We start from the raw sequence: 53,855 nt of genomic DNA, 5'->3' as shown, positions 1-53,855 counted from the left end.
ATCGCATCGCATCGCATCGCATCGCATCGCATCGCATCGCATCGCATCGCATCGCATCGCATCGCATCGCATCGCATATAAACTAAATTCTGCTTCTATTAATACATTATCATATTTAAATAAAATATCGGCAATATTCTCATTGCATTTGTTTTTATCAATTTTTGGCGGCAATAAACATTGTCAGTTAATCATTCATAATAGCATCATAAAAACATTATTAATATCATCATTAAGGAGATTTCTATGTTAAATAATTTGAATAAAAAAATTATTAAAATTGTTGTCAGCATTTTTTTGTTAGCTTTAATTTCAATAAGCTGTGAATCGAAACAAGATCCTACAAAACAAGATCCTATTACTTTCAGACCTATGGATTTAGTTGGCACATGGTATAGTACAGATGGAAAAGCTGATAGTTTTACTATAACATACGAAGGCTATATGACTTTAAATGATGGGTCTCAATCTAAAACCATTCCAATAGAAAACTGGAGATATACTATGAGTAATGAAGTTACTTCCTATGAGCTGTTTTCGGGTATAGTACGTTTTTATTTCAAAAGTTCTAGTGAATGTGAGGTTATTATTAGTACTGCAAGCGGAGAATCACGAGGGTATTTCAGAAAAGCAGTATAATATATATTTTTACTGTATCTTATATGCGGTTATTTTATTATTAACTGCATATAAAAAATTTAAAATTCTTCGTTAAAAAGAAAAATAATAACATTAATTAAGATTAAATCTATACTGCAAAGCTTCTGTTATATGCGATATTTCTATTACTTCTTTATTTTCTATATCAGCTATAGTTCTTGCTACTTTCAATATTTTATTGTAGCTTCTTGCACTCATTGAAAATTTTTGCATAGCCATATTCAGCATATTTTTAGCTTTGCTGTCTAATATGCAAAACTTTTCAATATCTTTTATTCCCATAGATGAGTTTGAAAATATTTTAACTCCATTTTCTCTAAAGCGTTTTTCTTGTATCTTTCTTGCATCAGTAACTATTTTACGCATAGAAGAAGAACTCTCTCCATCTGCTTTTGAAATCATTTTATCATAATCTACTCCTCGTACCTCTATTGATATATCTATTCTGTCAAGTATAGGTCCTGAAAGTTTAGCAATATATTTTTTTCTTGCATTTTCAGAGCATCTGCAAATATGTTTTTCATCTCCATAATAACCGCATGGGCAAGGGTTCATAGCAGCAATTAAAGTAAAATTAGCAGGAAAAGAAATGCTTCCATTAGCCCTGCTTATAGTGATAGTTTTCTCTTCCATTGGCTCTCTTAAAGTTTGAAGTGCTGAGCTTTGAAACTCTACAAACTCATCAAGAAACAATACTCCATTATGAGCCAAAGTAATTTCTCCTGCTTTTATATTTCTTCCTCCTCCTACTAAACTAACATAAGAAGAAGTATGATGAGGTATTCTAAAAGGGCGTTTTTTTACTATCGGCATATTTTTTGACAGCAGTCCGTATGATGAATATATTTTTGTTACTTCAATAGCCTCTTCAAAAGTGAGCGGAGGAAGTATTGTAGGTATTCTTTTTGCTATTAAAGTTTTACCGCAGCCAGGGGACCCTATCATTATAAAGTTATGCCCGCCAGCAGCAGCTATCATCGCAGCACGTTTTGCATATTCCTGACCCTTTACTTCAGAAAAATCTACTGTCTCATTATTATCTGCAGTAAAATTAAAATTGCCTTTGGATATTATAGCTTCTTTTTTGCCTTCAGAAACATCCATTGCTTCTTTTAATGTTTTTACAGGGTATAAATTAAGTCCTTCAATAATATTAGCTTCTTCCATATTATTAAAAGGTATAATAGCATTTTTTATTCCTAACTCTTTAGCATTCAAAAGCATTGAAAATATTCCCTTTACTTCTCTCACACTTCCGTCTAATGCTAATTCACCAAGTATTATGGTGTTATTCATAAAATCAGAAAAAAATAATTGTGCACTCGATGAAAGTATACCCAAAGCAAATGGCAAATCATACATGCTTCCTGTTTTTTTTATGTCTGCCGGAGCTAAATTTATAGTTATTCTCTTTGGAGGGAAAAATCTGTCGCTATTGTTTATTGCAGCTATTACCCTCTCTTTTGCCTCATTAACTGCTTGGTCTGGCAGCCCTACCACATCAAACTTAGGCAAGCCTTCGGATATATTTACTTCTATAGTTATTGGTATCCCTTCTATACCATAAAGAGCTTCTGAATAGATTTTTGTATGCATAAAACATTACTCCGATTAATTTTTTATGCAATATAGTTAAACAAAATTTTTATAATTTTAAGCCTAATTTTTTATAAAAAACTAATTAACTTTTTTTAAATAATCTTATAACTAATTTAATATTTTCAATCAGCATTGCTTACAATAAAAAACTCACTTGATAAAAGTTTGATTTATTGTTAATATCTTGAATATAATTGATATGATTTTATAAATGTTTATGTGTATTATAAATATTTGTGAATAAACAAAGTTTAAATAAATTTAAAAAAAGGAGAATAATACTTATGTCAATAGCTTTTTTATTTCCGGGACAAGGTTCTCAAACTGTTGGAATGGGTAAATCTTTATACGATAATGTAGCAGAGTCTAAGGCTATATTTGATAAAGCTGCTAATATTTTAGATGATGTAGATATTAAGGCATTATGTTTTGAAGGAACTGAAGAGGATTTAAAGAAAACAGAAAACACTCAGCCTGCTTTGGTTACTGTTGGTATGGCTGTTTATGAGGCTTTAAAAGCTAAAGGAATAAAGGGAGACTATTTTGCAGGACATAGTTTAGGAGAGATTACTGCACTTTCTGCTGCCGGATACATCTCTTTTGAAGATGCTGTAAAGATTGCAAGAACAAGAGGACTTCTTATGGCAAAAGCCGGTGCCGATGCTCCTTATGGTATGGCTGCTGTGCTTGGTTTGGATTATGACACCGTTTCTAAATGCATGCCTGAAAGCAAAGAAGTAGTTGCTGCTAACTATAACTTAAAAGACCAAATTGTTATATCTGGTTTACTTAGTGCTATAGAAACTGTTACTCCTAAACTTCAAGAGGCTGGTGCTAAAAGGGTTATGCCTTTAAAAGTTTCTGGTGCTTTCCACTCACCTTTTATGAAGCCTGCCGCTGATGAACTTAAAAAATTCTTGGATAATGTTCAATTTAATAATAGCGGTAATAAAGTTTTATCTAATGTTACGGCAGATGTGCACAACTTCGATAATATAAAAGACAACCTTTACAAACAAATGTTCTCTACTGTAAGATGGTATGATAGTATGATTAATCTTCAAAGCAAAGGAGTTAATAAAATATATGAATGCGGACCCGGTAAGGTTTTAGTTGGTATGTCTAAAAAGATAGCTCCTGAAATAGAGGCTGTTTGCGTATTTGATAATGACTCTCTAAACTCAGTACAATAAAAAATAATTTTTTTAATATTTATAAAAATAAAAAGGAGGCTTTTTGAGCCTCCTTTTTAACTATATTTTAAATGTTTAACTAATTAGATTTTTCCAACTAAATCAATTCCTGGTTTTAAAGTTTTAGCACCTGGCTTCCATTTAGCAGGACAAACTTCGCCGCCATGCTCAGCTACATATTGAGCAGCTTGTACTTTACGAACTAATTCATTAGCATCTCTACCAATGCCCATATCATGTACTTCATAAGCTTTAATTAAACCTTCAGGGTTTACAATAAAGCTTCCGCGTAAATCTTGTCCAGCTTCTTCTACAAATACTTCAAAGAATCTTCCTAATAATCCTGTTGGGTCTCCAAGCATAGTGTATTTTAAATTTTTAATAGTTGCTGAAGCATCTGCCCAAGCTTTGTGTACAAAATGTGTATCTGCAGATACTGAATAAACTTCACAATTAATTTTTTTAAGTTCATCATAAACAGTACCTAAATCTTCTAATTCTGTAGGACATACAAAAGTAAAGTCTGCAGGATAGAAGAAAAATACACTCCATTTACCTAATACATCTTTTGTAGTAACTTCTTTAAACTCTCCATTTTGATAAGCATCAACCTTGAAATCTATAAGTTTTTTATTGATTAAACTCATTATAAACTCCTTTTTATTTATGTTTGTATACTCTAACAATACAATAAATAATAAATTTTGTCAAGTAAAAAACTGTACAAATTAGTAAAAATTCCTAAAAAATATGTATTTTTTAATGCTTAAAATGTCTTATGCCAGTAAACACCATAGCAATGCCATGTTCATTACAAGCATCAATGGACTCTTGGTCTCTCATAGAGCCTCCTGGCTGAATTATAGCTTTTATATTATACTTAGCACAAGCGTCCACTACATCTCTAAATGGGAAGAAAGCATCAGATGCCATCACAACTCCGTCACCAGCACGCTCCAAAGCATCTTCACAAGCCCATATTCTATTAGTTTGTCCGCTTCCTATACCCTTAGCCATAAAGTTTTTTATAACCACTATAGCATTTGATTTAGCATATTTTACAACCTTCATTCCGAATATTAAATTCTTCATCTCTTCTTCTGTAGGCTTTTTTTCTGTTACAACCTTATAATCTTCCATTAAAATAGTGTCTTCATCTTGAACAAGCAATCCCCCATCAACTTTAACAAGATTGATTTTATCATTAGTGTTAGTTTTGTATTTTATAACCCTTAAATTCTTTTTAGTTTTTAATACTTCCAAAGCTTCTGGAGTAAAGTCTTTAGCAATAACAATTTCTAAGAATATTTTTATAAGTTCTTTTGCTGTATTCTCATCTACAGTGCTGTTAAATGCCACAATTCCACCAAATATAGAAGTAGGGTCGCATTCATAAGTTCTATTATAAGCCTCTAATACACTGCCTCCCAAAGCAGCACCGCAAGGAGTAGAGTGTTTTATAGCAGAGCATGCATATTCTTTTTTAGATTCATCAAACTCCAACACTATTTTTAAAGCTATATCCATATCTCTAATGTTGTTAAATGAAAGCTCTTTTCCGTTTAACTGTTCATAATCTTTCATAGAGCCTTTATCTGTAGTTGCTACATAATAGCTTGCACCTTGATGAGGATTTTCCCCGTATCTTAATTTTTCTTTTAATGCATAAGACATATTCAAATAATTAAGTTTTTTGTCTTCTTTGTTTTCTAATGAATTAAACATAAACTCAGACACTGCAGCATCATAAGCAGAAGTTAAATTAAATACTTTAGAAGCTAAATATTTTTTTGTTTCAAAACTAACTTCTCCTTTTTCCATTTCACTTTTTACCAAATCATAATCTTTTACATCGCTTATAACAACAACATCTTTAAAAGACTTGGCAGCAGAACGAAGCATAGTAGGTCCGCCTATATCAATAAACTCTATCTTCTCTTCAAATTTTAAACTCTCATCTTGAACCTTTTCAAAGAAAGGATAAAGATTAACTATAACCATATCAATAGGAGTTATTCCTCTCTCTTTAATAGTTTCCATATGAACAGGATTATCTCTTATAGCGAGTATTGCACCATGTATTTTTGGGTCTAAAGTTTTTACTCTTCCATCAAGCATCTCTTTAGCCCCTGTAACTTCAGCAACCTCTATTACAGGCACATTATTCTCTTTTAAATATTTATAAGTTCCGCCTGTAGAAACAATTTCCACATTCTTTGAAGTTAGAAACTTAGCAAAATCTAATATCCCGTCTTTATAAAATACAGATATTAACGCCCTTTTAATCATAAACAATCTCCATAAAATATAGTTTTTTGATGAAGACATTATAATATAAATAGTGCTATTGTAAAGAGTAATTAATATTCAAGGTTGATTTTTATTAAATTTATGATAAAATGTAATAAAAATTAAAAAAATAAAGGCTAACATATAATGTTTACTTATGTAAAACTTAAAAATTATAAATCATTAATTGATTTTGAAGTAGATTTAACATCATCAAAAAATAATCCTAAAAAAATGATTATAATTTACGGCGAAAATGGAGCTGGTAAGACAAATTTTATAAATGCATTTTTTACTTTATTTGACACATTAAATACTAAAATATATAAAACAGCTATAGATAAATTTATGTTAGAAAATTCTGATGATAAAAAAAATAAAAAAGAATTAGATTTCTTTTTTAATAAAGTATTAAAGGATAATTTCAAAAATTTAGATACTATAATAGAAAAAAATAAAACTATTGGTTCCAAAGATAATATGATTTTAGAATTTGGTTTTAAACTAAATGGTAAAAACGGAGTATATTATATTGAAACTGATAATGAAAATATTGTTAAAGAAAAATTAGAATATGTTTTAGACAAAAATAAAACTAAATATTTTGAATTATCTAATAAAGATAATTATATAAATCCATCATTATTTAAATCTGATAAATATTTAAATGAAATAAAAGATTTAAAAGATAAATTTTGGGGTAAGCATTCTTTTTTATCTATTCTATTATTTGAACAAGAAGATAAATCAAAAAAATATATGTCAAAAAATATAAATAATAATATATTTGAGGTTATTAAATATTTTTTATCAATGTCTATTTATATAAAAAATGAAAGTAATATAGAAAAAGGAAAAATAAGTGTAGATAAAAAATTTATTTCTATTATGGATAATGGTTCCATCAAAATAAATGAAGAAGAAAAACTTAATCATACAGAAAAAATATTAAATAACTTTTTTACTTCTATATATAGTGATATAAAAAAAGTATATTATAAAAAAGAAAGAAAAGATAATGAATTTTATTATAATTTATTTATAAAAAAACAAATATACGGAAAAATTATAGATATAGACTTTAAATTAGAATCAACAGGAACACAAAAATTACTCAGATTATTTCCATTAATATTATCATCTATGAAAAAAAATAATATAGTAGCAATAGATGAATTAGATAGTGGTATACATGATATTTTAACTGCATCAATACTAAAATCACTATTTAGTGATATTAAAGGACAATTTATATTAACAACTCATAATACAACTATTTTAGAGTCAGATATAAAAAAAGAATGTATATATATATTTAATATAGACAGTGAAGGAAAAAAAATACTAGTTCCTATAACAGAATATGATAAAGAACATCCAAATATAAACTTTAGAAAAAGATATTTAAAAGGAATATACTATGGAATTCCAATTGTTTCTGATATAGATTTTAAAGATATATTGGAGGAATAACTATATGTCCTATAAAGGAAATTATCTTAAAGCTATAGTTATTGTTCATGGTAAATCTGAATTACAAATGTGTGATTTTATAAAAAGAAAGTTAAAACTAAAAATTGATATAGTATCAAAAAACAAAGGTGGCAATTCTATACAAATATCAAGTATAATGAAAAGATTAAAAGGTAAAGATATTGATACATTAGATAATTTTAAAAATACATATAAAGATGATTTGGAAATTAAAGATAATGAAATAATAATAGATAAAGATTTTAAAATATTTATAATAATGGATACAGATGACTGCAAAAATAATGAAGAAAAAAATAATTTCATAAATAAAAATATGTTCAAAAATTATTGGGGTTATAAATATATACTACCAATATATAATATTACAAACTTAGAAGATGTATTAATTAAAGCTAAAATTATTGATAAAAATACTATAAAAAATAAAAAAGATAAGAAAAATTATATAAAGATATTTCCAATTACCAAACAAGATATAGAAAGTGATGTTAAGCAGATAGAAGAATTTTATCAAAAACTTTTAAAAGTAAAAAACATTTCAAATATGCATGAATTTATTAAATTTTGTTTAGATAACAGATATATTCATAAATAATTTAAATAGCATCGTAAAAGTCAATATTTCAACATTCACACAAACATGATATTACATTCGTTAATACTTTACAATTTTTTTTATTTCTATATAATAATTTTTTAATTACAAATAAAATTATGGAGAATAATTTGATGGCAAACTTTCAAAAGAAATATATAATACTCTCTTCTATAGTGGTAGTTCTAACAGTAATTTTAATACTCACAATTACATTAAAAAATAAAGGCTATTCTTTGCCTCAATTTAAAGCTATAAATACTCAATTAAGCGAAATCACTATTACAAGAAACGGCAACGAAACTATTACAATAAAATTTAATGATAATAAATGGATAATAAATGATAAATATAATGCTAATATTAATGCAGTAGAATCAATAACAAATGCATTTAATAATATACAGCCTGTAGAATTATTATCCAGAGGAAATACTGAAATATTAGATAAATACAGCCTCACAGATAATGAAGCTTTAATTGTAAAAGCAAAAGACTCTTCATCTAAAGAAGTTAGAAATATAAGATTCGGCATGAAAGCTAATTTTGGAAACTTAGTATATGCACAAATTAATAATGACAAAAATGTTTATTTGATTGGAAACACACCTATTAACCCTAAAGATATATTTGATAAAACAGAAGATGATTTAATAAATAAAACCATATCATCTGTAAAAATTGATGATATAAATAAAATAACTATATCATACAATAACAATTCATACACTATAGAAAAAACTGATTCTACAAATTGGACTAAAACTTGGAATAGCAAAAATGTTAATCAAGAAGATATATATACTTCTCTATATTCTACTGCTAATCTTGAAGCAGACGGGCTTATAAAAGACAATGCTCAAAAATCTAATTTATTATATAAAATAGAAATATATTTATCAGATAATAAAACTGTAAATTATAATATATATTCTAAAACAGATAATTATGAAATAGAATTGGTAAATGATAATAACAGATATTATTTATTAGAATCTAATTTTCAAAATTTAGAAGAAAAAATAAATGATATAATAAAAAATTAAATATCATCATCTAATGCAGCATTAGTAACAAAATCTCTATTTAGGAAATATAGTGATATTAATATTTTAAAATAAGTATCAAAGAAATATAGTATTATCATAGATAAAAAATAGTATAACACTCCTTCCCTTGTATCCATTGGAGCAGAAGGGAAAGTAATTACTAAAGCATTTTGAAACAATACTATAAAAGCAAGCATAGATAAAGATTTAAAAAACTTAGGCTTTACCAAAGAAAAAGAATATCTAATAGCATCTATTCCCCAAGTATGCCTTAAAGCACATATGTTTGTTGTAAACATAAATAAAATCATAAGCACTAAACCGGGAAATACAAAGAAAGAAAGCCCAAAAAAGTATATAATTATTGTGATAATGGAAGTTATTAATATTGGAATTATCATTTGAAAAGTTTTAACTATTGCAAAAGAAGCCGTTCTAATTTTATCATAAATTAATCCCTCTACTAATAATGAAATTGATACTGTAGCAATGATATCCAAAAACCAAGATAAGAACAAATTAATATAAAAACCCTCATTAACCTCATTTTGAAACCAATCAAGAATATCTTTAGGCGTTTGCATCTTTGCAGGGTCAAACATAGAAGGAGGAAAATATATAGTTGTAATAATAATCGGCATCGCACATAAAAAGCCTACCAACAAAAAATTAACAAAATTATGTCTAAAAAGTGAAAATGATAAAGTAAATAAATCCACTACTTCAAAATCTTTTTTTTCTAATGCCTTTCTTAATGATAGCATAATAATCCTTAAATAAAATAATACTACATTATATATTATAACAAATTAAATACAATTTTTATTCTAAGCCGTATATTTTAAAAAACTCACTCAATATGGTATGCATTATTATTCTTTTTTTGTCATAATCCAAATTACGTGTAAGCTCTATGCCGTATGCTTCTATTCCCTTTTCTGCCGCATAATATGTGATAGTTGTAGGCATTGGATAATACATTTGTTTGAACTTAAATTTCATAGGCTCTATTCTTGAATTAATATTATCAAGAACCTTTTTAACATTATCATCTAATTTTCTGCTGTCATATATAATAGAATCTCCAAAAAACTCTTTAAAACCATTACCTTCATGAAGCGTAAGTACAACATCTATATCATATTCATCAAGCATATCCATATACTTTTGTGCTAATTTATCCGTATCTGTTCTATTAATCTTCTTATCAAAAAATCTGTTATTAATATCTTGTCCTTCTATTGCACGAGTATTGAGTCTATAAGCCTCAGGCACAGCTATAGGTATTATTGTTAAGCTTCCTCTTTTTATAGGCATATTGAGCCTCTCTATTGCTACATCAGTACCAACTCTCTCGCTTCCATGCGGAACTATTAAAAATACATTAGGTCCTTTTTTAGGATGAACTATTCTATATATTGTAGTTTCATTTTTGCTGCCTTCTAATATATTAAAGTTATATCTCTCTATACCCTCATTTAAATGGTCATTCATCTCTATTTCTAATTGCCTTGAAACATTTTCTAATAAACTTTTCTCATTTGCATTAATATTATAAGGACCGTTCATAGATGAGTTTATTAATGCTTTGTTAAAAGGCTCTAAATAATATGATATGCCTAATGACTCAGTAAGCTCTATTCTCACAGCATTATCATGGCTTAATATTGTAAGATTATTATCATAAGAAATGACAGCAAATGATTTCCCTTTAAAGCTATATGATTTATTATCCTTGTTTATAGTAATTTTTACTTCATCATTATGTTTGCTTTTTATGTATATATAGCCAAAATCGAGAGTGAATTTATTATCTTTAAATGTTAGTTTAGACTCAGGCATTAATATTATGGATTTCTCTCCGTTATCTATAACCATATATGAAGATTCTTTTGTAGATATTGAAAAATAATCATCAGGAAAACTTTTTTTTATATCTATATCAGAATGCTCTTTATTTACAATAACAGAAGCTTCTCCCTGTCTTGATATCACCTTAAAATTATTAGCAAAAACTGAATTGATAGTGATAAAAAGTATTATAATTACATATTTTATTTTTTTCATTTATCATACGCCAACTTTTAATTTAGTCTATCTTTTTTATTGTCGTTTAAAAACAAAAATGCTTTAAATAAAAACTTCTTTGCTTGATAGATAAAATAATTACTTTTTTATAGATTTGTTTATTTTTATAATAAAAGTTATTTTTTATAAAAAAAATATAATGCAATATAATATAAATAAAATTTTATATACTAAAAATAATACCTTGCCCCTATACTCATTCTTCCAAAGCCAGCTTTATTTATTTTTTCAGGATACCCAAGCTCTTTACCATTTACCACCATATGAAGACCTCCCCCGAACTCTAAGAGTATACCAACATGCTTACTTACATTTATATTAAAACCAGCTCCGCCACCAACCTCACAATAATAAGGCTCGCTAAATAAAAACTTTCCGCTCTTATCAGAATCAAAAAAAAATCCAAAACTTCCAAAAGCAAACCCATATCTTGATATGCTTATGCTCCCTTTATATTCGTCATCTTCTCCAAATGTAAACTTTTGCATAATGCCTAATTGATACATTTGCGGATTATCATCATATATTTTTGAACCTACAACAGAAGTATAGCTTTTTATCTGAAAATGACTGTACTTCATTAACTTAAAACCAAATTCTATATTAACAGATGTTTTTATTGAATCTGCACTGCTGAATAAACCTATAGAAAAAAATCTATTATCAAGCACAGACTGAAAACCTTTTTTTTCATTATTTTCTTCTGAGTATAATTCATTACAAAATAAGGATAAAAATATAATATTTATTACAAGTATATATTTTACCATCAATTATTTCTCCCAAACAAAATTAAAGTATTTTTGTGTATGTATTTTTATTATTCTTTTATTGTTTTTATTTGTGTGAAAAAATATAAATATTTGCCTATAAACAATACAACTAACAAAATTCTTGCATGCAAATTATTAACAAATATAAATGTAATTATAAGCATACAGCTAACAGGAAGAAGTATTGTTAATTTAGATTTTAAAGTCATAGCCCTTGAATTAACAAAACTCTCTAAATGTTTTTTATATAGTTTTGTAGACATAAACCAATCATGAAATTTTTTAGAACCCTTAGCAAAAAAGAATGATGCTAATAACAAAAAAGGTGTTGTAGGAAGTATAGGCACAACTATACCGATAGCTCCTATAGCCACACATATAAATCCTAAAACTATTAATAATGTTTTCATATAATCCCCTTAAAATCTACTCTTTTATTTTTTATAAAATTATGCCTTATCATAACAAATACATGTTTTAATGCTATTATGGGGTGATATATCAGCATTATTTTTCCAGAAAAAGACATAATTTGTTTTACTTTATTTTTTATATTTGTTTTATAACATTGCTTTGGGCAGGCACTGCAAAAAGTTTTAGTTTCTATAAATCTGCATTTGTCTGTTCTTTCTGTTGAGTAATTGTATATTTCTTCGCACTCTTTGCATATTGGCTTACTTCCAAATGTTTTACAGCAAATTTTTTGATAATCTTTATGATGATGTTTACAATAAAGATTAATCATATAAAACATTACTCTTTTTTCATTTTCTCTTTTTTTATATAATTTGTCTTTTTTATAGCACATTTTTATAAATCTTTTTTATATATTGGGCATCTTTTTTAGACACCCAATATATTATCCAAAAATCAATATATTATAATAATAAGTTCAAAACTCATTAAAATTTCCAAGTTATACCAGTACTTCCATTGAATGCAAGTCCATTGTCAGCACTGTTTCCTATACCGTCAACAGTAGTAGCTCCTCCAATTTGTGCCTCAAAATACCATTCCAAATTAGGCATAGGGTTAATGTATAATTCTCCATACACTAAATAACCCACAGAATAGAATATAGGAGGTATTCTCACCGGTTTAGCACTGCTTGCATAAGCATTAATTCCTCCAGTAATCATAGAGAATGATACAGCAGGCTCTAAATAAAGTGTTATCAAATCACTTTCAGCAGTAAAACCAACAGGAACAGACACACCTACAAATTGAGGCTTAGTTATATAATATTCTGTGCCTCCTATCTCTATAGAAGCTCCTTCCCCTGTAAAAGCTATGTTGTGAGCAGTAAAATCATAATAAGGAGCCATAGCAAAACCTGTATTACCCAATTCAAAAGCACCTATAGGATTTGAAGCATCTATATTGTAAAGTCCAAATTCTGCAGCCCCCTCTTTAGCATCCATTCCCGGAGGTGTAACTGTATATGAAGTTCCTTTAAAATCTGCTATAGAACCTTGATATATTACTCTTATTTGAGGCTCTATCAATATAGGGTCGGTTGCCGCTATAAAATATCCTCTAATGTCAACACCTATTGATTGTCCTACAGTATCTTTAGTAAATCCATATTGACCATTTTCTCCTATTGTACCCATACCCATAGGCAATGTTCCTCCTCCTGTTAAAGTACCGCTTCTGCTTGCATTTGCTTTTAATTTATACATTCCATATTTAAGATTAACTCTTATTCTGCTGAAAATATTATTGCCTGTATAGTATTCTATTCTTGTATCTGTTGAAACAGCCATATCCCCATCATTAACGCTTCCGCTTCCTATACCTATAGTAACAGGCACATTAATTCTTAAATTCTGATTGAGAAAAGTAGCCGTTAGTATAGGAGTGTGTGCCTGCCAACTCCCGCTAACATATTTAAATTGATAACCAGCACCAATAGCAAAACTCTCTGTTTTATAGCCAAATCCAGCTAAAGCCGCAGGTCTAAAAGTGCTTATTCCGCCCTTGCTTCCATTGTCCAAATTATCTAACAAAACTCCAGCAGTCTCGCCATTCACCCCCACAACAAAACGTAAATTATCAGTACCCGCTAATACTCCAAACCTGTCAAGCCTTACCCTTAATTGATTCTCATCAACCAAAAAATCATTAAAATCCTCTACAACTGTGTAGCTAAATACACTATAAGCATTTATTATTAAAGCCGTTAAAATAATATATAAACGTCTCATATTTTTATCCTTTATTATGTTTGTTTATTATTCTTTTTGTATTTATTAATAGATACATATATTTAATATTTTCATTTAAACCGCTTGAACTGATATTTTTTATAAAGGTTTCTTTTTGGTTTTATTTCTCTCTATAGCCTCCTTTAATAATATCCCGTCTTGGTATACACTTCTGCTCATATCAATATATTTTTGATAATTTTTATCATCTTTTATTTTGAAATAATATTGTGATAACCATACATAGGATAAATATGTTTGGTATTTTTCTTTAGAGTTGTTTAAAGCTCTATTAAAATATTCAAATGCTTTTTTATCACTTCCTCCGGCTATGGCTGGAGCATGCATATAGCCTATAGCTGTTCCAAGAAGTGCAAAAAAGTTGCTATTGTCAATTTTTAAAATGTTTTGATATATTTCCTTAGATTTTTTACCATAAGAAATTTTATCAGGAAGTGATGAATAATATACAATATAATTCATTAACTCTGATATGCTTATTAAATAATCAATATCTTTTGATGTGCTGTAATCTTTGCTTTCATCTATTGCCTTTTTTAAATAATCATATTTCTCTTTATCGCTTGATATACTTTTTGAAGTTATTAAATAATATATATTTTTATAAGTTTGTGAGCCATTTGCTTTTAATAAACTAATATCATAGTTTTTTGAAGAGTAGTAATTATTATAAAAATTATTTATTTCTTTTGAATTATAGCCATATATTATATTTGTGATAATAGCGATTAATACTATATATTTCATAGCTTTTTCCTTTTTTATGTTAGCTAATACTTAAATATTGTTAGTGTATTCTAACATTTAAAAAAAATATGTCAATATTATACTACAAATATTAACAATATTTAATTATTTAAATACATTAAAATATATACTTGCAGAACTTCTAAACTTTGATATACTATAAAAGCTATTTTCTAAATATTTTTTGTGGAGAGGGTATGCTTAAAAGAATAGTATCAGACATAATAAAACAAGCTTTATGCAATTATTTAAAAGACACAGATATAGAGAACATAGATTCTTATATAGATATAGGGTACACTGTAGATGAGAAATTTGGTGATTATGCTTCACCTGTAGCTATGAGGCTTGCAAAACTTCTTAAGAAAAATCCTTTTGATATAGCTAATGATATTGCAAAACTAATAGATAAAAAATATTTTGACAATGTTGAGGTTGCAAGGCCAGGATTTATAAATTTAACATTATCAAAAGATTATATAAATGAATGTGTAAACAAATTATTAGAAGATGATGATTACGGCAAGAACTCTGCAGAAGATAAGAAAAAAATATTAGTTGAATATGTTAGTGCTAATCCTACAGGACCTCTTCATATTGGTCATGGAAGATGGGCTGCTATTGGAAGTGCTTTATCTAATATACTTAAATATGTGGGTCATGAAGTTTATCAAGAGTTTTATGTTAATGATGCGGGAGAGCAGATAACAAAGCTTAATGAGAGTGTTAATGCTGTAAAAGAAGGAAGAGAGATTCCTGAAGATGGTTATCATGGTGCCTATATTAAAGATATTGCTAAGATGGACGGAGTTCCAAAGGATATAATATTAGAACAGCAAAGAAAGCTATTAGAGAGATTTCGCACATACATGGACAATTATGCCTCTGAATTAAAAATAAGAGAGGGCGGCGAGTTAGAAAAGACTATGGATTATTTAAATGAAAAGGGGCTTTTATTTGAAGAGGATAATGCTGTTTGGTTTAGAAGCACTAAATACGGCGATGATAAAGACAGAGTTGTTAAAAAAAGCAATGGTTCATACACTTATTTTGCACCAGACATTACATATCACAAAAACAAAATAGACAGAGGATATAAATATTTAATAGATATATTAGGTGCTGACCATCATGGTTATGTGCCGAGGATTACTGCTGCTGTGAGGGCGGTTAGCGATGATACTGCTGATTTAAAAGTTATACTTGGGCAGTTGGTTCGTTTATACAGAGGAAATGAGCTTGTGAGAATGAGCAAGAGAACTGGGGACATGATTAGTCTTGAAGAGGTTATTGATGAGATTGGTGTTGACCCTACAAGATATTTCCTTCTTATGCGTTCATATTCTAGTTCATTAGATTTTGATTTGGAGCTTGCAAAAAAGAAAGATAATGATAACCCTGTTTATTATGTTCAATATGCTTATGCGAGAGTTTGTAATATTTTCTTCAAATTAGAAGAGAAAAATATGAAGTATGATTATAATAAAAAATTTGATGTTAATAAAATATCTAATGAAAGCACTTTAAAACTTGCTAAAATGATATTAAGATTTCCTGATGAGATTTATGAGTCTGCTAAGTCTTTAGAGGTTTATACTTTATTAAATTATACTTACGATGTTGCTTCTGCTTTGCATAAGTTCTATTATGACAATATTGTATTAGAAGAAAATGATGATATAAGACAGGAAAGACTTACTTTAATAAGAGCTGTTAAAAAGATTCTTGGCATATGTTTTGACATTATAGGCATCACAAAAATAGAAAGAATGTATGACAACAATTAAAATAAGCCAAAAAATATGTTAAAAGAAGTAGAGCAATTTTTATTAGAAACTATAAAAGAAGATGAAGAAAATAATAAAAAAAATATTAATGTTTCTGATAAAGAAAAAAAAATAACTTTTGCTGTAGCATATTCCGGCGGTATTGATTCACAGGTACTTTTAAATATAGCATACAAACTTAAAGATAAACTCAATTATAATCTTATAGCAATTCATGTTAATTATAATTTAAGAGGTGAAGAGTCCATTGGCGATGAAATGTTTGCAAGGGATACTGCCAAAAATTATAATATAGATATTTACGTAAAACATATAGAGAAAGGAAGCTACAACAATAAAAATACTCAATTAGAGGCAAGAAAAGATAGATATTCATTTTTCAAAGAGCTTTATAATAAAAAAATATATGATTATTTGCTTATAGCACACAATAAAGATGATTTAACAGAAACAATAATTTATAGAATGATTAAAGGAAGTGGCACAAACATTTATAAAGCATTAAGCAAAAAAAGAAAATATGTATTAAGACCAATATTAAACTTCTACAGAAAAGATATTGAAAATTACGCCAAAGAAAATAATCTCTCTCACAGAGAAGATTCATCAAACAAAACAAATAAATATTCAAGAAACAAATTAAGAAATGTTATTATACCAATGCTCGAAGAGATAAACTTACAAGCAAAAAATAATATAATAAAGTTTGCCTATAGAGTTTATGAAGAGTCAAATATACTAAGAAAAAAAGTTAATAAAACATATAAAAAAATAGAAATTAGCAGAAATAAAATAAATATAAAAAACATTAAAAATAAACTCTTATTAAAAAAAATAATTATAAAGTTTCTTTTTAAAAACAATATTGAGATAACAGAAAAAAGGCTATTAGAAATATTAAAAATAATTTATTCAAAAAAACCAAATATAGTTTTAAGGCTTGATAATTATAATTTAGCAAAAAGTTATTGTTTATTAGAAATTGTAAAAACTAATAATATCAATACAGATTCAATTACAGTTTATAATGACGGAGTTTACAATTTTGCTGGTAAAACTATAAATATAAAAACAGTTTTAAATAAAGATATTGATTATAAAAAAAATATATACATAAAAAAAACTTTCCCTATTGTTATACGAAAAAGAAAGGAAGGCGATTTTTTATATAGCTATCCGAATGGGGATAAAAAATATTTGAGAAAGATTTTAATAGATTTAAAAGTTCCTTTTAAAGATAGAGATTTAATTCCTATAATAGAATCAGAAAACGAAATAGCTGCAATATATTTAAATCCTTATGGAATTAATAGAGTTTCAAAAAATTATGCACTAAAAAACAACGATGATTATGCATTAGAAATAGATTTTTTTTAATATATTTGAGAATTAATATAAAAAATGCTTGACAAAGTGTATAAATATGGTATGCTTCAAGCACTATGAATATTATGTTTAGTTTAGAAAATATAAATCGCATCGCATCGCATCGCATCGCATCGCATCGCATCGCATCGCATCGCATCGCATCGCATCGCATAAATATTCTATAATAAAAAATTATCTTCAAAAAAATATCAATTATAAATATCTAAAAATATTTATACACATCTATGCCTTTTCTTTCGGCATTGCAATAATAAATTTTTTTAAAATATTAAGCTATCATATTAGCTTTTTATTTAATATTAATAATTTTTTTTAAAAGGAGAAAAAAAATGAAAAAACTTTTAAAAGCGGCTTTAGTTTTAATGGCTTTAGCTTTAATGTCAGTTGCTTGTACAAAAGCAAAAACAATGGGTATAGTAGGTGCTTACTATGGCGGCAGCTTAAAAATGACAGTTGGATCAGATGGAAGGGCTTATATTGAAAAGAAAGATCCTACTATTACTCAAGAAAATCTTACTTCTGAAGAATATGTAATGTATCGTTATTTTTATTTTAACGGCGGAAATTTAATGCCTTGGGATTTAACTGCTGAAAAAACTACTTTAAGCTATACTTCAAAAATACAAGTAAATGTTAATCAGGGTTCAGCTTCAACGCAAGAACCAAAATATGTTGATGTTGAAGTTAAATTTGATTTTACTAAAGAGAAAGAAAATTATAAATGTGTAGTAAGTACTTCATTGCCTGAAGAAGTAAAAACTCTTTTAAATACCCAATTAACAGCTCTTAAAAAAGCTGAAGTAGGTAATGATATAAAAATAGAATTAACAAAACCTATAACTAAATAATTATAAAAAGGAGTAAATAGAAATGAAAAAAATATTAAAATTAACTTTAGTATTAAGCATTTTTGCTGTATTAACTATATCTTGTCAAAAAATAAAAACTTACGGCTTGGTAGGTACTTATAAAACTGATGACGGCAAATTTATAATGAAAGTTAGTCAAGAAGGAAACGCTTCTATATCTTTAGCAAATAGTAGTGAAGATGTAACAAAATTAACAGCTTCTCAAAGAGCTTTTGTTAAATCTTTAATTACTAGTAGATATGATAGTTCAGATAGATTAAATGATTACTCATCAGGTAATGATTTTACTTTAGAGCCTTGGGATTTAACAGAAGAAAAAGCAGCTCAAACTTTTGAAGTAAAGGTAAAAGCAGCAAGTGGTATTAATTTTGATCCTTCTAATCCATATAATTCAACTGCAAATGCTTATGAAGATGTTGCTTATAAAGCTGAGTTTACTAAAGATAAAGAAACATATACTTGTAAAGTTACTATTAGCATACCTGATGCTGTAAAAAACATAAATAATAAATATTTACCTTATGGTGGTGGTAGTGGTGGTGGACAAAATACTCCTCAAGATAAATCTGCTGGATATCAAATAGATAATGGCGGAGAGATGACTTTCAAAAAATAATCTTTTCTCCTAAATAAAGCACACTTTAAAAAAACGGCTTCATATTAGTTGGGGCCGTTTTTTTATTATAAAAATTAACTAATTTCTTTTATTCCGCTTTCTATATCGAATACCCAATGCCTATTAAAAACTTTTTTATAAGAATATCCAAAAGGAAACTTGCCTATGGATACAGCAAAAAAATTGTTTACATCTTTTCGCTGCTTCAAACATATATCAACCAAATATTGAGGCATATCTTCCATTATAAAATCTGATATCACAAGTACATCATTATTATTATATTTTTTCATTATTCTATTTGCTTCATATAGAGCCTTGTATATATCAGAGCCTCCATAGTAGCTAAGTTTTAAAAATTTTATAAGTTCATCTACGCCGCTACTATTATTAAACTTATATGTGTATATTTCTGTGCTGAAGTTAATAAGATAAGAATTTCTATTTTCTGATATAGCTTTCATTAATATTTTGAACATTATAGATTTAGCAATATATTCGTTTACACCTTTCATAGAACCGCTTGTGTCTATGCATATAATCATATCACCTTTGCCGTCTTTATGGCCTGATACGGTTTTGTTTTTATCTAACTCATCAAATGCATAATAACTTTTGTCAAAGCACATAATTCTATTTTCTATATATTTTAGCTTAAACAACTTTTCTGCTTCATCATTGCAAAGAAGTGAAAGCTCCTCTGGAATAATGTTTTCTATATCTTTAGAAAAATAAATTCCAGATATCTCATCTTTAGAATCAATCTTTTTGTTTGTGTATGAATAATTATTTTTTAATTCTATGTTTTTTGTTAGTTTTTCTATATCTATTTTTTTGCCTATAGCGTCTATTATTTTATCTATATAATTATTTTTATCAATATTCTCTATAAACTTAACCCATCTCTCTAATAAAGAAATATCTTCTTCTTTTAATTCCCCAACTCTAAAATCCCATAACACACCTGTTTTTATTCTAAGTATATTAGACATATATCTTAATCTCTTTAATAATTTAATCCAAGATTCTATATCATTAATAAACTTATATCTTTTTTCTTTGATAGCATTTATAGTCCATTCATCATTTTTTTTATTATAAACTTCATTCCAATTTGATATTATATTTTTATTTATAGCCTTTAAATTAATGTTATTATTTTCTAATTTATCAAGCCAAAATTTTGTGTCTATATCAAGAGAGTTAAACATATTCAAATTATTTATTATATCTTTTTTACTAATATCTTTTTTATCTAACTCTTTTTTAGCTATTTCTAATTCTCTTTTATTTTCTATATATGGATTATTGCTATATATATAATCATTTAAATCTTTTTTCCATTTTTCAATTTTTGTATGCAGTTCTTTTTCTATTTTTTCATCTTTATTAAATGAGCCGTAAAACACCCCTCTCGCCATTTTCTCTGTTTTTTTTATTTCTTCTTTGTAAGAATTGTTAGTAATATCATCAAATTGTTTCATTATTTTCTATTTCGCTCTTTAATTTTTCAACGTTTAATTTTTCGCTTTCGAGATTTGCTATATAATCATCAAATATCTCTCTAAAAAAATTAAACTCTTCATCAGACATAAATATATTTCTTGAGATTTCAAAATTATTTTTAATGTTGTAAATAATATTATCAATATTTAATAATAATTCATTTAGAATATTTATATATTTTTCTTTCTTTTCTTTTTCTATCTTTTTGGCATTTAATCTTTTAATATGATACTCAGCCTCAAATTCAAACAACACTTCATAATTTTTTGAAAGTCTGTTTGATAATAAACCATTTGTTTTTACTGCAGAGTTTATTTCAACAACGCATTTATCAGTACAAAAAAAATTGCATCTAAACTTTTTTGTTTGATTTCTGCTAATGTCTAATGGGTAAAAATATCCGTTTTTTTGTAATTGTTTTATTGGTATATAAATAATAGTTTCTGCTTTATTATTATATTCGTCCATAACAACATCAAAACTTTTTGCTATATAATGTTTATCATCAATATTTTCTGTATCATAAACTTTTTCTAAGTAAAAACATTCATTATTTATTTTTATATTTTCAAAATTATTTTTCCATTCATCTATTAAATCATTAAAATTATAATATTTTTTAATAGCGTTTTCAGTAATCTTTTTTACAGCCTCAATATGCTCTTCTCTGCTCCACAAACAATTATAAATTATAAAGCAATCATAAATATCAACTTCTTCTTTACCGCTTAAATAAGCCGACAGCTTTAATAAATATGCTATATGCTGCCATCTTCTGTCTGATACATATATATTAATATTATCTTCATTAAACTTATCTAAAGAAAGCTTTATATAATGAATAATATCAATAACAGTTTTTGAAAGTTTAACTTCATTAGCATTTTTTCTAATTTCTAACCATTCATCTGTTGATATTTTTAAGTTATCATCTATATCTACAAAAGAAGATAGTTCAGTGTTTTGAAGTATTTTTTCAAAATTATCTTTAGTTTTGATATTTTTTATATTTAACCGCATGATAAATCTATCATACAATGCTTCAAGACCTTGACCTTCCGGAGGAGTTTCATTGCTTGCTGAGATTAATGCTTTTAATGGAACTTTTATTTCATTAACTCCATTTTTAAATATTCTTTCATTTATTATAGTAAGAAGCGTATTTAGTATTGCAGGGCTGCTTTTCCAAATTTCATCTAAAAAAGCAAAGTCAGCATCTGGCAAATAGCCTTCAATTTTTCTTACATACCTATCATTTTTTAACTCTTCCAAACTAATAGGTCCGAATATATCTTCTGGGGTGCTGAATCTTTGCATCAAATATCCAAAGTATTTTGAATCTTTAAAAGCATACGATATTCTTTTTGCTATAAAGCTTTTGGCAGTTCCCGGAGGACCATATAAAAATATAGGCTTTCCTGCTATGGCACTTAATAGAGTTAATGCTACAATATTTTCTCTCTCATAAAGCCCATTAGAAAGTAATTTTATAATATTTTCTACTCTTTTTGATATATCAATATTTTTCATAAAACTCTCTCTCTTATAAAGTATATCATAGCTAAATTATTATTTAAAGTAATTATATTTAATAATGCTTAATTTACTTTTATATGTTTTTTTGATATAATTAAAAAAAAGTTAAATAAATAATTTTACAAAAATAGTTATCTTATGCTTTTTTATATAATTGACGAATATGTATTAATTAATAAAAAAATAATAAACCTACGCGGGGTAAACATGTGTAAATACATATTGCTAATACTTATAATTGGGTTGAATGCCCTTAATGCACAAACTTCTTCAACTAATGATTATACTTCTACAAACACTTATAGTGAAAACGGATATATTAGAAATGAAGAAGAGGCAAGGGCGGCATATAGTTTTGCTCTATACTATAAAGAAAAAGCATTAGCAAGCGGGGTGCGTAATCAAGAGAGCATTAATAATTTAGAAAATGCAAAAGTGATATTAAAAGAGGTATTAAAATATATACAAGATGATGATATATATATTTCTCTTGCTGAAACTCATGAGGCTTTAGGTGAAATTGATGAAAGCATAAAGATATATGATTTTCTTGTATTAAATAATTCTCAAAATGTAGATATATTAATTAAAGCAGCTGAGAGAAACATATTTTTTGTAGGGAATTTAAAAAAGGCAAAGTATTATCTTGAAAATGCATATGAAATAGACCAAAATTACAATGACACTTTAATATTATTAGGGTTTATTAATTTTAATGAAAGAGAGTTTCAAAATGCTGTTTATTATTTTGACAAGGTAAACACTTCAAAGCCTGCAAGTAAAAATTATCTGCAGTATTATAATTTTTATTATGGAATGTGTAATTTTTATCTAAGCAGATTTCAAAATGCAATAGATAGACTAAACAAACTTAATTATAATTCTTTGTCTGTTACAGATAGGCAAGATGCAGAATTTGCTGTAATAAAAAGTTATCAAGCCTTAGAAAACTATGATGAAGCATATAATAAAAGCTTAGAAAACCCTAATGCTTCTGTTTTGAGTGCCTATTTAAGTTTTATGGCAGATAAATATAATGAAGAATTATTTTCACAAATCAATAATAGTGTAACTATACCTCAAGTATTATCTGTTATTATAGAAGCTAAAAATAATGGATACAGCAATGCTTTAAATATTATAGAAACAGATATAGACAGGTCAAAAATAGATTTAGATATAATTCAAACATACTATAAACTTGTAAATGAAGTAGGAAGCAAGGAAGAAAAAATAAAAGCAGAGATGGATATTATTAGTTTTTATTTAATGCTTGGCAATATAGATGCTTTGCCTAAACATATAGAAAATATCATTAATTATGACAGCAAAAATGAAAAACTCTACACATTATATTTACAAGCTGCTTTGAAATTTGAAGAGCAAAATAATAAAGAAGCTGCAAAAGAAATGCTTTATAAATATGCTTCATTAAAAAAAGGCAATATAGCAGAAAATGAATTAGTTTCTTTTGTTATGACTTCTGCAGATATAGGAGAATATAACTTTGCTATAGAAAATATTGAAAAGTTTGAAAAAGAAAAAGACTATTACAGCTATTTGAAATCTTATGTATATTATTTAAATAATGATTTTGATAATGCTAATAACTTTTTAAATAAAGATTTAGAGATTTTTAAGAGAAATAAAAATCTTAATACTAATGATTATAGATTAAATATACCTTATGTTACAGCAATTTCTGTTTCTAATACTAATTCTATTATGGAATATGCTAATTTCAAATATTCTATAAATAAAGATTCTGCTGAGGGCTTAAATAGCTTAGCTTGGGCTTTGATATATTTAAATATTGATATAGATAAGGGAATATCGCTTGCTAAAGATGCTGTAAAAATAGAGCCTAAATCTCCTCATTATATAGACACCTTAGGTTTTGGATATTATTTAAAAGGCAATTATGATGAGTCTTTAAAATTATTATTAAAAGCAGCATTTTATGCCGATGAAACATCTAAGGCTGAAATTTATTCACATTTGGCAGATGTTTATTATGCTAAAAAAGATTTTAACAATGCATTAAAATATTATAGAAAATCAATCTCTTCAATTTACAAGGACAATAGTTTTGATTCAAAGAGAATAGAAGAGAGAATATCATCAATAGAAAATAATAAACAATAACTAAAAAAACAAAATAAGAGAGGTTAGAGATAATGATAAAAAAAAGGATAGTTTATATATTTTTATTTATATTTTCTGTAGGTACAGTGTTTGCTCAAAATGAACAGGAAGTGATGAAAGAGGCTTTTGATAAGTTTTCTAAATCTCCGTTTACTTCGCTTTATTCATCTGGCGGAGCTTTTTACAGCGGAGATGATTTAGACCAAATGCCTATGATAGTTAATTATTATAAAAATGAAAATAATAATAAATATATGACAGCATTAGACGGGCTTTTGGGAGGAGTGATAATGGACGCTAAAGTTATTAATAATGAACTTACATTATACACACAAGATTCTCAGGAAACTATTAAAAGAAACTTTAATACGTTTGCATTAGAAGCTCCTATTATGCGTTTTCCAAAGCTTTATGCTGATATATTAGATTATAAATTTATAGATTTAAACAAAAAAATAATAAGCAGCAATATCACATTGGGAAAAAATTGGCATACTTTAAAAATTGGCTACAATGACAGAGTTGATACTATAGTTTTTTCTGCCTCTACTTTCCGCGTAAGAAGTTTTTCTACTTCATTTATGGATAATGTTGTTAATGTTGAATTAGGCTCTTATACTACAGTTAATAATATACCATACCCAAAAGAGTTTATTATGAAGAGTAAAACTGACAAAAGAGAAATCCGCTATAATGTTACCAATGTTTCTGCTGGCAATAATGCTAAAAATGCAGCTAAAAAATTAGGCTGGTAATATGATTTATGATGATTTGTGTATTGAATTAGATGGATTATCTCTATTTAAAGATGATGATAATGATTTAAAAAAAAGAAAGATAATAGATTATGCATCTTTAGCCATGGATTATAATAAAAATATAAATATAACAGGGGCTAAAGATATTCAGACTTTTTTAGATGAGCATATTCTTGATTCTCTTTTGGCTTTAGATATATTTAGAGATTATGATAATATTATAGATGTTGGAAGCGGGGCAGGACTTCCTTCTATACCGCTTGCGATAATGTATAATGATAAAAAGTTTACATTATGTGAATCTAAAAATAAAAAGTCAGATTTTCTGCTTATAGCGAAAGAAAAATTGCATCTAACCAACGTAAATGTTGTATCAAAAAATGTATATGAATTAAAAGAGAAATATGATACTGTTACATCAAGGGCATTTTCTGATATAAAAACTCTCATTAGAATATTTAAAAAAATAAAAACCAAAAATGCCTCTCTAATAGCATATAAGGGTAAACTTCAAACAATAGAAGAAGAGCTTAAAGAGATTAACGATATACATAAATATGATGTTAATATAGTGAAGTTAGCTTCAAAGGAAAAAGAAAGACATTTAGTGATAATAAGAGAAAAATAATTTATATTGATTTTTTTCTTGTTCTTTTTCCCGCCTTACACGGTGTGGACTTCGTCAAAGAACCAAAAAGTGCAAGTACTATAACTTTGTATGTTTGGAATATGTATAAACTTATATTGTAATACCAACATCTTAAGCTAAAAAATGCAGTTCTTCGCGAAGCGTATCCGAAGGATATAAGGTTCTTTTATATCAATAAAAGAAGTGGGGGGTGTGTACCCTTACGGGCACGCTTCGCAGGGGGCAAAGCCACCACAAATAAAAAACTTAAAAAATATCTTTTATTTATTAGAAAATATATTCTTTATATAATCATATGGAAGCATTGTGTTTTTATCTGTATAATAGAAATGTCCAATTGAAGCTGTGTCTTTTGAATATATTATAATATCATTTGGTATATTTTTATTTGTGCTTATTATATTTATTTTATAGCTATTACTGTTTTCTTTAATAATTGGTATTGTTTTATTTAGAGATATGCTGTTTAAGCTTTTTATAATAAAGTCTATATCGTTTGTGTTTGTAATATTCAATATTTTATTTTCATACTCTATACTAATTTTTTCTACGCTTTGAGGATAGCAATTTATACCGTTGATTGGTGTTTTGTACCATAATATCAGTATGATAATAATAAATAATGGTATTAGACTAACAAGTTTATTTATATTTTTTTTAATATTATTTTTTTTCATTGACTATAAATTGACTATAATAAAAAATTAGCTTTGCACTAATACTATATGCAAAGCTAATATAAATTTATAAATTATTTACCAAACACTGCTTCATAATCTTTTTTGAATTTTTCTATACCTTGGTCTGTAAGAGGGTGTTTAGTCATTTGTTCAATTACATTATAAGGTACAGTAGCAATATCAGCACCAGCTAAAGCACATTCTGTAACATGTATAGGGTGGCGAACACTTGCTGAAATTATTTCTGTTTCTATTGCATGAGTAGCAAAAATATCAGATATTGTTCTAATAAGTTCAAGTCCGTCAGTAGATATGTCGTCAAGTCTTCCTAAGAAAGGAGAAACATAAGTTGCACCTGCTCTTGCTGCAAGTAATGCCTGATTAGCTGAAAATATTAAAGTAACATTAGTTTTTATTCCTTCTTTAGATAATACTTTTACAGCTTTTAAACCTTCTACAGTCATAGGGATTTTTACTACCATGTTTTTATGTATTTTAGCGATTTCTCTTGCTTCAGCTATCATATCTTCTGCTTTTACAGTAGTGGCTTTCACCTCTCCGGAAATAGGACCATCAACTATTGTAGTAATTTCCTCTATTGTTTGTTTAAAATCTCTTCCCTCTTTTGCTATTAATGACGGGTTTGTGGTAACTCCGCAGATAACCCCCATCTCATTAGCTTTTCTAATTTCATCAACATTTGCTGTATCTATAAAAAATTTCATTACAATACTCCTGAAATATATTTTTATTAATTATATATTTAATTTTATTTAATTTCAATTTATTGCATAATATATCTAATTAGGTTGACTTTTTTGCGTTTTATTATAATCTAAAAAGCTATGAGATATTATATTATTTTGCTTATAATGATTATTAATACTACAGTTTTTTCAATGGTTTCTGTTGAGGGTAAGGTTAATAGAAAGAGTATATATAAGTGGCAAAATATAAAATATACTTTAACTTTTACAGGGGACGCTAATAGTTTTAAGGCAGAGGGGTTAGATGAAAACTCTATAAGCGATTTTGAAATAATAAATAAAAGAATAGAAAGTGAAACTATAGATAAAGAAAATACTGATATTAAAACTATATATAAAATAATATATACACTAAAGCCTATTAACAAAGGCAAATTAAAAATACCAGAATTAGAAGCTCGCTATTTTGAACTTGAGAGGGGAAATAATTTAATACCAAATGAAGAACCTTTGAGAGAATATAATATTAGAGTGTTTGGCAATTCATTTTTAATTATAATGATTGGGCAGTGGGTACTTATAGTTCTTATAGTATACTTATTATATAAATTTATAAAAAAACAGCATAAAAATTAAAATGGAGAGTTTATGACTAAAGATTTACAGGCTATTTCAGAAGCAGCTAATGCGGCATTAGATGTTGTGAATGCAGTAAAAGATGAAATTAAAAAAGTTATAGTTGGTCAAGAGAATATGATAGATAAGCTTTTGCTTGGCATAATATGTGATGGGCATGTATTGCTTGAAGGAGTACCGGGACTTGCAAAAACGCTTACAGTTAAAACTTTAGCTTCTACAATAGATGCAACTTTTAAAAGAATACAGTTTACGCCAGATTTGCTTCCTGCAGATATTATAGGTACAGAGATATATGATATTAAAAATTCAGTTTTCTTACCAAAGCAAGGACCAATATTTTCAAACATAATACTTGCAGACGAGATAAACCGTTCACCTGCTAAAGTACAATCTGCTTTGCTTGAAGCTATGGAAGAACATCAAGTTACAATAGGAGATAAAACTTATAAACTTCCAGAAGTGTTTTTAGTATTAGCTACTCAAAACCCAATAGAGCAGGAAGGTACTTATCCATTACCAGAGGCACAGGTTGATAGATTTATGCTAAAGGTAATTGTTAAATATCCTCTAAAAAGCGAAGAGAAAACTATAATAAAAAATATGTCTTCTTCAAAACCAGAGGAAGTAAAACCTATCACAACAATAGAAACAATAAACAAATTGAGAATATTAGCTAAACAAATATATATAGAAGATAAGTTATTAGACTATATAGTTAATATAATAGATGCAACAAGAAACCCAATAGAGTATAAGCTTAAAGAGGAGTATATTGATTATGGTGCTTCTCCGAGGGCTGGTATATATCTTACAAAGGCAGCTAAGGCTAATGCTATGATGAACGGCAGGGGCTTTGTGATACCGGAAGATATTAGGGCAGTTGCTTATGAGGTTTTAAGACATAGAATTAGTGTAAGTTATGAGGCACAAGCTGAGAATGTGAGCAGCGATATGATTATAGAGGAACTTCTTTCAAACATCAATGTGCCTTAAAACTATAGTATTTATTAAGTACTGCATTTTTTTAATCTAAATAATAGATGTAATATCTTACTAATTTATATTTAAAACCTATAAAGCTAAAATATTTGCACTTTTTGGTTCTTTGACGAAGTCCACACCGTGTAGCTGCGGGAAAAAGAACAACAAAAAATTAATATAATTATTTTTATATATTCTAAAAATTTTTAGCTTTTTTATTTTAGTTATTTGCAGGGCTTTGCCCCCTGCGAAGCGTGCCCGTAGGGTAGCACCACACTTCTTTTGCCGACGCTCTGCGTGCCTGCGGCAAGGCACCTACTCGGTGGTGTCCCAAAGAAGCAAAAGGACTGCATTTTTTTTACTATAATATTATTTTATATTTAATTTATATTTTAAAAGAACAACAAAAAAATTTACAAACTTCTAATTTTTTGGTATATAATATATATATTATATTTAGGTGCTGCTCATGAAAAACATTCTATTAACTTTTTTATTTAGTTTTTTCTTTATAGTAAACTGTAGTGCAAATGAAAAGGAGTTAGAAGAAAATATTATTGACCCAAATAAACTTACTCCGTTAGGTACTATAATATTAAACCCTTATGATATTGCTCCATTATCTGCTTCTTATGTTATAAGCAATACAAACAATTATCCAATAACTGTAACTGTTAAAGGGCTATACAATGAACCTGATATAATTCACAGCTATCCTGCTAATTACGGCAAAGAGTTTGAAATACATGGACTTTTCCCAGAGGCTACAAATACAATTATTATCAATGACGCTGGAAGAGAAATCATAGAAAATCATTATATAAAAAAGATTTATCATGATGATGTGTACATTGATTCAAAATATACTATAGAAATTAATAAGCTTACAAATGATGACGGCAATAATCCTGAATTATATTTTGTTCAGTATTTTAATGGTTGGTATCCTACTGCTACTATAGGTATATCAAAAAATGGTTATGTAAGATATTTTATTAAAGGAGTTACTGCTTCAAAGATAGCTATAGAGGGCAATAAGTTTTTAATATATCCTATGTATGAAGGCAAAATTTATAATATGCTTGGAAAGGAGCTTGTAAAATATCCGAGCAATTCTCATCATGACACTATAAAAAAAGATGATAATTATATTTATTTATCTGCAAGCAAATGGGGAGGAGATGATGAGATTACAGAGATTGACTTTTCTGGAAATATAGTTAGGAAGATGGCTTTTGCTTCTATCATAAGAGATATAGTGCTTCCTAATAATGATAAAAATGAAATAAGAATATTAAATAGAATAATATTTGATGAAAACAATATATTTACAGATGAAAACGGCAAACAAAAATCTATAGACTGGTTTCATGCCAACTCACTTGTTTATGACAAAGACACTGATATACTTTATATCTCTTCAAGGAATTTAGGAGTATTTGCAATTGACTATAGCGATTGGAAACTTATATGGTGGTTTGCAGATGAAAACTTAAACACAAGAACAGGAAATGCATATGGTCAGATTCCTTATAAAGACAGCTTAAAAGACTTGCCTTCATTAGATGCATACAGAGTAAAAGGAGATGCACTTACAGACGGACCAAAAAATCAGCATGCATTAATACTTTTAGAAAACGGAAACTTAGGCATGCTTGATAATCAGGGAGATGCCAACAGAAACTCTAAAGGCTCAAGATATGTAGAGTATAGTATTACAGGCGAGCATGGTTCTTATACTGCAGTTAAAACAGATGAGTTTAGAGATGCTTCGCTTTATTCGAGAATTACTTCAGATGCTGATATTAAAGAAAATAATTTGCTTTTAACATACGGCACTATAAAAACTATATTAGAAGTAAATAAACAAACCAAAGAAGTTTTATTTAAGGCTAAGTTTGATATGCCGAAATCTGAATTATATTATAGAGCAGATAAATTGCCTTTATATTATGAAGAGGGAAGAGAGTACTGTGAAGACGCCAATCTAAAGAATTAGTTGTTTAACATACATTTTTAACTAAAATATAATTTATATAATTAAATACTAATTTAATACTTGCACTTTTTGCAACTTTTTGCTGCGGGAAAAAGTTGAATAAAACAAAAATTTATGTAATAAATTATATGTTTAAAATTTTTAATTTAGTAATTTTTTTTAAAAATCTCATTGTGAATATTCTAATATAAAGAATTAATTATATATGCTTATAGATTTTATAGCCTCTATACATAATTCTTCGTTTTCTTTGCCATTGTATGTAAACCATGCAAGAAGTGCTAGCTTTTTTGAAACTGCTACTACAGTAAATACATAATCATCATTATCTATAGATTTTTTATATACAGCAGATTTTATATTTTTTATTTTTATATCTGTGAGGTCGCCTTTTTCTTCTTTCGTTACATCCATTTGTTTTATAACATATTCCATTATAGCATCAATTTCATCGTTAGCAAAAGAATATACCTGCATTGCAATGTATGTATGTATGTTTTTAAACTCTACTAAAGTTTTATCATCTCTGTAAACATTAAAACTCATAGGAAGAGAAATATTAAATCCTCCTGCAATAGAATATCTTGCATGCTCTTTTCTAAATCCAATATCTGTATTAACCATTTGAATATTATTTTTCTTATTGGCTTCTATAAATTTAGCTAAATTATCATCGTCCAAATAGTATGCTATATCAGAAAGTATTTTCCAAGGATATGGCAGTGTTTTATCTTTTTTGTATGCCTCTTGAAAACAGTAAATTATTTTTTTATATACATCTCTCTCTTTATCATCTATAATCTCTCTAAATGGGAAATAAAGCCATATAATACTATTTAAACTTTTAAACCAAAAATCAGCATTAATCTCTTCATCATTCCAAATAAAAAACTCTCTTGCAAAATTATATTTATCTTCTAAAGGAGCATTAACTAAATTATTAAACCAAGATTTTCCCCAATACCCTAAAGGAGAAAGAGCATAATATTCTTTTTCTATCATAGGATAATCATAAGGCATAGATATCATAAAGTCTTTAAACTCTTCATTGGCAAGCAAACTCTCTGAATATTCATTTAATGCAGCAGCAAAGAAATTTTTTAGTTTATCAAATTTTTTTTCTTTAAAATATCCGCTATAATCTTTATATGTTTTATCTTCTTTAAATACAATATCTAATCTTGTTGAAATTCTGTCTAATACAGAAATGATAAATCTATGATACCCAGCACCCAAAATTCCGCTATTAATAGTTACATATAATGTACCTTCTTTATATTCAAAATACACAGGGTCAGCAGATGGGTGAAAAGAGTATATCAATGTACTTGAGTTTTCTTCATCTAATATAGAATATTCTGAAAGCATAACAAGAGGGTTAATATTTACTTCATTTAGAGATGATACTATTGATTTAAATAGTCTGTCTTTTGTAGGAAGAGCCCTATTAAATTTAGCACTAAGTAAAAACTCAATATTCATAAAATTTATATATACATATTATAATATCATATATAATAACATTTTTTATTAATATATCAATATACATTTAGTAGTTGTTTTGTTATGAAGTTATAAAATTAAAGATTATATATAAAATAATTTAGATATGTACTAAAAATTTTTATGTTTATATATTAGGTTCAAATATTTGCACTTTTCGCGAAGCATAGGCTATAAAAAGTTTATAATATATTTATAAAAATAAATGAATTAAAAAATATAGTTGTTTTATATAAAAGTATTATACTATTTGTATTGACAAAGTTAATATTTTGTAGTAGAATCAGTTACTATAAAAAGAAAGTAGGAAAATGATGAATAAATTTAAGAAACAAAATAAACCTCTTATCGTTTGGGAGTGTTAAATTATTTATTCATTATTCGTAGTTTAGCAATTTAAAAGCTCCCTTAAATATAGGGGGCTTTTTTATTTGAATGTAATATATAAAAAAATAGGAGTTACTCAAAAAATGGAACATTACGGTTTATTTGGTATTATACCGCCGCTTTTGGCTATAATACTCGCCCTTCTTACAAAAGAGGTAATAATCTCTTTAACGGTTGGTATACTTTCTGGTACTTTAATACTCGCACATGGCAACATATTTACTGCTATTACCATATTTACAGATAAAGTTGCCGCTATGACTGGGGATTCTTGGAATGTGAGAATACTTTTGTTTTGTGCTTTGCTTGGTGCATTTGTTAGTATGCTGTCAAAAACAGGTGCTACTAAGGCTTTTGGTTTATGGGCTAGCAAATACCTTAAAACTAAAAAGAGCGTATTAATATTTACTTGGTTTTTTGGACTTATTATATTTATAGATGATTATTTTAATAGTCTTTCTGTGGGTACTGTAATGCGTCCTGCTTTCGATGAAAAAAAGATTTCGAGGGCTAAACTTGCTTATATATTAGATTCTACTGCTGCTCCTGTTTGTATACTTGCACCTATATCTACTTGGGTTGTAACGGTGATGAGCTATATTAGAGATTCTGAGGGGTTTGAATCTTTGAATATGAGTGAGTTTATTTTCTTTATAAAGATGATACCTTATTCTGTTTATCCGCTTTTAGCTTTGGCTTTTGTAGTATTAATTTCTTTATTTTTTAAAGATTTCGGACCTATGAAAAGAAGCGAAGACGATGCTGCTAACGGCAAATTATTTAATGAAGATTTATACGGTGCTTGTCCGGGTAATTTAGAAACTATTTCAGGAGACAGTGCTAAATGGTATGACATGGTTATAGCTATAGTGGTATTAATATTAGTTTGTATAGTGATGTTTCCTGTTACTACATATATGGGATTAGTCGGCTCTGACGGCATAGAGAGTCTATCTCAGGCTTTTAACAGCACTACTATTACAAATGCTTTTATACAAACAGATGCTTCTAAAGCATTATTTTACGGAGCTGTTATTTCGCTTATAATAATGTATATTTATTATGTTGCAAGAAAACTTCTTAATGTACGCTCTGCTGGAAATGCCATAATGGAAGGTATAAAATCTATGGTGCCTGCTTTGGTAGTATTAGCTTTAGCTTGGACTATAGGTAATGTTATAAAATCATCACCAGAAGACGGCGGTTTAGGTTTAGCTTCTTTCCTATCAGAGGTTGTTAAAGGAGGCGGTTTCCCTCTTTGGCTTCTTCCTGCTATTGGTTATTTGCTTGGCTGTGTTATAGCTTTCTCTACTGGAACAAGCTGGGGTACTTTTGCCATACTTATTCCTATAGTAATACCTATTGCTACAGGGCTTGCTAATGCTAATGGTTATACAGGAGAACAGCTTTTGAATGTACTTCTTATTAGTGTAGGTTCTTTGGTGTCTGGTGCTGTATTTGGCGACCACTGTTCTCCTATATCTGATACTACAATACTTTCTTCTACTGGAAGTAACTGTCCTTTGCTTGAGCACGTTAGCACACAGCTTCCTTATGCAAGTTTGGTAGCTATTGCTTCATTTATAGGTGTTATAATTGGAGGTATTACTCTAAATCCTTTTATTGCTTTATTAACAGGATTTGTAATAATGTGTATAATGGCGATATTTGCTCCTAAATTTTATGATAAAAAAATAGTCAATACATTAAAAAAGTAACTATTTAACAATATTAATAATTGAGAATCCCCTGATATATATTATTAAGGGGTTCTTTTATTATATAAAATATATTGTATTGAATTTTTTTTACAAATCTATATAATTAAATTTTGAAATATAAGCTAATTATTTGTTTTTAATAATTCAATTTTAGCATTAAATTGGAGGATTTTTTAATGAGTTCTATAGAAGAATTAGAAAAAAAAGCTAAAAAATGTAGGCAAACTCTTGTTCAAATGGTTTATGATTCAAAAGGTGTTGCCCATTTAGGCGGATCTTTATCTGCTATGGATATGGCTGTTGCTGTATATGACAAATATATCAATTTGAAAGACAGCAATAGAGTTCGTTTTGTATTATCTAAAGGACATGTTGTTGTTATGCAATATGCTATATTAGCTAATCTTGGAATCATACCTATAGAAGAGCTAAAAACATTAAAGCATGTTAATAGCCATCTTCAAGGACACCCAGATATTAACAAAATACCAGAAACTGAAATGAATACTGGTCTTTTGGGTCAGGGCTTAGCTGTTGCTATGGGTATGGCTTATGCAAGAAAATTTAATAATAACACTAATAAAATATTTGCTTTATGCGGAGATGCAGAACTTCATGAGGGTCAAATTTGGGAAACCGTTCAGCAGGCTGCTCATTTCAAATTAGATAATTTAGTAGCTATTATAGATAATAACGGCTTATCTTCACATGACCCGGTTAATGAAGTTATTAATTTAGGTTCTTTAGAAGATAAATTTAATAGCTTTAATTGGAATGTTATAACAGTAAAAGACGGAAACAATATGAAAGATGTTGTTGAAGCATTAGATAAATTAGATAAATTAAGCGGAAAGCCTGTTGCTATTATAATGAAAACAATAAAAGGCAAAGGTGTTTCTTTCTTGGAAAATAACCCTAATTGCCATTCTTTAACTATAAGCGATAAAGATTATGAGCAAGCAAAAAAAGATTTAGATATGTAATAAAAAAGGGGAATAAGATTTATGATAAACATAGAAAAAACTTCTGCTCCTAGAGCGATAATAGGAAAACATTTAACTAGTTTAATAGAAAAAAATAATAAGATTATAGTTATAGATAATGATTTAGGTACTTCAACATCTTCTTATGATGTAACTAAAACTTTTCCAAAAAATTATTGGGAATTGGGTATTGGAGAGCAAAGTTCTTTAAGTGCCGCTACAGGTTTAGCATTGGAAGGAATGTTTCCTGTATATGTTAATTTTGCTATATTTGCTACTGGTACTATATGGACTCAAATTAGACAGGCTGCTTACACTAAAGCTAATCTTAAAATAATAGCTACTCACCCAGGTTTGGACGCTGGTCCTGACGGAGCAAGCCACCAAGCTACACAAGATATGGCTTTAATGCGTTGTGTACCAAATATGAATGTGCTTCTTCCGCTTGATGAAAATGATGTTAAATCTGCTATCAGCTATGCTCTTAACAACAAAGGTCTTTATTATGTAAGAGTATCAAGAGAACCTGTACCTATAATTTATAACTCTCCTGAAGAAGCTAATTTCGATATTACAAATAAAGAAATAGCTAAAACAGGCGATGATGTTGCTTTATTTTTTGACGGTTCTTCTTTTGAACAAGCTATAAATGCTGCTAACTTATTAGAGAAAAATAATATTACTTATCGTTTAATTCATGTTCGTTCTTTAAAGCCATTAGACAGCAAAAACATTATAGAGAATGCTAAGAAAGTAAAATGTGTTGTAACTTTAGAGAATCACAGTGTTATAGGTGGTTTGGGAAGTGCTGTAGCTGAGGTGCTTGCTGAGCATAAAGATGCTGCTCCTTTAAAAATAGTAGGATGCAGAGACACTTTCACTGAATCTGGTAAATCTACAGAATTAAAAGCGAAATACGGCGTATCTGGAGAAAATGTTTTAAATAGAGTAAAAGAAATAATAAAATAAAATTAATAAAGGATATTATTTTATGTCTGGTTTAGTGGATATGCTGAAAGAACTTGATTCTGTTAATGTTATTGATAATATTAATAGTTGGCAGGAGGCAGTTGAGGAATGTTTTAAGCCTTTGCTAAAAAAAGAATATATTAGTAAAGAGTATATACAAAAGGTTATTGATGCCGGTAAGGAACTTAATTTTTATTATCTTATAGGCAAACATTTGGCTATGCCTCATGCTAAAAGAGAATCGGGCGTTTTTAAAAACGGCATTACTTTGCTCGTAATAAAAAATGGAGTTAATTTTGAGAATCATTCTAATAATCCCATTTATTGTTTAATAGGTTTGGCTGCTGTGGATAATGATTCGCATATTGAGATTATGTCTGATATATTAGAGATATTTGGAAGCGAAGAAGATGGGGTTGTGGCTGGTGAATTAAAAAATATGAACTCTAAAGAAGATATTATTAATTATCTTTTAAATAAAAAATCTAATTAATAAGGAGATTTATATGTTAAAATTTATAGCAGCTTGCGGATCTGGTTTAGGATCATCATTAATGGTTTCTATGAATATATCTAAGGTTTTAAAAGAGCTTGGTGTAGAAGCCGAAGTAGAACATAGCGATATATCAAATGCGGTATTTAAAAATGCTGATTATTATGTATTAGGAAGAGATGTTGCAGAATCATCAGCAGTAAGTTCTATAGATAAAGAAAAAATAATAGTGCTGCAAAGCATATTAAGTGTAGATGAATTAAAAAACAAAATAAAAGAAAAACTTAATATTCAATAAATAATATTTAGGAGTTTGTATAATGGTATTAAAATTTTTAGTTGACTTACTTAGCCAAGCTTCAATACTTGTAGCTTTATTTACTATGGTAGGTCTTATTTTATTGAAGAAGCCTATTAATGAAATAATAGCAGGCTCTATGAAGTCTTTGATAGGTTTTATTTTGCTTGGTGCTGGTGCTACAGTTATTACAACTTCATTAGCCCCTTTTGGAAATATGGTAGAGGTTGCTTTTAATGTTCAAGGTGTTGTACCTAACAATGAAGCTATAGTATCTTTAGCATTAACACAATATGGTACTCAGGTTTCTATGGTTATGATACTTTCTATGATATTTCATATAATCATAGCTAAATTTTCACCTTTAAAATTTATATTCTTAACAGGACACCATATATTCTACATGGGTGTAATGATTACTGTTATATTAGCAGTAGCAGGCTTAAGCGGTGTTGCTCTTATAATAGCTGCTTCTTTAATAAATGCTCTTGCTATGAGTATTTCTCCTCTATTAAGCTATTGGGCTATGCCTAAAGTGTTGGGAGACAGCACTAGTCAGGTTGCTTTAGGTCACTTCTCTAATGTTACATACAGTATTTCTGCTCTCATTGGTAAATTAATAGGCGGAAAATCTCCTTCTGTTGAAGATTTAAAATTGCCTAAGGGTTTAAGTTTCATGAGAGACAATATACTTGCTATAGCTTTAACTATGTCTATTATTTATATAATAGTTGCTGTTGCGGCTGGAAGTGCTTATATAGAAAAAGAGTTATCTAATGGTCAGAATTATTTAGTATTTGCTCTTATACAGGGTGTTACTTTTGCTGCCGGCGTTTCTATAGTATTGTCTGGTGTTAGAATGATATTAGGTGAAATTATTCCTGCTTTCAAAGGTATATCTGAAAAGATTGTTCCTAATGCTATACCTGCTTTAGATTGTCCTGTAGTATTCCCTTATGCTCCTAATGCTGTTTTAATAGGATTTATCACAAGCTTTATAGGCGGATTAGTTGGTTTGGCTATACTTGGTGCTGTAGGAGGAGTTTTAATTATACCCGGTGTTGTACCGCATTTCTTTGTTGGTGCTACTGCTGGCGTATTTGGCAATGCTACTGGAGGAAGAAGAGGCTGTATTATAGGTTCTTTCATTAATGGTCTTCTTCTTGCTTTCCTTCCTATTGTGCTGCTTCCTATACTTGGAGATTTAGGTTTCCAAAATACTACTTTCAGTGATGCTGACTTCGTTGCTGTGGGAGGTATTATAGGATTTATCACTAACTTGATAAAATAAAAAATTATATAATTATAAACAAGGGCATCATATATTATTATAGATGCTCTTTTTTTATACTTTTTACTATATATATTAGAAATTTGTTTTCTATAAGATACAAAAAAATTGCTATATATTAACTTGCAAAGTTAATTATATCATAGTATTATATTAAAAAATATTATGTTAATTGGTGTATAATGGTTACTAAAGATAAAACTATAAAAAAGAAAAAATCAAAACTTAAAAAATTTATAATAAGCATATTTATTATCGTACTTTTAATTGCTGCCGTCGGCGGTATAACACTTAGTCTTTATGTTGGAAATATATATAAAGATTGGGTTTCTAAAAGAGACCAAAGTATGGCTATGCTTGAGGAATACTATAATATAATAGTAATAAGAGGAAATGAAAAAAGAATAAGATATTTTAATCCTCTAAATCCTTTTGGTGATTCTCCGCCTACAAAGATTTATGATAAAAACAATATACTCATAGGTGAATATATGCCTCCAGCTTATGAGGTTGTAAATGTAGATGATATTAATCCGCTTTTGGAAAAAACGCTTCTTTTAATGGAAGACCAAAAATTTTATTCGCATAAAGGAATAAATTATTTTAGGTCTGCATATTTAGCAATACAAACTGTTTTAACAAGAAAAATAGTAGGAGGGGGCTCCACTCTCACACAGCAGTTAGCAAAATTGTTATTTACAAAAAGTGAAAGAACAATAGAGAGAAAATTATTTGAAATGTTTGCTGCAAGAGAGATTGAAGCTAAATATACAAAAAAAGAAATACTTGCTATGTATTTTAATACTGTTTATTTGGGTGATGGAAACTATGGTTTTGAGGCTGCTGCTAATTATTATTTTCAAAAGCCTTTAAGACAATGCAGGTTATTAGAATTTGCTATAATGGTTGGCATGCTTCCTAACCCTACATACTACTCTATAGTAAATAATCCTGACAACAGCAGAAAAAAAGTTGAACAAATTTTATCAAGACTCGTTAAAAATAAAGTTATAGATGAAAATACTAAAAATGCAGAATTAGAATTATTTGACCAAAAATACACAAACATTAGCAAACAAGTTAAAGGTGCTCAGTGGAAAATGACAGTAAACAGAACACCCTATGCTAATGAATATGTAAGACAAGAATTATTAAACTATTTTAATAAAGATGAGCTTGCATTATCTGGGCTTAAAATATACACAACAATAAATGAAAGGTATTATAGAGTGGCAGATGCTGTGATGAAAGAAAAGATAAGAAATCTTCAGGCATCTACTTCCAACAGAAGCTATCAAGGTGCAATGGTTTCTATAGACCCAAAAACAGGCGGCATACTTGTAATGATAGGAGGAGACGGATACACTTTGCAAAATCAGTTTAATAGAGCAGTACAGGCAAAAAGACAAATAGGAAGTGTAATAAAACCTTTTATATATTTGTATGCATTTGAAGGAGGTGCTCAGCCTTTTTCTACTATGCTTGACACCAATTACAGCTACCCTCAAGGTCCCGGTAAACCTGCGTATTCTCCAAGAAATTTTAATAGAAGATATATGGGCGAAATTACTTTGGAAACTGCTCTAACAAAATCTATTAATACTGTTGCTGTTAAACTATTAAATGATATAGGTCTTACATATTTCGTTGATCATGCAAGAGAGTTTTTTGGAAATGATGCATACATACCAAATGCATTGTCCATTGGTTTAGGTACTATAGAGATGAGTCCTTTAGATTTGGCTACTGCTTACGGCGGGCTTGCTAATAATGGAATTAGATACAATAACTATATAGTAGATAAAGTAATAGATATAGACGGCAATGAATTAAGCGTAACTGCTCTTGCAGATAGAACACCCAAAAAAATAAGTTCAACTTCTCAAGCATCATATTATTTTTTAAACTCTACTCTTCAAAAAGTAATAGCTCCCGGAGGCACAGCATATAGAAGTGCTAATACCTATGGTTTTAAAAGTCCTTCATATTCTGCTAAAACAGGTACTACAAGCGAGCATAGAGATAACTGGTTTGTTGCTTATAATGATGAGATTGTAACTGTTGCTTGGATTGGAAGCGATAGAAATGATGTTCTTCCTAATAATGTTACGGGCGGTGCTACTACTGCTTTAGCTACATTTCAATATTTAGATGCTATCACTCCTTTAGATAAAAGAGAGTTTCATTGGAAAGTGCCGGAAGATGTATTTATTGTAGAGATTTGTCAGGATTCAGGACTTCCTAGAAATCATACTTGTGTTAATACCACTCCTCTTACTGTAGGAGGCAATATTGACCTTAGCACTCAATGCAATATTGACCATATAAGAAGCGGTACAAGAAGAAATAATAGTAATGATATGAATAATATTATAGAGGAGGAAGAAGATTACTATTATTATACTCCATTAGATGAAAATAATGATTACACAAATGAAAAACCTAATGGCGGGCAAAACAATATATACACACTTCCAGAAGAAGTAATATATGACCCTACTGTTGGTAATATAAGAAGCTAAAAATTAAAGGGAGCTTTATAAACTCCCCTTATTTCTAAATCTTATTTATATTATTTTTTTCTCAATTTTATTCCCATTGAACATCTTTATAATATTCACATCCATTTTCACCTCTTGAATTATCCAATATAGTGTCTTTATTAGGAGAAACTTTCACCCAATCCACATCCATCCAAGTTTCCAAACCCGCCTGAGCACCTCCGGGATAATCATCTTCTTTTCCATTATTGTTAGCTCTTCCTACTCCCACATTCATAATTATGTGGAAAGCTGATTTATCAACGAATGGGTATTTTAATATATCATTGGTTTTTAAATATGGATCTCTTCCCTTAACTCCGTCAATATACCAGTATATACCTTCTTTAGTCCATTCTAAAGTATAAATATGCCATTCGTCTATATTAGTTATAGGCTGATTTCCTGGGGAATAATCATAATTAGGTCCATCTTCTCCAACATGTATAGTCTGATCTATTCTTTCAGGAGTTTTATATACATATTCCATAATATCTATTTCTCCTCCTGCTGCCCAATTTGCCCAATTAGGGTTAAGTTCATCATCACCTTTAGAAGGCATAAGCCATAAAGCAGGGAAAGGTCCTTTTGTAGGATTTTCAGCCTGATTTTTTAATCTAGCTCTGAACTCTGCTTTTCCATAAGTGAAGTAAAATACTTGTTTTGATCCTCCTGTTCTTATACCGCTTCCTGTAGAAGTACTGTCTTCATTTCCTGTTTTTGATGCTTTAAAATGTAAATACTCGGTATCTCCCTCTTTTTTAAGTTCAAGATTTCTAAAACTTCCATTCATGGAATGATTCCAAGCAGCTCCTCCTTTCCAAGCAGCAATCCATTTTCCTTTCCAAGGCTCTAAATTTTCTGCTTGTTCGGCATTAGCTGGAAGTGCTTCATTTTGATAAAACTCATCATAAAATAAATATGTTGTAATATTGTTTGTTTCATATAATATTTTTTCAGTTTCTGAGGTTATATCTGCTATTTGTATATTGTATCCTGATCCTGGATTTACATTTATTTTTTGATTTGAAGATGTAATTTGTACTGTAATATCTTTACCGGGATTAGATGATATATCAGTTTCTGTACCTACTGCTCTGAATTCAATTTTTCTATCTTTTAAAAAAGATTCTTCAAAGTTTACAATTATGTATTTATCCTGTATTTCAATGCTTTTAAATTGATTATTTATAGTATTACTTTTATCATTACATGATATTATAACTATAAACAATAAAGCTGAAAATAATAATTTTTTATCCATATATAGCTCCATAAATTTAGTTTATGGTTAAAAAATATCATACTTTTATAAAAACTCAAACAATAATTATACCGCTTTAATATGGTAAATATTTTTAACAAGATATTGTAAGTAAAATAAAAAACTAAATATTATAACTTGAATGTATTGATATATATTCTTGGCTTATATCTGTAAAATAATAGTAGTCTTCAAATTTTGTATTGTAGCCGCAATCTAATATAATATTATGCTCATTTTTATCTTTATTTAAACTATTATTTAATATTTTTAATTCATCTTCATTTTCATTAATTTTACCGTTTTTGCAAATATTAATATCATCTACTGTTATTGACATTTTATCTATATTAACATTCATATTTCCTATAGTTAATAAGAGCTTACGATAATCTATTTCATTTGATATAAATAAAATCTTTACAAGATTAGACTTTGATATTTTTCTCGCTGTTTCTAAGGCATCTTTTTGAGTTTTTGCTTTTTTTACAGATACCATAATAGTTTTACTCATTCCCTCGCCGTCTAATAATATCATTTTAGATATAACAGCACATATCTCTTCTAATTTTTGCTGCAGTTCCAAAAAGAGTTTTTTATTTTTTTCATTAAGAATTTTATTTTCTAATGCACCATTTGCCATTATCAAAGCCATATCATTGGTTGATGTTTCTCCGTCTATTGATATTCTGTTTAATGTATGTTCCACTGCATATTTAAAAGCTTTATTTAATGTCTTTTTTTCTACATTCAAATCTGTAAATATAAATAATAATACAGTAGCCATGTTTGGGTGAACTATTGAACTTCCCTTAGCTATTGCTAAAAAATTTGCTGTTTTATCTTCTATTTGAAATTGTGTTTTATATACTTTATCTATTCTATCTCTGGTTTGAATTGCTTTGATAATATTTTCATCAAAACCAGAATATAATTTTGCATTAGTAATGGCATTTTTTATTTTTTCTGTTTCTAAAGGAATACCTATAATACCAGTGGAAGCCATCATTATATTTTCTTTTTTGCATTTAAAAACACTGCTTGAATGTTTAGCTATATCCAAAACATCTTGATAGCCTTTTTTACCAGTAAGTGCATTTGCAGATTTACTATTTACTATCAATAACTCAATTTTATTTTTGTCATTATTTTTAGAAAATTGTATAGGAGCTGCCTGTAATTTGTTTTGTGTATATAATGCAGATACTGTGCTTGGAACTTCACTTTTTATTATAGCAAGGTCATAATCATTGTTTTTTAGACCTGCTTTTATTGCCGCGGAAGAAAATCCCTTAGGCATATCATACATTAAATAAATCCTCCTCTTCAGGATCGGAATCGTCTTCTACCTTTTTTACTTTTCTATTTTCGTAATTTATTCTCTTTCTTACAAAAAGTTTAGTGCCTTTAGAATTCTTCCTCTCTTGTATGATGCCAAAAGTGCCGGAACCTAAATAAACTATTTTATCATTTTCTTCCATCTCTTCTTCATTATTATTTTTTATTTCTTTTAATATACATTCAAAATGTGCAAGCTTGTTTGTAACATTATGTGTTATAGCTTCTTCTGGTATATATATAGGTTCATCGCATATAGGACATATTGCTTTCTCTGATTTGTCTTTCATCTTATTGCTAAGATATATCTTTTCATATTCTTCTATAGTTTTTTTATTTCTATATTGATTATGATTATTTTTCTTTTTATTGTTATAAGAGTTGTCTTTTTTCTTCTTATTATAAAAATTATTATAATTTTTAAATTTATTATTATTTTTTTCAGCCATCAAAAAACCTGCTATTATAAGCAATATCAATATTTTTTATATATCAATATTGCTTATATATTATTAATCTTCATCATCAAAATCGTCATCGAAATCTTCTTCTTCATCGTCAAAATCGTCATCAAAATCATCATCATCGAAGTCATCATCAAAATCATCGTCAAAATCTAAATCATCATCATAGTCATCATCAAAATCATCTTCATCATCATAATCGTCATACTCATCATCATCTTCTTCATATTCATCATCAAAGTCATCATCGAAGTCGTCATCAAAATCATCTTCATCATCATAATCGTCATACTCATCATCATCTTCTTCATCGTCATAATCATCATAATCATCATCATCGAAATCATCATCAAATTTAGCAAAATATCCATTCAACATTTCTATAATATTAAAAAAACTAAGATATTCTAATTTTTCCATATTTACTCCATTTTATCGTAATTTTAAGGCTATCATAATACAATACTTTTTTTTGTCAAGTCATTTTTTATAAATTGCATACTATTATATATAAACTTTTCTAATATTATTATTTTATTCATAATATAACAAACTAATATGGTTATTTTAATCATATAAAAACCCCAAGTATTATATAAATAATACTCGGGGAAAACTATGATTAAAATATATTAATTAAAAGTTAACAGCATTACCATAATAAGCAGCTTCTAATACTTTTTTCATATTAGCAACATCTGTCTCTCTTGGGTTAGAACCTGTACAAGGGTCAGCAACAGCATTTTTAGCTATATCATCACATTTTTGTTTGAAATGGTCTTCAGCTACGCCGTTGTCTTTATAAGTTTGTTTAATGCCTAATTTAACATTCAATTCTTTAACTTTATTTACCAAAGCAGCAGTAAGTTCTGCATCAGTATTTCCAGAAAGTTTAAGCATTCTAGCTATATCAGCAAATCTGTTAGCACAAACTTTTGAATTATACTCTATAACATAAGGAAGAAGTATAGCATTACATCTGCCATGTGTGATGTGGAACTCAGCACCTGTTTTGTGAGCTAAACTATGTACTATACCAAGTAAAGCATTAGAGAAAGACATACCAGCTAAACATTGAGCAACATGTAATTTAGCCCTTCCTTCTTTATCTCCTTTAACAGCTTTTTCTATATTATGAACAATCATGTCAATTGCTTTCATAGCTAGAGCATCAGTTATATCAGTTCTAAGTCCTGCTACATAAGCTTCTATAGAGTGAGTTAAAGCGTCCATACCAGTGTCAGCAGAAACTGTTTCAGGCATTGTCATTGGTATTGAATAATCAAGTATAGCAATGTCTGGAGTAATTTCAAAGTCTGCTAAAGGGTATTTAATGTTAGTAGAATAGTCTGTGATAACTGAGAAAGCTGTAACTTCTGAAGCTGTACCGCTTGTAGAAGGAATAGCTGCAAATATTGCTTTCTTTCTAAGTTTAGGCATAGTGAAAGGAGTTTTAATATCATCGAATTTCTTCTCAGGATATTCATAGAAAACCCACATAGCCTTAGCAGCATCAAGTGCAGAACCGCCTCCTAATGCAACTATTACATCAGGATTAAATTCTCTCATAGCCTCAGCACCTTTATAAACTGTTTCTATAGAAGGGTCTGGCTCAACACCATCAAAAATTTTAACTTCTAAACCAGTGTCTTTTAATATCTTCTCACATTTATCAAGAAATCCACCTCTTTTCATAGATGAACCGCCTGTAACAATTATAGCTTTTTTGTAACCTTTTAAGTTTTTTAATTCTTCCATAGCATTGTCGCCATAGTATAAATCTCTAGGAATTGTAAATCTTGACATCTTTAATCTCCTAAAATATGTTTTTATTGTACCAAATTATAACATTTATAGAAAACTTGTCAATTATATTATAATTAAGTACATACATTTTTTAAAAAATTTAATGTATAAATATTGTATCTCTAATAATTATCTTAAATAAGATAAAAATATAACTAAATTATATATAATTAAAATAATTTGTTTCTTGTTTATACTCAATCTTAAAATTATTTCTTATATTTTCAAAATATATAAAGAAAAATAAGTTATATATACAATAAATATTTCAAGATATTATTTTTGAATATAATTAATATAAACTATAATAAGCGATGATTATATCTTATATTTTTTTATATTTTTTGATGTATTTTAATACTATTCAAACTTCTCTTTTATATCTATTTTATTTTTTATTTTAAAATCATTCCTCATATTTTTGGAAGGTATCCACCAAGATAATTTATCTATAAGTTTATTATGTTTTGTTATTTTAGAATCATTTTGATTAATTAATATAGTAGCATATTTGAGACTTTCATCTTTAAAGCTTTTAGTTTCTACAAAATATTTCCAAAATGAATAATAGAATCTATTTTTAACTATTGGCGTATTATGATACAGCGGTTTTACTAAAGTATAATGCGGAATTATAACATTTTCTATATTGTTATGTTTTTTAGCTATTGCTGAAGTAAAATTATATTTGTAATCAAAATATTTAGTTTTTCCGTGAAAGATAAAATTTAATATATCTTGTTCAGGAAAATATAACTTATTACTATTATTTACATATGAATCTATTTTGTCATATAAATTATTAGAATTAAACTCTTTTATATTAATTAGTAATAATCCAACATTAAAATATTTATGAGATGTATCTAAACCTATTTTTTTTAAATGTGAATTATTAAAATATTTATCTTCAACTGCCCCAACATAAAAATTATTTAAATCTGTTTCAAATAGTTCTCTTAAACTGTCAAGTACTATCATATCACAGTCTAAAAACAATACTTTATCTAAATGGGATAATAAGATAGGTATATCTAATTTAAAAAATATTTCAACAGACCATTTTCTATCCGTTTTTTCTTGAAACCATTTATTATATTTATCGATATTTACAGCATTATAATAATATATATCAAATTTTTTTATTTGTTTTAGATAATCCAATCTCAATTTATTATCATCTGATATATATGATGTTATTACATGAAAAGTAAATTTTTCATCATCTAAAGAATTTCTTAATATAGAAACAATCAATGCCTCCATATATCGAACAAATTTGTCATCAGAAGAAAAGCATATATTATATTCTTTCATATCAATCCTTTTAAAACAATCATTGTTTTTGTGATGTAGCCTCTTTCAAGTTTATGCCCATAATAAACAAGAATATAAATCCAATTACAGTAACAGGAATAATACCCATAATATGATAAACTAAAGCATAAGGAGCAGCTATTGTCTTTTCAACACCTATTAAAGAAAGACCAAAAATAATAGCCCATTCAAAAGGTCCTATTCCAGAAGGAGCAGAAGGTACAGCAAATCCAAAACCTCCCATAGCAAATACATATAATGCTATAATTGGTGAAGATTTTATATTAAAAGCCTCTAAAAGAAAACTTATAGTAAGTATTTGACCTATGAGATAAAGAATTGTATATAGAAATATTAAAAATATATGTTTAGCATCATTTTTAAAACCTATGCCGTCAATAAAATTGCAAGAGAACTCTATTAACTTTGAGCCAATTTTTTGCGGAAGTATTCCAAACACTTTATGAAAAACCTTATGAGCAAACTCTTTCTGCCACACTAAAAACATTAATACCAAAAAACCAACAATTGATACAACAAATAAAGCAATCGCAGCATAAGTAACAGTTTTAGGAAGATTTGGAATAAATGCCACAGAAATAGTAAGTATAACTCCTCCAGTAATAACATCAAATAATCTTTCTGTAACAACTGAAGCTATTAAAGCAGATTTACTCACATCTTCTTTGACTCCTAATATATAAGCACGTGCTACTTCTCCAAGCTTAGCAGGAAGTATATTATTAGCCATAAAACCTATATATGTAGCCATTACCACAGTTCTTTTTTTAATAGTTTTTTTTAAAGGTATAAAACATTCCCACCTTAAGCCTCTTAATGCTATTATTGCTACACTAAGTATTAAAGATATAATAAAATATGTTACATTAATATTTTTTACTACTTCAATAGAACCCTTTATATCAATGCCTCTAAAAGCAAAGTATAAACAGATAATACTTATAATTATACCTATAGTGATGTTAATAGCGGTTTTATATTTTTTATACATACGAACTCTCTAAATTTTATTATTACCTTACAAAGTTTTTTAATAGTGATATAAAGTTTTCAAAATCATCAAGCATCTCTTTTGCTATTTTCAAATTAAATCTCTCGAGTGAAGGTATTTTATTAGCATTTAAAATCTCATTTTTAGTACCGTTATTATAATCTTCTATAACATTCTTTACTATACTTGTTAAATCTAACACAGAGTTATAAGCATTAATAATTATTTTATTTCCATCTTCATCTAATTTTTTAACCATAGCTTCTATTAAATCTCTGCTTGTTAGGGCTTTATTTTTTGTAATAGTCCAACCTTTAAACCTTTTAAAGTTTTCAGATTCAGGACTTAATTGTGCATCAAAATTAACAATTTCCGTATTAGAATCATTTAAAGTATAAAATGCATCAAGCCCCATAGAGTTTCTCTCTTTACTAGCGAAATCTACTCCTAAAAACATATCATTTAAAGGGACTTTGTATTTTATATCAAATATTTCTACAACAAAAGTTTTTATATATTCTAAAGGCTCTACACAAGTGAAAGTAGTACATTCATATTTTTCTAAAAGTTCATTTTTATCATCATTAATGTTACTCATCTTCATTATTTCAATTCCGCTGAAAGTTTTTTCTCTCATAGTGTTAATTTTATTAAATTTTATTTCAGATACTATTTCATTCATATCTTTTTTCAAATTGTTTGTACAGTCTGTGATATAGTTTACAAAGATGTTCACATTAGATGAGTTTGTAGGAGACTTATATGTAAAATCCTTCAATAGATAAATAATAATATCACTTAATAAATTCGGTGTCTGTAAATATTTCACTCTGGCCAAAAATGATTTTAAATTATTTTCATCTATCTCAGGCATACCGCTATATTTTTGAAAAATTTTCAAAGCACTAGCCAATTCTTTTCTTATTACTATGCTTTTTATAGCTTCATCTAATCTTATTAAATCATCTACAACTTGTACATTAGATGTGCTTTTAAATGTAGGGTTAGAATTATATGCCCCGTCTACAAAAGAAGGACAAAAAGCTCTTAAAAATAAAAAGAAGTCAAAATTTGATATAGCTGCAAAATCTTTAAGTAAATTAAATGTTAAATTTATTTCTCTTCCATTATCGCTGCTGATAAATTTTTTGAACTTACTAAAATTATTTTTAACATCATTAAATACATTATTGATTTTTTCTCCGCTATTGAGTTTCTCTGTCATATATTCTTTGTTAAGCGTGAGATACAGGTTTTTCATCTCTTCGTTAAATGATACCTCTATTAAATAATATGAAAACTGTTTGCCGTCTTTGATAATAAACTCTTCTTTTAATGGATATAATAAGGGACCGATTACCTTATACATATCAAAAATAAATTTAGCAAGAGTATCTGTTAAAGCCCCTGTTTTTAAATCTACGAAATGATACTTACTATTTGATATTCTATTAGCATATTCCTGCAAACGAACCTTTTCAACTAAACTTGGAGTTCTTATATTAAAAAAATTGTATTTTATATAATCCAAAACATTCATTACTCTATATACTCCCAATATTTTTTATTAAATAAAATATTTATATAAGATTTTAAAAATCATTAATCATCATCAGCAAACAAATCTATAAAAACAATGTATAAAGCACAAATTTCGTATTTATCATCATAAGCAAAATATGTAGGATAAAATCCATCGCCATATCCGCTTTGAAATAAAACTATATTATATTTACTATCCGGTATATCAAAATTAAGCCAATCACCATATTCACTTTGATATTTTGGATATTTTTTAGCATTATCTTCTAATAGCTTTGCAAACAAATCATCATATCTATTATAATTATCTCCTTTTGATTCTATTAATTTATCTTCAAATTTTATAAAATCATTAAGAGCATTATAATCGCATATACAAGCCATACCAGCATCTACAGGAAAACCAAAAAAATCTCCGTCTTCTACATCATCTAATTCCTCTACGCCAGTCAATGCCAAATCATAATACTTAGGTGTATTATCAGATATTTGAAGCTTCACAATAGCATATCTCTCTTCATCTTCCAAAACACCGGCAAGTACTTTATATTTATTTGGCTTAATTTCTTGTATAAAGGATAGAGACTCTTCATCTAAATAAGCTAAAGGATCACATACAACAATTTTTCCGCTTTCTATGTTCACTTCACCCAAATCTATAACTTCTAATTTTGAGTTATTTATTTCTTTTTTTGTAAATGCTTCTTCTAAATTATCTTGTGATTTCAGCATATATTTTATTGCAGAATATTTTTCAAGCCACTCTTTAGAAACTTGCATATTGTCCTCTATAAAAAATAATCCTATATAAAATAAATGGATTTGGTAGGTATATTAAAATATAGTTCCATATTATTTTATAGCAATAAGTAAAAAAGTCAACAAATTTAATTATAATATACCTCATATAGCTATATGTATGATATTTTTATACCACTGAATTTTTTAGTAAAGTTGAAGTTTTTTCAATATATACTATCATATCAAAAGAAAAGCATATATTAATACTATGTATTTTTAATATAATTAATAAAGTATGATTTTAATAAATATGAAAGGAGGGGCTAAATAATGAATAAAAAAATATTGTATGAGATTTATAGATTACAAGGATTGCAGTCTATAATATATCTATGTAATAATAATCCAAAACTATGGGAACAATATAAAGCTTTTGCATATGCTTTAAATTGTAGAATATATCCATCTTTAGATATAGATAATTATTCAATATTTGATGAGTTTGATGATGATGTATATACTGGCTGCGGAAGAGATGATTCAAATTATTTTTTTGAATATTTTGATAAATATGATTTAGATAATAATTTAGACAGTTTAACATTTTATAAAATAGAAAACGACCTTGGAGGTAAAGCTAAAAGAGACAAAATCATATTTTATTTAAAATATTTACAATTACATGGTAAATTACCGGAATTATACCCGCATTTAAATGATGATGCACCTGTAGAGGCTAAATACTTAGAAAAAAATACTAATTTTAATATAACAGATATTAGACTATTTGATATATAACAAATAAGTATAATTTAAATTACTAATACTTGAAATTATTTTATTAACAATAAATGTATTTTATATGCTTTTCATTTATTATTAAAAAATAACGATATCATCAAAAAAATTTTATAATAAAAAATAATTTACCGTATTTATAATAAAATAATTATTATTCTCTGCTTGAGAAAACTTTATCTATGATGCCGTATTCTTTAGCCTCTTCAGCACTCATAAAATAATCTCTATCCATATCAGCTTCAAGTTTTTTAAGTTCCTGACCAGTATGTTTTACAAATATATCATTTAATATAGCTTTTAATCTGATAGTTTCTCTTAATTGTATTTCCATATCAGTAACCATACCTCTTGAGCCGCCTGAAGGTTGGTGTATCATGATTCTTGAGTTTACAGTAGCAAATCTCTTACCGCTTGCACCGCCTGCAAGAAGCAATGCACCTGCAGAAGCTGCCTGACCAACACATAAAGTAGCAACATCAGGTTTTACATATTGCATAGTATCATACATACCCAAAGCAGCAGTAACAACTCCTCCGGGACTGTTTATATATAAAGAAATATCTTTTTCAGGGTCAGCAGATTCTAAGAATAATAATTGTGCTATTACAACATTAGCAACATCATCATTAATCTCACCGCCCAAAAATATGATTCTATCTTTCAAAAGTCTTGAATAAATGTCATAAGAACGTTCGCCTCTGCTTGTCTGCTCTATAACATAAGGTATAGTCATATAACTTTTTTCTATATATTTTTTGTCAACTCTGTCAAATTTGTACATCATAAACCCTTTATTACAATTCTCTAAAATTAATATCCAGCCCAAAGATCATTTTCATTAGCAACAAATCTTCCAGCATCTTTTTCTGTAATATTAATATGACCTTTTATATAATCTAATATAGCCTCTGATACAGCTCTATTTTCTGCCTCTTTCATTATATGGTTAATAATCTCTTGCTGCTCTTCTTTAGGTCTTTTTGATAATCCTAAATAGCTTTGATATTGATAAAGTCTGTTAGCATATTCTTTAGCTTTATCTTCATTTATGTTAAGAGAATCTTTATAAACATCAGCAAACTTAGCCATAATCAAATCAAAACTAATTTGTTTTTTAACATTCTCTTCATATTCTTTTTTGATATCTTCTTCTTTTTTTCCAACAGAAATGAAGAAATCTGTTTTAGTCATTCCATTTCCAGAAACTTGTCTTTCAAAGTCTTCTAAAGACCTATTTAATTCCATTTCATAATAGCCTTTAGGTATATCTACTTTTACAAGTTCTAACATTTTATTAAATATAGCATCATTTATAAGTTCAGAATCTGCTCTTGCTTCTGCTCTTTTAGCTAAATGCTCTTTTAAGCCCTCTTTTACTTTTTTTACTTCCTCTTCTTTAGAGTCATCTTTAATATTCGGCTTTTCTACTTTTAACACTTCCATAATGAAAGTAGCTTCTCTGTCATTAACATAAGTAGTTAAAAGCTTTTTATCACCTTTTTTAACATCTACAGCATTTTTAGCAAATATAGTTTCATTTTCATTATCTGTAGCTATAACAGTTAATTCTTTATTATATTTTTTGTTTTCTTCATCATCAAACTCAATTTTTACATATACTTTATCGCCAAGCTCAGATTTTAATTCGCTCTCTTCAAAAGGAGAAAATCTCTGTAAAGATAATTTATATGCTTTTTCAACAGCCTCGTCATCAACATCATATTTATTTTTTTCGAGAGTAATAGATGAAAGTTCAGGCAAAGTAATATCAGGAAGCGGATAATATTCATAAGTAAGATGAAGACCATCATCTTTATTTTCTAAATAAGATAATTTAGGAGTAGCAATACATTTAGCATTTTTTTCATCGCTGTAAGTATTCCAAACATTTTCTATCATCACTTCATTAGTAGCTGATTCTAAACCATCTTTATATCTTGAAAGTATAATATTGTTAGGAGCATGTCCAATTCTAAAACCTTTAATATTAACTTTAGGTTTATAGTATTCAATTTGTTTTTCTAATTCTTTATTATAAGCATCTTTAGAAACAACAACTTTTAGAGTAACTAAATCCTTATCACCTGTAGAAGTTTCGAAGTTAAAATCTTTAATGTCCATTGATATACAACCTTTATGTAAAAAATTAAAAAAACCCTCAACAGAAATAATTCTATCGAGGGTTATCTGATGAGCGGGAAACGGGACTCGAACCCGCGACAGTCTGCATGGCAAGCAGAAACTCTACCAACTGAGTTATTCCCGCATTAGACTTGTTAAGTATTATAACATAAGTGCATTTAAATGTCAATACTTTTTTTATATATTTGTTGTTTAGGAGCCATACATATTGCACGTTTTTTAGTTTAAAAAAAGCAGGTATTCCTTATAATTTAATTAACTAAA

The 53,855-nt window shown here is 27.8% G+C and carries 50 protein-coding genes and 1 tRNA gene; 23 read left to right on the top strand and 28 right to left on the bottom strand.

The genetic code is table 11. The annotated features are described in order from the left end of the window. Positions 1–372: 372 nt before the first annotated feature. On the top strand, positions 373–639 hold the full coding sequence (locus Q0H31_RS03790; protein WP_147731945.1) for a hypothetical protein: 267 nt from the start codon (positions 373–375) through the stop codon (positions 637–639). Between the two features lie 93 nt (positions 640–732). On the opposite strand, the gene Q0H31_RS03785 is transcribed toward Q0H31_RS03790, so the two are convergent. Next, positions 733–2,256: a YifB family Mg chelatase-like AAA ATPase gene (locus Q0H31_RS03785; RefSeq protein ID WP_295295881.1), complete on the bottom strand. Its 1,524-nt coding sequence runs from the start codon at positions 2,254–2,256 to the stop codon at positions 733–735. Positions 2,257–2,543: 287 nt separating this feature from the next. On the opposite strand from Q0H31_RS03785, the gene fabD reads away from it, so the two are divergent. Next, on the top strand, positions 2,544–3,452 hold the full coding sequence (gene fabD, locus Q0H31_RS03780) for an ACP S-malonyltransferase (RefSeq protein ID WP_147732026.1): 909 nt from the start codon (positions 2,544–2,546) through the stop codon (positions 3,450–3,452). 83 nt (positions 3,453–3,535) lie between these two features. Here the strand turns inward: fabD and ahpC are convergent, their stop codons facing one another. Further along, positions 3,536–4,099, bottom strand: coding sequence for an alkyl hydroperoxide reductase subunit C (gene ahpC / locus Q0H31_RS03775; protein ID WP_295295880.1), 564 nt, complete (start codon positions 4,097–4,099; stop codon positions 3,536–3,538). Between the two features lie 112 nt (positions 4,100–4,211). Beyond that, entirely contained in the window at positions 4,212–5,741 is a 1,530-nt protein-coding gene (purH, locus tag Q0H31_RS03770) for a bifunctional phosphoribosylaminoimidazolecarboxamide formyltransferase/IMP cyclohydrolase (RefSeq protein WP_295295878.1), read from the bottom strand. Between the two features lie 147 nt (positions 5,742–5,888). Here purH and Q0H31_RS03765 point away from each other — a divergent pair, with 147 nt between their 5' ends. From Q0H31_RS03765 to Q0H31_RS03755, 3 genes are all read left to right on the top strand, one after another. Continuing rightward, positions 5,889–7,214, top strand: a complete 1,326-nt coding sequence (locus Q0H31_RS03765) for an ATP/GTP-binding protein (protein ID WP_295295877.1) — start codon at positions 5,889–5,891, stop codon at positions 7,212–7,214. A gap of 4 nt (positions 7,215–7,218) precedes the next feature. After that, positions 7,219–7,833, top strand: coding sequence for a hypothetical protein (locus Q0H31_RS03760; protein WP_295295875.1), 615 nt, complete (start codon positions 7,219–7,221; stop codon positions 7,831–7,833). Between the two features lie 134 nt (positions 7,834–7,967). Next, positions 7,968–8,879, top strand: a complete 912-nt coding sequence (locus tag Q0H31_RS03755; protein ID WP_295295874.1) for a DUF4340 domain-containing protein — start codon at positions 7,968–7,970, stop codon at positions 8,877–8,879. On the opposite strand, the gene Q0H31_RS03750 is transcribed toward Q0H31_RS03755, so the two are convergent. From Q0H31_RS03750 to Q0H31_RS03720, 7 genes are all read right to left on the bottom strand, one after another. Then, positions 8,876–9,646: a hypothetical protein gene (locus Q0H31_RS03750; RefSeq protein WP_295295872.1), complete on the bottom strand. Its 771-nt coding sequence runs from the start codon at positions 9,644–9,646 to the stop codon at positions 8,876–8,878. The two genes, Q0H31_RS03755 and Q0H31_RS03750, sit on opposite strands and share 4 nt — an antisense overlap. A gap of 58 nt (positions 9,647–9,704) precedes the next feature. Beyond that, entirely contained in the window at positions 9,705–10,940 is a 1,236-nt protein-coding gene (locus Q0H31_RS03745; RefSeq protein WP_295295883.1) for a hypothetical protein, read from the bottom strand. Positions 10,941–11,140: 200 nt separating this feature from the next. After that, a complete protein-coding gene (locus Q0H31_RS03740; protein WP_295295871.1) occupies positions 11,141–11,740 on the bottom strand; it encodes a hypothetical protein in 600 nt (199 codons plus the stop codon). A 50-nt stretch (positions 11,741–11,790) separates the two neighbouring features. Next, a complete protein-coding gene (locus tag Q0H31_RS03735; protein WP_295295868.1) occupies positions 11,791–12,153 on the bottom strand; it encodes a YbaN family protein in 363 nt (120 codons plus the stop codon). Next, positions 12,150–12,551: a nitrous oxide-stimulated promoter family protein gene (locus Q0H31_RS03730; protein WP_295295866.1), complete on the bottom strand. Its 402-nt coding sequence runs from the start codon at positions 12,549–12,551 to the stop codon at positions 12,150–12,152. The genes Q0H31_RS03735 and Q0H31_RS03730 overlap by 4 nt, the downstream gene beginning before the upstream one ends. A 94-nt stretch (positions 12,552–12,645) precedes the next feature. Continuing rightward, a complete protein-coding gene (locus Q0H31_RS03725; protein WP_295295864.1) occupies positions 12,646–13,950 on the bottom strand; it encodes a variable surface protein VspJ in 1,305 nt (434 codons plus the stop codon). Positions 13,951–14,049: 99 nt separating this feature from the next. Beyond that, complete coding sequence (locus tag Q0H31_RS03720) at positions 14,050–14,718, bottom strand: hypothetical protein (RefSeq protein ID WP_295295863.1); 669 nt, start codon at positions 14,716–14,718, stop codon at positions 14,050–14,052. A gap of 197 nt (positions 14,719–14,915) precedes the next feature. On the opposite strand from Q0H31_RS03720, the gene Q0H31_RS03715 reads away from it, so the two are divergent. Both Q0H31_RS03715 and tilS read left to right on the top strand, forming a co-directional pair. After that, a complete protein-coding gene (locus Q0H31_RS03715) occupies positions 14,916–16,505 on the top strand; it encodes an arginine--tRNA ligase (RefSeq protein WP_295295861.1) in 1,590 nt (529 codons plus the stop codon). Between the two features lie 15 nt (positions 16,506–16,520). Beyond that, positions 16,521–17,882 carry a tRNA lysidine(34) synthetase TilS gene (gene tilS / locus Q0H31_RS03710; RefSeq protein ID WP_295295860.1) on the top strand — a complete coding sequence of 454 codons (1,362 nt, stop codon included), beginning with the start codon at positions 16,521–16,523 and terminating at the stop codon, positions 17,880–17,882. On the opposite strand, the gene Q0H31_RS03705 is transcribed toward tilS, so the two are convergent. Further along, complete coding sequence (locus Q0H31_RS03705; protein ID WP_295295859.1) at positions 17,812–18,075, bottom strand: hypothetical protein; 264 nt, start codon at positions 18,073–18,075, stop codon at positions 17,812–17,814. The two genes, tilS and Q0H31_RS03705, sit on opposite strands and share 71 nt — an antisense overlap. A gap of 148 nt (positions 18,076–18,223) precedes the next feature. On the opposite strand from Q0H31_RS03705, the gene Q0H31_RS03700 reads away from it, so the two are divergent. Beyond that, a complete protein-coding gene (locus Q0H31_RS03700) occupies positions 18,224–18,742 on the top strand; it encodes a hypothetical protein (RefSeq protein WP_295295858.1) in 519 nt (172 codons plus the stop codon). A gap of 22 nt (positions 18,743–18,764) precedes the next feature. After that, positions 18,765–19,379 (top strand): hypothetical protein, encoded by a 615-nt coding sequence (locus Q0H31_RS03695; RefSeq protein ID WP_295295856.1) that lies wholly within the window; start codon positions 18,765–18,767, stop codon positions 19,377–19,379. A gap of 74 nt (positions 19,380–19,453) precedes the next feature. Here Q0H31_RS03695 and Q0H31_RS03690 read toward each other — a convergent pair whose 3' ends face one another. Together Q0H31_RS03690 and Q0H31_RS03685 are read right to left on the bottom strand one after the other, a co-directional pair. Then, positions 19,454–20,863 (bottom strand): VWA domain-containing protein, encoded by a 1,410-nt coding sequence (locus Q0H31_RS03690; RefSeq protein WP_295295854.1) that lies wholly within the window; start codon positions 20,861–20,863, stop codon positions 19,454–19,456. Then, positions 20,850–22,415: an AAA family ATPase gene (locus Q0H31_RS03685; protein WP_295295852.1), complete on the bottom strand. Its 1,566-nt coding sequence runs from the start codon at positions 22,413–22,415 to the stop codon at positions 20,850–20,852. The genes Q0H31_RS03690 and Q0H31_RS03685 overlap by 14 nt, the downstream gene beginning before the upstream one ends. Before the next feature lie 213 nt (positions 22,416–22,628). Between Q0H31_RS03685 and Q0H31_RS03680 the strand changes: the two genes are divergently transcribed. Genes Q0H31_RS03680 through rsmG form a run of 3 tightly spaced genes read left to right on the top strand, consistent with a single transcriptional unit; the run spans position 22,629 to position 25,952 of the window. Next, positions 22,629–24,566: a tetratricopeptide repeat protein gene (locus Q0H31_RS03680; protein ID WP_295295851.1), complete on the top strand. Its 1,938-nt coding sequence runs from the start codon at positions 22,629–22,631 to the stop codon at positions 24,564–24,566. Between the two features lie 32 nt (positions 24,567–24,598). After that, the gene (locus Q0H31_RS03675) at positions 24,599–25,321 is read left to right on the top strand and encodes a hypothetical protein (RefSeq protein ID WP_295295850.1); all 723 of its coding nucleotides are present in this window, start codon (positions 24,599–24,601) and stop codon (positions 25,319–25,321) included. Position 25,322: 1 nt separating this feature from the next. Then, positions 25,323–25,952: a 16S rRNA (guanine(527)-N(7))-methyltransferase RsmG gene (rsmG, locus tag Q0H31_RS03670; RefSeq protein ID WP_295295849.1), complete on the top strand. Its 630-nt coding sequence runs from the start codon at positions 25,323–25,325 to the stop codon at positions 25,950–25,952. 281 nt (positions 25,953–26,233) lie between these two features. Here the strand turns inward: rsmG and Q0H31_RS03665 are convergent, their stop codons facing one another. After that, positions 26,234–26,650: a hypothetical protein gene (locus Q0H31_RS03665; protein ID WP_295295847.1), complete on the bottom strand. Its 417-nt coding sequence runs from the start codon at positions 26,648–26,650 to the stop codon at positions 26,234–26,236. Positions 26,651–26,724: 74 nt separating this feature from the next. Next, on the bottom strand, positions 26,725–27,378 hold the full coding sequence (fsa, locus tag Q0H31_RS03660; protein WP_295295845.1) for a fructose-6-phosphate aldolase: 654 nt from the start codon (positions 27,376–27,378) through the stop codon (positions 26,725–26,727). A gap of 120 nt (positions 27,379–27,498) precedes the next feature. Between fsa and Q0H31_RS03655 the strand changes: the two genes are divergently transcribed. The 3 genes from Q0H31_RS03655 (at position 27,499) to Q0H31_RS03645 (ending at position 30,979) form a co-directional block, all read left to right on the top strand. Continuing rightward, complete coding sequence (locus Q0H31_RS03655) at positions 27,499–27,996, top strand: BatD family protein (RefSeq protein ID WP_295295844.1); 498 nt, start codon at positions 27,499–27,501, stop codon at positions 27,994–27,996. A gap of 12 nt (positions 27,997–28,008) precedes the next feature. After that, positions 28,009–28,992 (top strand): AAA family ATPase, encoded by a 984-nt coding sequence (locus Q0H31_RS03650; protein WP_147732040.1) that lies wholly within the window; start codon positions 28,009–28,011, stop codon positions 28,990–28,992. A 457-nt stretch (positions 28,993–29,449) separates the two neighbouring features. Further along, entirely contained in the window at positions 29,450–30,979 is a 1,530-nt protein-coding gene (locus tag Q0H31_RS03645) for an aryl-sulfate sulfotransferase (RefSeq protein WP_295295842.1), read from the top strand. A gap of 195 nt (positions 30,980–31,174) precedes the next feature. Here the strand turns inward: Q0H31_RS03645 and Q0H31_RS03640 are convergent, their stop codons facing one another. Continuing rightward, positions 31,175–32,461: a hypothetical protein gene (locus tag Q0H31_RS03640; protein ID WP_295295841.1), complete on the bottom strand. Its 1,287-nt coding sequence runs from the start codon at positions 32,459–32,461 to the stop codon at positions 31,175–31,177. 491 nt (positions 32,462–32,952) lie between these two features. On the opposite strand from Q0H31_RS03640, the gene Q0H31_RS03635 reads away from it, so the two are divergent. From Q0H31_RS03635 to Q0H31_RS03605, 7 genes are all read left to right on the top strand, one after another. Next, the gene (locus tag Q0H31_RS03635; RefSeq protein ID WP_295295839.1) at positions 32,953–34,587 is read left to right on the top strand and encodes a Na+/H+ antiporter NhaC family protein; all 1,635 of its coding nucleotides are present in this window, start codon (positions 32,953–32,955) and stop codon (positions 34,585–34,587) included. Between the two features lie 179 nt (positions 34,588–34,766). Then, positions 34,767–35,573 (top strand): transketolase, encoded by an 807-nt coding sequence (locus tag Q0H31_RS03630; protein ID WP_295295837.1) that lies wholly within the window; start codon positions 34,767–34,769, stop codon positions 35,571–35,573. Between the two features lie 21 nt (positions 35,574–35,594). Beyond that, positions 35,595–36,542 (top strand): transketolase C-terminal domain-containing protein, encoded by a 948-nt coding sequence (locus tag Q0H31_RS03625; RefSeq protein WP_295295835.1) that lies wholly within the window; start codon positions 35,595–35,597, stop codon positions 36,540–36,542. Between the two features lie 22 nt (positions 36,543–36,564). Beyond that, the gene (locus Q0H31_RS03620) at positions 36,565–37,035 is read left to right on the top strand and encodes a PTS sugar transporter subunit IIA (RefSeq protein ID WP_295295833.1); all 471 of its coding nucleotides are present in this window, start codon (positions 36,565–36,567) and stop codon (positions 37,033–37,035) included. A gap of 13 nt (positions 37,036–37,048) precedes the next feature. Continuing rightward, entirely contained in the window at positions 37,049–37,333 is a 285-nt protein-coding gene (locus tag Q0H31_RS03615; RefSeq protein WP_295295832.1) for a PTS sugar transporter subunit IIB, read from the top strand. A gap of 22 nt (positions 37,334–37,355) precedes the next feature. After that, positions 37,356–38,624 (top strand): PTS ascorbate transporter subunit IIC, encoded by a 1,269-nt coding sequence (locus Q0H31_RS03610; protein WP_295295830.1) that lies wholly within the window; start codon positions 37,356–37,358, stop codon positions 38,622–38,624. Between the two features lie 182 nt (positions 38,625–38,806). Beyond that, entirely contained in the window at positions 38,807–41,146 is a 2,340-nt protein-coding gene (locus Q0H31_RS03605; protein ID WP_295295828.1) for a transglycosylase domain-containing protein, read from the top strand. A gap of 67 nt (positions 41,147–41,213) precedes the next feature. Here the strand turns inward: Q0H31_RS03605 and Q0H31_RS03600 are convergent, their stop codons facing one another. From Q0H31_RS03600 to Q0H31_RS03560, 9 genes are all read right to left on the bottom strand, one after another. Beyond that, positions 41,214–42,428, bottom strand: a complete 1,215-nt coding sequence (locus Q0H31_RS03600; RefSeq protein ID WP_295295826.1) for a glycoside hydrolase family 16 protein — start codon at positions 42,426–42,428, stop codon at positions 41,214–41,216. A gap of 124 nt (positions 42,429–42,552) precedes the next feature. Further along, the gene (locus Q0H31_RS03595; protein WP_295295824.1) at positions 42,553–43,737 is read right to left on the bottom strand and encodes a bifunctional ornithine acetyltransferase/N-acetylglutamate synthase; all 1,185 of its coding nucleotides are present in this window, start codon (positions 43,735–43,737) and stop codon (positions 42,553–42,555) included. After that, positions 43,730–44,215 carry a hypothetical protein gene (locus Q0H31_RS03590; RefSeq protein ID WP_295295822.1) on the bottom strand — a complete coding sequence of 162 codons (486 nt, stop codon included), beginning with the start codon at positions 44,213–44,215 and terminating at the stop codon, positions 43,730–43,732. Before Q0H31_RS03590 ends, Q0H31_RS03595 begins: the two co-directional genes overlap by 8 nt. 63 nt (positions 44,216–44,278) lie before the next feature. Further along, positions 44,279–44,650: a DNA primase gene (locus Q0H31_RS03585; protein ID WP_295295820.1), complete on the bottom strand. Its 372-nt coding sequence runs from the start codon at positions 44,648–44,650 to the stop codon at positions 44,279–44,281. Between the two features lie 216 nt (positions 44,651–44,866). Next, positions 44,867–46,036 (bottom strand): iron-containing alcohol dehydrogenase, encoded by a 1,170-nt coding sequence (locus Q0H31_RS03580; protein ID WP_295295818.1) that lies wholly within the window; start codon positions 46,034–46,036, stop codon positions 44,867–44,869. 360 nt (positions 46,037–46,396) lie between these two features. Continuing rightward, complete coding sequence (locus tag Q0H31_RS03575; protein ID WP_295295817.1) at positions 46,397–47,353, bottom strand: glycosyltransferase family 8 protein; 957 nt, start codon at positions 47,351–47,353, stop codon at positions 46,397–46,399. A 19-nt stretch (positions 47,354–47,372) separates the two neighbouring features. Then, positions 47,373–48,365 carry a lysylphosphatidylglycerol synthase transmembrane domain-containing protein gene (locus Q0H31_RS03570; protein ID WP_295295816.1) on the bottom strand — a complete coding sequence of 331 codons (993 nt, stop codon included), beginning with the start codon at positions 48,363–48,365 and terminating at the stop codon, positions 47,373–47,375. A gap of 22 nt (positions 48,366–48,387) precedes the next feature. Beyond that, positions 48,388–49,905, bottom strand: a complete 1,518-nt coding sequence (locus Q0H31_RS03565; RefSeq protein WP_295295815.1) for a DUF5312 family protein — start codon at positions 49,903–49,905, stop codon at positions 48,388–48,390. A 62-nt stretch (positions 49,906–49,967) separates the two neighbouring features. Continuing rightward, on the bottom strand, positions 49,968–50,687 hold the full coding sequence (locus tag Q0H31_RS03560) for a DUF4241 domain-containing protein (protein WP_295295814.1): 720 nt from the start codon (positions 50,685–50,687) through the stop codon (positions 49,968–49,970). 291 nt (positions 50,688–50,978) lie between these two features. Between Q0H31_RS03560 and Q0H31_RS03555 the strand changes: the two genes are divergently transcribed. Continuing rightward, on the top strand, positions 50,979–51,446 hold the full coding sequence (locus Q0H31_RS03555) for a hypothetical protein (protein ID WP_295295813.1): 468 nt from the start codon (positions 50,979–50,981) through the stop codon (positions 51,444–51,446). A gap of 154 nt (positions 51,447–51,600) precedes the next feature. On the opposite strand, the gene clpP is transcribed toward Q0H31_RS03555, so the two are convergent. The 3 genes from clpP to Q0H31_RS03540 all read right to left on the bottom strand — a co-directional run bounded on the left by clpP (position 51,601) and on the right by Q0H31_RS03540 (position 53,715). Continuing rightward, the gene (gene clpP, locus Q0H31_RS03550; RefSeq protein WP_013244222.1) at positions 51,601–52,230 is read right to left on the bottom strand and encodes an ATP-dependent Clp endopeptidase proteolytic subunit ClpP; all 630 of its coding nucleotides are present in this window, start codon (positions 52,228–52,230) and stop codon (positions 51,601–51,603) included. Between the two features lie 29 nt (positions 52,231–52,259). After that, the gene (locus Q0H31_RS03545; RefSeq protein WP_295295811.1) at positions 52,260–53,570 is read right to left on the bottom strand and encodes a trigger factor; all 1,311 of its coding nucleotides are present in this window, start codon (positions 53,568–53,570) and stop codon (positions 52,260–52,262) included. Positions 53,571–53,642: 72 nt separating this feature from the next. Beyond that, positions 53,643–53,715: transfer RNA gene (locus Q0H31_RS03540), tRNA-Gly, on the bottom strand. Positions 53,716–53,855: the final 140 nt, after the last annotated feature.

Origin of the sequence: uncultured Brachyspira sp. (genome assembly GCF_934747485.1) — a bacterium.
Taxonomy (GTDB): Bacteria; Spirochaetota; Brachyspiria; order Brachyspirales; family Brachyspiraceae; genus Brachyspira.
The sequence above is the reverse complement of the archived record's forward strand: the minus strand, read 5'-3'. Positions and strand labels throughout refer to the sequence as shown.

Bases quoted from the DNA above. Each gene is read 5' to 3' on its own strand.
- Q0H31_RS03790 (WP_147731945.1), top strand. From the start codon at position 373: ATGGATTTAGTTGGCACATGGTATAGTACAGATGGAAAAGCTGATAGT.
- Q0H31_RS03785 (WP_295295881.1), bottom strand. From the start codon at position 2,256: ATGCATACAAAAATCTATTCAGAAGCTCTTTATGGTATAGAAGGGATA.
- fabD (WP_147732026.1), top strand. From the start codon at position 2,544: ATGTCAATAGCTTTTTTATTTCCGGGACAAGGTTCTCAAACTGTTGGA.
- ahpC (WP_295295880.1), bottom strand. From the start codon at position 4,099: ATGAGTTTAATCAATAAAAAACTTATAGATTTCAAGGTTGATGCTTAT.
- purH (WP_295295878.1), bottom strand. From the start codon at position 5,741: ATGATTAAAAGGGCGTTAATATCTGTATTTTATAAAGACGGGATATTA.
- Q0H31_RS03765 (WP_295295877.1), top strand. From the start codon at position 5,889: ATGTTTACTTATGTAAAACTTAAAAATTATAAATCATTAATTGATTTT.
- Q0H31_RS03760 (WP_295295875.1), top strand. From the start codon at position 7,219: ATGTCCTATAAAGGAAATTATCTTAAAGCTATAGTTATTGTTCATGGT.
- Q0H31_RS03755 (WP_295295874.1), top strand. From the start codon at position 7,968: ATGGCAAACTTTCAAAAGAAATATATAATACTCTCTTCTATAGTGGTA.
- Q0H31_RS03750 (WP_295295872.1), bottom strand. From the start codon at position 9,646: ATGCTATCATTAAGAAAGGCATTAGAAAAAAAAGATTTTGAAGTAGTG.
- Q0H31_RS03740 (WP_295295871.1), bottom strand. From the start codon at position 11,740: ATGGTAAAATATATACTTGTAATAAATATTATATTTTTATCCTTATTT.
- Q0H31_RS03735 (WP_295295868.1), bottom strand. From the start codon at position 12,153: ATGAAAACATTATTAATAGTTTTAGGATTTATATGTGTGGCTATAGGA.
- Q0H31_RS03730 (WP_295295866.1), bottom strand. From the start codon at position 12,551: ATGTGCTATAAAAAAGACAAATTATATAAAAAAAGAGAAAATGAAAAA.
- Q0H31_RS03725 (WP_295295864.1), bottom strand. From the start codon at position 13,950: ATGAGACGTTTATATATTATTTTAACGGCTTTAATAATAAATGCTTAT.
- Q0H31_RS03720 (WP_295295863.1), bottom strand. From the start codon at position 14,718: ATGAAATATATAGTATTAATCGCTATTATCACAAATATAATATATGGC.
- Q0H31_RS03715 (WP_295295861.1), top strand. From the start codon at position 14,916: ATGCTTAAAAGAATAGTATCAGACATAATAAAACAAGCTTTATGCAAT.
- tilS (WP_295295860.1), top strand. From the start codon at position 16,521: ATGTTAAAAGAAGTAGAGCAATTTTTATTAGAAACTATAAAAGAAGAT.
- Q0H31_RS03700 (WP_295295858.1), top strand. From the start codon at position 18,224: ATGAAAAAACTTTTAAAAGCGGCTTTAGTTTTAATGGCTTTAGCTTTA.
- Q0H31_RS03695 (WP_295295856.1), top strand. From the start codon at position 18,765: ATGAAAAAAATATTAAAATTAACTTTAGTATTAAGCATTTTTGCTGTA.
- Q0H31_RS03690 (WP_295295854.1), bottom strand. From the start codon at position 20,863: ATGAAACAATTTGATGATATTACTAACAATTCTTACAAAGAAGAAATA.
- Q0H31_RS03685 (WP_295295852.1), bottom strand. From the start codon at position 22,415: ATGAAAAATATTGATATATCAAAAAGAGTAGAAAATATTATAAAATTA.
- Q0H31_RS03680 (WP_295295851.1), top strand. From the start codon at position 22,629: ATGTGTAAATACATATTGCTAATACTTATAATTGGGTTGAATGCCCTT.
- Q0H31_RS03675 (WP_295295850.1), top strand. From the start codon at position 24,599: ATGATAAAAAAAAGGATAGTTTATATATTTTTATTTATATTTTCTGTA.
- rsmG (WP_295295849.1), top strand. From the start codon at position 25,323: ATGATTTATGATGATTTGTGTATTGAATTAGATGGATTATCTCTATTT.
- Q0H31_RS03665 (WP_295295847.1), bottom strand. From the start codon at position 26,650: ATGAAAAAAAATAATATTAAAAAAAATATAAATAAACTTGTTAGTCTA.
- fsa (WP_295295845.1), bottom strand. From the start codon at position 27,378: ATGAAATTTTTTATAGATACAGCAAATGTTGATGAAATTAGAAAAGCT.
- Q0H31_RS03655 (WP_295295844.1), top strand. From the start codon at position 27,499: ATGAGATATTATATTATTTTGCTTATAATGATTATTAATACTACAGTT.
- Q0H31_RS03650 (WP_147732040.1), top strand. From the start codon at position 28,009: ATGACTAAAGATTTACAGGCTATTTCAGAAGCAGCTAATGCGGCATTA.
- Q0H31_RS03645 (WP_295295842.1), top strand. From the start codon at position 29,450: ATGAAAAACATTCTATTAACTTTTTTATTTAGTTTTTTCTTTATAGTA.
- Q0H31_RS03640 (WP_295295841.1), bottom strand. From the start codon at position 32,461: ATGAATATTGAGTTTTTACTTAGTGCTAAATTTAATAGGGCTCTTCCT.
- Q0H31_RS03635 (WP_295295839.1), top strand. From the start codon at position 32,953: ATGGAACATTACGGTTTATTTGGTATTATACCGCCGCTTTTGGCTATA.
- Q0H31_RS03630 (WP_295295837.1), top strand. From the start codon at position 34,767: ATGAGTTCTATAGAAGAATTAGAAAAAAAAGCTAAAAAATGTAGGCAA.
- Q0H31_RS03625 (WP_295295835.1), top strand. From the start codon at position 35,595: ATGATAAACATAGAAAAAACTTCTGCTCCTAGAGCGATAATAGGAAAA.
- Q0H31_RS03620 (WP_295295833.1), top strand. From the start codon at position 36,565: ATGTCTGGTTTAGTGGATATGCTGAAAGAACTTGATTCTGTTAATGTT.
- Q0H31_RS03615 (WP_295295832.1), top strand. From the start codon at position 37,049: ATGTTAAAATTTATAGCAGCTTGCGGATCTGGTTTAGGATCATCATTA.
- Q0H31_RS03610 (WP_295295830.1), top strand. From the start codon at position 37,356: ATGGTATTAAAATTTTTAGTTGACTTACTTAGCCAAGCTTCAATACTT.
- Q0H31_RS03605 (WP_295295828.1), top strand. From the start codon at position 38,807: ATGGTTACTAAAGATAAAACTATAAAAAAGAAAAAATCAAAACTTAAA.
- Q0H31_RS03600 (WP_295295826.1), bottom strand. From the start codon at position 42,428: ATGGATAAAAAATTATTATTTTCAGCTTTATTGTTTATAGTTATAATA.
- Q0H31_RS03595 (WP_295295824.1), bottom strand. From the start codon at position 43,737: ATGTATGATATGCCTAAGGGATTTTCTTCCGCGGCAATAAAAGCAGGT.
- Q0H31_RS03590 (WP_295295822.1), bottom strand. From the start codon at position 44,215: ATGGCTGAAAAAAATAATAATAAATTTAAAAATTATAATAATTTTTAT.
- Q0H31_RS03585 (WP_295295820.1), bottom strand. From the start codon at position 44,650: ATGGAAAAATTAGAATATCTTAGTTTTTTTAATATTATAGAAATGTTG.
- Q0H31_RS03580 (WP_295295818.1), bottom strand. From the start codon at position 46,036: ATGTCAAGATTTACAATTCCTAGAGATTTATACTATGGCGACAATGCT.
- Q0H31_RS03575 (WP_295295817.1), bottom strand. From the start codon at position 47,353: ATGAAAGAATATAATATATGCTTTTCTTCTGATGACAAATTTGTTCGA.
- Q0H31_RS03570 (WP_295295816.1), bottom strand. From the start codon at position 48,365: ATGTATAAAAAATATAAAACCGCTATTAACATCACTATAGGTATAATT.
- Q0H31_RS03565 (WP_295295815.1), bottom strand. From the start codon at position 49,905: ATGAATGTTTTGGATTATATAAAATACAATTTTTTTAATATAAGAACT.
- Q0H31_RS03560 (WP_295295814.1), bottom strand. From the start codon at position 50,687: ATGCAAGTTTCTAAAGAGTGGCTTGAAAAATATTCTGCAATAAAATAT.
- Q0H31_RS03555 (WP_295295813.1), top strand. From the start codon at position 50,979: ATGAATAAAAAAATATTGTATGAGATTTATAGATTACAAGGATTGCAG.
- clpP (WP_013244222.1), bottom strand. From the start codon at position 52,230: ATGTACAAATTTGACAGAGTTGACAAAAAATATATAGAAAAAAGTTAT.
- Q0H31_RS03545 (WP_295295811.1), bottom strand. From the start codon at position 53,570: ATGGACATTAAAGATTTTAACTTCGAAACTTCTACAGGTGATAAGGAT.